This is a genomic window from Micromonospora sp. SL4-19 (assembly GCF_047921475.1).
GTDB lineage: Bacteria > Actinomycetota > Actinomycetes > Mycobacteriales > Micromonosporaceae > Micromonospora.
Genome location: NZ_JBLROB010000003.1, coordinates 331,472 through 380,135, shown reverse-complemented (window position 1 = coordinate 380,135; position 48,664 = coordinate 331,472). Strand labels below are relative to the sequence as shown.

Below are 48,664 nucleotides of genomic sequence, written 5' to 3'. Positions count from 1 at the left end.
ACTTCGTCACGTCGCGGGGGTGCCCCGCCGTGACGCCCGCCGCGCCGGTGTTGCTCAGCGGGAACGTGCACTGCGCGGTCCGTGACGGGGTGACGCCCTGCTTGACGGGCTGGCCGAGCGCCACACCGCGCGCGTTCGGCCCGGATCCGTCCAGCGACCGGACGGCGACCGTGTAGGACAGGATCCCGTCGGCGTCGCGGCGCAGGTCCAGCACGTAGACGTGCAGCCGGTTCGCCTCGTCCACGTACTCGTACTTGGAGCCGGAGTCGGTCCCGGCGTGGAAAAGGGCGTCGTTGAGCTGACGGTGGTCGGCGATGGTGGCCATCACCGGGGTGCCGTCGGGCGAGTAGTAGTCGATCATGTTGATGTCCTGCGGGTTGGCGTCGACCACCCAGTCGAAGCAGTTGTAACCGCAGGTGTTGCTCTCCCGGGTCTTGTTCTTCGCGATCAGGACGCCGTTGTCCGGGGTGAACGAGTCGAAGCCCATCCGGTCCACGACCTCGACGGTGTAGTCGTCCCAGCCGGTGTTGCCGTGGCAGAACGGATCCGTGTTGATGTTGCAGTCCGGGGTACGGTCGGCCCGGCCCGGACCGTCCAGGGCGATCCGGACACCGGAGACACCCTGCGGCCCCGGGTCAACCGCCCGGGCGGTCACGTTCGCGACGACGACGCCGGAGTCGGCCAGCGCCTGGCGGCTGATGCGGAGCACGTTCTGGTCCGGAACGATACCCATGTTGATCTTGTTGCGGAGCATCAGACCGGCCGGGCTCCACCCACCCTGGCTCGGCGGGACGACCCAGCGCTGGTGGTGGCCACCGGGACCGTTGAACGAACCCCGGTCCATCATGTCCCACGGTGCCGAGCCGACCCGGTGGAGCGGCTGTGGCGGGTTCTGCCGGTGGGAGAACGGGTTGTTGTTGTTGTCCCCGATCCGGAAGAAGAAATGGCCCATCTCGTGGGTGATCGTGCCGGAGCTCTCACCCTGGCGAATCGATGACAGGCCCCACTGCTGGGCGGCCGCCTTCCACGACGTCCACTCGACATAGCGGGTCGGCGCCCAGTTCGGCAGGGTGCCGTCCTTGTTGAACTCGGCCGGCGGGCCCCACTCGTCGGGGATGTCCTCCTTGTTCTGGAACATCATCTCGCCGAATTCCTGCCAGATGCTCGTCTCGTCATATCCGGCATAGACCCGGAGTATCACGTCGTAGCCGCAGTTGCCGGTGCACTTCTGATCGGTGCGCCAGGCGTTCGCCGCGTCGTTGTCGAGGTTGCCGTTACAGGTGAACCCCTTCGGGCAGGCGGACTGCTGGTTCCACTCGTTCAGGCCGTACTCGAAGAGGTTACGGGGCATCTTGTAGGGGCCGAAGGTGTCGAGGGTGTCGACCCCGAACTGACCACGGCTCTGCTCCATCCAGTACTCGTGGATGGTGCGCCCGTGGTTGAGCTCGTTCGGCTGCATGTAGTAGTCCCGGTAGAAATCCGGGACCTCAGCGCGACTGATCGGGTCGATCTGAGGGTTGCCGAACGCGTCGCTCTTCTTCGGCTGGGTGATCACGAACGGCTGGTCGGCGAAGTCGACCGCGACCAGGGCGATCTTCAGACCCCGCACCGACGGCTTGACGTTCGGGTCATTCCACTGCGTGTTCGGAATGTCCTTCCAGTCCTCCCACGTCATGTCGTACTGGTTTTTCCAGTTCTGCGGGTCGACAGGCTGGAGCTTGTCCGAGCCCGCGGTGGGCGCCGCGTACCCGGGCTGCACCGGGGTGGCAAGCAGGAGGACGACGGCACCCGCCGCGGCGACCAGGTGCCGCCACTTCCGCCGCCAGGGCGTTCGTCTTGGGATGAGCTGTTCTGTCACAACGTTCCCTTTCTGTGTGACGCTCGTGCGTGACATCCGGGAGAACTTCGGATCATTGCGCCGGAGATACCACCCGGTCGGGCACCCTCGAGCCGGGCCCGACGACCTGTGGACGGCATCGGGCCCGAGTGATCAAGGGGTGCTATTGCACTATCACACCGCAGCAGGGCGAGGTGGTCAAGAACTTAGCTTTGCCAACGTCCCCGCGGCGCTGTTCGACGTCCACAGTGGTCGAGGGGCAGCGCGCACGGACCCGGCCAGCAGCCGGGCCCACCTCGGCAACCTGACCGAGGTGGGCCCGGAGGGGAACTACTGGTGAACCGGCACCTCGGGGTTGTTGAAGGTCAACGTGTTAACCTTCTCGACGTTGCCCTTGTTGTCGGTCGCCCGGTACTCGATCGTGCGCTTGCCCGGTCCCTTCACCCGGAACGGCGCCTGGTACTGCGTCCACGGCCCGCCATCGAGGCGGTACTCGATGCGAGCGACACCGACGCCCCAGCCGTCGTCGGCGCTCAGGGTCACCAGCGGGTTGGCCACCCAGGGCACGTTGCTGTTGGCATGGTGGCTCAGGGCAATGGTCGAGACCGGCGCGTCGACCTCGATCATCTTGAGGGCGGCCTCCAGGTTGGGCAGCGGCCCGATCTGCTCACCCGCCGTGTTCCCGCCCTGCGGCGTGCCGGTGGCCCGCAGCACCTCGACGATCTTCTGGGCGGTCCAGGGCTCCTGCCCGGTGGCCTTGAGATACGACTGGATGGCCACCACGGCGTTCGTCACGACCGGCCCGGCGCCCGACGTGCCACCGAACGACTGCGTGTAGCGGACGTTGAGGTTGGCGGGGTTCGTGCCACCCTGCAGATTTCCGTTACTCCCCGTGGTGGTGATGTTCTGCCCCCAGCCCTGCAGGTCGAACCGGGTGCCGTAGTTGGAGAAGCTGAGCCGCGAGTGGTCGGTGCTGCTACCGGCTCCGACCATGATCGAGCCGGAGTGCTGCACGGCCGGGTCGAACCAGCGGATGCCGTTGCGGACGTACATCGGGTCGTCGGAGTTGGTGTTGCCGTTACCGCCGGTCGAGACCACGGTGACGCCCAGCCCGGTCAGCAGCTTGATCGCGTCGAACACCGCCGGGATCCACTCCAGCGGGGCATATCGGGTGCCGCCGAGCGGGCTGGAGGTCTGCTGCTCCAGCAGCACGACATCCCCGGGCCGCAGACCGCCGTTGGCGGCCAGGTAGACCAGCGCCGGCCCCGGGTTCCACGACGTGCGACCGTTGGCCAGCCGCTGGTTCGGCGAGATGCCGTAGAACTGCGCGTCGGGCACGCCGCCGGTGACCCCGTACTCGTTGTCACGGCCGGCCATGATGCCGAACACCGCGGTGCCGTGCTCGTCGGCGAAGCCCGTGTAGCGCGGGAAGTCGTCGCCGCCCAGGTCGCTCGACCAGTCCAGTTGCAGATCCTCGTGGAACGGGTTCCAGTCGTACTCGAGGTCTGCCACCTTGATTCCGGCACCGCGCAGCCGCGGGTCGCGGCGGCTGAAGTCGGCGTCGATCCCGGTCGGCGCCGGGCGGAGGTAGCCCTGCCGACCGGTGAAGTCCGGCGTGGTCGACGGCGGCGGAACCGGCTCCGGCACCGGATAGACGTGCGCGACCTCGGGCAGCGCCGCGAGCTCGGCCAGAACGGCCTCGGCGTCCACCCCGGAGGGCATGGTGAGGCGGTACCAGGAGGACATGTCGGGCACGGCCTCGCCGGTGCGCTCTTCCGCCTCGTCGGCGAGCTCGGTCAGCTCGGCGGAGGAAACCGTCTGCACCATCGGTTCGAGGTCTCGGACCCGGCCGTGCCGGTCGAGGACACTCTCGACCCGCGACAGGCTCTGGCCCTGCTCGCTGCGTAGGGCGGAGTTCGCACCACGAATCTTGAGCGACTCGGCGAACTTGATCTCGAATGCGACCTCCGTGTCGACGTGGTCGGTACCCGTGATCTCGTGACCGTCGGACAGCCGACCGGACAACGTCAATTCGGCACTGTCCGGGCCCAGTCCGCCGTCGCTCGTGAGATCCGCCTTGTCGAAGTGCAGCACGAGGTCATCACGGCCATCGCCGTCGATATCCCTTTTCGTCGCGACCACCGCGCCGTCTGCCGATTTCGCGGGCGAGGCACCCCCGGCCTCGGGCGTACCGAGCAGGACACTTCCGGGCTCCACGGCGGTGGCGTCGAATGCCGCGGTGCTCCGCAGGACTGCCGGCACCAACCCGGTGCCGGCCAAATTGATGTGGTCGGACAGCCCGACCGACAGGTCGACCTGCCTCTCCACCGACTCGTTCGCGTACGCGGATGACTCGACGACCATGACGCTGGGCACGACGAGTGCACCAAGCGCGATGGCGGTCGACAAACGCCTGGCCATAGCGGCTTCCTCCGTTTCTGGACACAGCAGATCCGCGGCAGGGGCCGCCGTCCGGCGGACACCGCCGCGAAAGGGATCTTGTCCAGAATCCTATTCTTTCATTCACCAGGCTAACTATCTACAATCGTCGCGGTTTCTCGCCGACGTATCGAACCACTGTCGTATCGACAGGTGCTCCATTCCTCGGCAAGCGATGCACCTCATCGCCGACAATGGAAAAGTGGTGGGCCGGCGATTGCCGGCCCACCACGTGTTCCTATTGTTGCGACGATGCGCTACAGAGCCGCGCAGTCACCGCCCTTGGTACCGTTCACGATGTTCGGTGCGCCGAAGTCCTTGACCGCCGCGCTGTTGCCGGCGCAGCTGAGCGAACCGTTGACCCGGCTACCGACCAGGATCGGCCCGTAGGCGCCGGCAAGCCGGCTGAACCGCTCGTTGGCGGTCACCTGGGCGTTGTCCGACAGCGTGAAATCGCCGTTGAAGGTGCTGCCGGCGATCGTCACGTCCCGCGTGGTTCCGGTGATCCGGGAGCTGCCGTTCACCGTGCTGCCGAACAGCTGCACCGCCTGAGCGCCGGCCGCCTTCAGCCCGCCGTTGATCGAGCTGTCGCTGACCACCAGCGAGGCGCCCGGACGCACCGACACCCCGCCGCTCACCTGGGCGCCCTTGAGGCAGGTCACGCCCTCGCTGACCACGACCCGCGGCTGCTGGCCGGTCAGCGTCCGAGTGCAGTCGGGCGACGAGCCCGGCAGCACCGTGGCCTTGTAGGCGCTCGGCTCACCGATGTTGCCGGCCGCGTCGATGGCTCGGTGCTCGACCAGGTGCGTGCCGAAGCCCGGCACGAACCCGCCGCTCGGGTGGTTGTCCGGCAGGGTCTGCTCGAACGCCGCCTTCGACAGGCCGCCGGTGCCGAGGTTGCCGTACGTCAGGGCCTTGATGTTCGTGCCCGAGTGACGGAACTGGAACGGAGTTTCGGGCATCGGCTGCTCCGGGAACCCGAAGTAGTTGAACCACCCGTCCTTGTCCAGCCGGAGCTGGCCGACGACGTAGCGGTCCTCGTCGTAGCCGGTGTGGTCGTCCTGCGGGTCCAGCCACATGTCCCAGCCATCGAAGTACACCGGGTGCTCCAGGTTGCCCGCGAGCCGGGTCAGCGGCGCCGACAGGGTGCGCGGCGCGGTCGGCCGGGCGTTGTCGACGGTCCACTCGATCCGGTCGGAGACCCCGCCCGCATCGGCCGGGTCGGTCACCACCGCGGCCAGCTTGTGGGCGCCCGACGCCAGCTTCAGCGCGCCGAGGTCGAGGTTACGGCTGTTGTGCGGGTTCGGCAGCGCCTTGCCGTCGAGCGACCAGGCCACATCGAGGATCCGGTCGTTCGGGTGGTTGGTCCGCACGTAGACCACCTCGTCGCCGGCGACCGGCTGGGTGTTCGGCGTGGAGCCGGTGATGGTCGCGGCCGGCGACGACGCCGTCGCCCTGGTGTCACCCACCGTCCACTGCCGGGTCTGCACGAACCGCGACCCGTTGTAGCCCGAGTTGGTGGCCGTGTTGTTGGTCGACGGGTTGCGGACCCAGTCGATGCCGTCCGGCCCCACCGGGTCCCGCACCTCGACGTGCACCACGGTCCCGGCGGGCAGGTCCAGCTCGCCGAGGTCGAGGTTGCTGCTGTTGTGCGTGTCGAGCACGGTGCCGTTCGGGCCACCGACTCGCCAGGTGACCTGGAGCTCGTGGTAACGCGGCTGCCCGGGCTCGACCCACAGCACGCTGTCGGACGCCACGGTGCCGAGCGGGGTGTTCCGGACGTTCATCTGCCCGGAGTTACGCATACCGGTCACCCGGGCGACCATGTGCTCGAGGCCGATCTGGTCGAAGTCGAACCCGATCCAGCGCATCATCGAGTGCTCGCTCGGCCGGCGCTGGCCGCACGGGTACATGCCGCCGCCCTCGTGCGCCCCGATCGTGCCGCCCGACAGGCTCTCCTCGCCGACCCACCGCCACCACTTCTGCTGGTCCTCGACCATCTTCTGCGGGTCGGTGTAGGTGGTGTGGTGGAAGCTGCTGGGCTCGCCGCCGGTGTAGCAGGGCCGCACCACGTCGCGGGAGGAGTACGGGTACTCGTCAACCAGCGTGCCGAGCGAGTGGCCGATCTCGTGCAGCGAGATCAGCGGGCCCTGCGGCGAGCCGCCGGAGGTCGTCGCCTGGGTGCCGCCGATCCCGCCATAGGTGAACGTGTTGAAAATCGCAAGGGTCTGCAGGTTCTGCGCCGTGCGCGGGATACCCAGGACCGGCGCGACGTAGTTGTCGAGGATCCGGTTGTGCGCCTGGTTCCCGGTCTCGCACGGGTTCACACCCGGCGGGTAGTAGGCGGCGTAGTTCTGACAGTTGACCGGGGCGCCACCGTAGACGGTGCCGCGCGACAGCGGGTCGCTGCAGCCGGCCTGGTAGATCATGCGCAGGGCGGTGTTCTTGGCGTCGATCGGACCCTCACGCTGACCGGTGTCCCGGATCGTGCCGTCCGGGTTGCGGACCCGGCCGTCCGGGTCGCACCGGACGCCGTAGTCGATCGAGGCGATCTCCACCGCGTACACGTTGATGTAGTCGCGATAAGTCCGGAACGGTTCCGTGGCCCACATGACGGCCAGGTTGCGGTCCACGTCCTGGAGGAAGAGCTTCTGCTGGTCCCACTGGTAGCCGTCACCCATGATGATCAGATTCAGCCGCTCGGTCGCCGGGCCGGTGACCTGAATCGGATGGACCTTCGGGCTGGGCAATGGCATCGGCGGGCCGTCCGCCGGAGCGCCGCTCGCCGGGCCGGTGCCGGTCAGCAGGCCGGCCACCAGGGCGAGCGCCGCGAAGATCGCGACCTTGAATCTCACTGGCTGTCCACCTCACTCTCATCCGTCGGCAGTTCCCGCCGGCCATGTGCCGCACCGGTCGGGAATCACCAGCTACCTGATGCGGACTTCCGTGGGCGCCGCCTGTCCAACGTCACGACGGGCGGCGCCCACGGAAGCTTCCGTGCTATTTCGTCACTTGCCGACGCGCGACCTGGCGGCCGCCGACACGATGGACCCGCGCTTGTCGGACGGGACCGCTCCAGCCGCGACGAGCTGGTCCACGACCTCGTTGACATGCGTCACGAACTCGCCGTGGTTCGACCACCGCTCCCCATCGAGGATGTGGTCGTTGATCGTGCAGTTGCCGGCCAGCGGCTTGTTGGGCACACCGCTGTCGACGCCGCCGATCACCACGGTCGCCCGGGTGTCGGTGGTCGCACAGGTCGACATCGCCAGCGGCCCGCCGACCACGGGCAGCCGCAGGGACGTCGCGGCCAGGTCGACGTTGAGCACCGTGCCCGGGGCGGGCTGCAGGGTGAACTCGCGGTCGGTGGAGAAGACCATCAGGCCGATCCGGTAGCCCGCCGGGATGACCTGGTCGTCCGGCTGCAGCGGCACGGTCACGTCGACGAACTCACCGGGCACCAGCGGCTCGCTCACCCTCAGCGAGTGGCGGTTCTGCGGGTCGGCCCAGCCACGGGTGATGATGCTCGTCGTGCTGCTCTGGGTGCTCGACGTGCAGCCCGATGCGCTGGTCCACGGCAGCCGCGCCAGGGCCACCGACAGGTTCGCCGCCGGCTTGCTCGCGCTCATCCGCAGCGTCACCGACGCCGTGCCGGAGATGTGCACCGGCGCGGTGAGTTCCGGCGTCACGTAGAGCAGCCGCTGGTCGGACACCGTGGTGGCCAGCGTGCCGGCGTTGCAGGCGGTGTTGCCCGCGTCGACCAGCGACTCGACGCCCTTGCCGGGCCGCGCCAACGAGGTCAGTTCGCCGGTGGTGTTACCGCCGGGCTTCAGGACCATGGTGACCGGCGCCGCGGCCGGGTTGGGGTAGTCCGCGTACGGGGTGAGCACGCTGGCCCCGGTCTCGTTGCGCACCACCCAGGCCCGCGCGTCGTTCTCGACACCGTTCTGGACGCCGTACAGGTAGCGGGTGAACCACCGGTTGCGCATGTCCATCGGCGGGGCGCCTCCGTGCCCACCCTGGTGGTAGTACGCCTGCACCGGCGTGCCCTGCGCCTTCAGCGCCTCGAGGATCCGCACGCTGTGCTCAGGCACCACGTTCCAGTCGTTGAACGCGTGCGCCATCAGGGTGGCGGCCTTCACGCCGCCGACGGCGTGGATGTAGTCCCGACCGGCCCAGAAGTCGTTGTAGTCGCCGTTCGCCCGGTCCTGGAACCGGTTCATCTCGCCGACCCGGACCTTCTCGATGCAGTACGCCCGGCGGTCGGGGTAGCCGCTGCTGATGTAGTCGAAGAGGTAGTCGATGTCCTCGCCGAGCCAACCGCCAGGATTCCGGACCAGGCCGTTGGAGCGGTAGTAGTGGTAGTAGGAGGTGTTCGGCGCGATCGGGATGATCGCCTCAAGACCGTCGACACCGGTGGTCGCGGCCGCGAGCGGCAGGGTGCCGTTGTACGACGTACCGGTCATGCCGACCTTGCCGGTCGCCCAACTGGTCGCCGAGACCTCCTGGTCCCCACTGACGCTGGTGTAGCCCTTGGCTCGACCGTTCAGCCAGTCGATCACCGCCTTCGGCGCCAGCGACTCGTTCACGTCCCCGACCGTCGGGCAGCCCTGCGACAGCCCGGTGCCCGGGGAGTCGGAGTGGACCACGGCGAACCCGCGCGGCACCCAGGTGCTGACTTCGCTCGTGGACACCTGGGTCCGGTTCGGCTGGTGGGTGATCGGCGGCGGCGAGGTGCGGGCCGGCGGCTGCTCGCCGAGCTCCTGCCGCACGTTCCAGAAGTACTGCGACTGGGTCGACGCCGTACCGGCGTAATAGGGGCTCGACTCGTAGACGACCGGCACCTTCAACCCCTGTGCGGTCTGCCCCGGCCTGGTGACGTCGACGTGCATGCGGTCGAGCTTGCCGTCGCCGTCGGAGTCGAACTCGGTCTCCACCCACAGCTGCTGCCGGATCCAGCCGCTGGAGCTCGCGAACTCGGGGACGATCTGCGCCTGCCCGTCCACGAAGACCGGCCCGACCTCGTCCGGGCTGGCAACAGCCGGCCCCGCGATCCCCAGCGAAAGCGCCAACGCCATCACGCCCGACGCGGCCGTCAGGCCGCTCGCCCGCGGGCGCACCCTTCGTCGCACCATTCTGAGTCCCTTCCTATCGTCAGCTGGCGATCCCGAACGGCGGACCGCCCGCCACAGTTGTCAATGCGACCCGGCTCCGGTCCGACGTGAGCGGTGAGGCTCGCTCAGTCGGAGCCGGTTCGTGCCATGGCTGAGGTGACCAGCCACCCGACCGAACGCCGTCCCTTACGGGGCCGGCCGCTCCCCCGATATCGACTGAACCCCGTGCGGCCGTCTGCCTGCGGAAAGCCACCTCCGCAGCCTTCATTCACCGACCTCTCTGCCGGCCACCCGACCGTAGCGGCCGGCCCCGGGCGGAGCACCCGACAGCTGACGAAACTTCGGTGGGATTCCAGCCATCCAACGTCGCAACGGTCCGGGTCCTGCCAGGCCGAACGCCGCGCGTCACACCTGCAGCGGCAGTCCGTCCTGGTGCAGCCGGAAGCCGTCGAGGTCAGCGGGATCGACCGCGAGCCGCAGGCCGGGAAGCTGTTGCGCGATCCGTTCGAACATGATGCGGCTCTCCAGCCGGGCCAGGTGAGCGCCGAGGCAGAAGTGGATCCCGTGCCCGAAGGCGATGTGTTTGCGAACGTCGGTGCGGTGGATGTCGAACACGTGCGGCCGGTCGAACACCGAAGGGTCACGGTTGGCTCCCCACAACGACAGCCCCACCCGATCGAACGCGGGGATCCGGCCGCCGGCGATCTCGATGTCCCGGAAGGCGAATCGCGGTGGCACGATCTCGACCGGCCCCCGGTATCTGAGCGTCTCCTCGACCACCGCCGCCGCCAGCGACGGGTCCTTCCGCAGGTCCTGCCATTGTTCGGGGTGGGTGAGCAGCAGGCGAATGCCATTGACGATCAGGTCGACGGTTGTCTCCTGACCGGCGACGAGCAGCAGCTGCACCAACGCCACCAACTCGTCGCGATCGAGCCGGTCACCCCCCTCCTCCAGGGCCACCAGCTGCGAAATCAGGTCGTCGGTCGGTGCCGCCCGGCGCTGGGCCGCCAGGTCGTCGAGGTACGCCCCGAACTCGGCGGTGGCCGCTGGGCCGTCGATGCTGGCCGACACGATCGCGGCCGACCACGCCCGGAACCGCCCCCGGTCCGGCTCCGGGACGCCCACCAGCTCCGCGATGACGTTGACCGGCACCGGGTCGGCGAGATCGCGCACCCCGTCGATGCGCCCGCGCTCGCGGGCCTGTGCGACCAGCCGATCGGCGAGGTCGGTGATCCAGGGCTCCAACCGGGCCACCGCCCGCGCCGTGAAACCGCCGCTGACCAGCCCCCGCAGGCGGGTGTGGTCGGGCGGATCGAGGCTGATGAGCTGGCGAGCCTCGATCCTTGCCGCTTCCGACCGGTGCTCCGGGGCTGGTTGCTCCATGTGGGGGCAGTGCCGGTGCACCTCGTGTCCGATCGCCGGGTGGCGCAGGCCCGCCAGCACGTCGGCATAGCCTGCGATCACCCAGAACCGGTTGCCTGCGGGATCGACCTGGAGTACCGGCTGGCCGCTGTCTCGTACCCGGTCGTAGAACCTGTGCGGGTCACGGCGGACTGCCGGATCCCACAGCTCGGAGATGCCGATATCGGCGGCCACGCTGCCTCCTCGAACCGAAAGTCCACCGTGTACTGCGGTCGCCTTGGGCACGTCCGCCGGCGCCCGCCTGGTCGCCTCGTCGCGGGTCCGCCTGCAGTTCGGACAGCTCGACGTCAGGCCGAGCCAGGAGGTTGAGCGCTAACATAGATATGTTTCCAGGATGTGTCAATGGCCCAAGTTTACTGCCACGTAGGGATTGACGACTCGCGGAGTTAGCGCTCACACTGCCTGTCATCAGGGGCTCCGTTGCGCAAGGACCCAGTCCCTCTCGTGGCCGCTATGGACACCGACTTCTGTGGACCAGCATGACGGGTTTGATGGAGGAGGTTCGATGCAGTAGCTCCGACCCACCGACGACCTCGCCCGGCTTGCCGGGCGGGAACGCGCAGGGCGACCCGACGGCCGAACTGGTGCAACGCCAACGAGCGACAACCCCCCGCACGGCTGCCCCGAACTGGCCCGGCGGCATCCGCCCGCTGCCGGCCGGCCGCTGGTCATCACCGTGTACCGAGGGGAGCTGGCGCCCGACCGCTCTTGGGCGTGCCGGGCCTGGATGAGGGCTGCCCACCTGGGCCGGAGCCGATCCGTTCAGCGGATCTCGAGCTAGATACAGCGAGCAGGAGCCTGGCCGAGTGGCCAGCGCACACCCATGTGGAAGGACGACCCAAGTGACTCAAACCGAACCGCGTTCCGTCAATCGGCGTCAGATTCTTCAGGCGTCAGCCATCGGTGTGGCCGCGGTGGCCGGCGCCAGCGTGCTCCCGGCGGCCGCTGCCCAGGCAGCGACAACCACCGAGCCGGCCGCCGGCCCGGCCGAGCTCGGCTCGGCCGCGCTCAGCTCGGCCCCGGCCGATCCCGGCCCCGGCGGTACCGCACCGGTCCGGCCCTTCCAGCTGCGGGAGGTGAAGCTGGGCAACGGTCTCCTGCAGGAGAAGCGCGACCGGACGAAGAACTACATCCGGCAGTTCGACGAGCGGCGCTTCCTCGTCCTGTTCAACAACCAGGCCGGTCGGCCGAACCCGGCCGGCGTCTCCGTCCCCGGGGGCTGGGAGGACGGCGGCCTGCTCAGCGGCCACTGGGCCGGGCACTTCATGACGGCCCTCGCGCAGGGCTACGCCGACCAGGGCGAGCCGATCTTCAAGAGCAAGCTCGACTGGATGGTCAACGAGCTCGCGGCGTGCCAGACCGCGATCACCGCCCGAATGGGTAACGGCGGCCCCGGCGGCGAGGATCCGCAGCAGCCGCAGATCGGCCGGGTTGCGGGTCGCTTCGGGAACGGGCTGCGCCTGAACGGACCGAGCAAGGCGCAGCACGTGACGCTTCCTCAGGAGGCGATCAGCCAGATCACCAACTTCACCATCGCCACCTGGGTGAATCTCGCGTCCACCCAGACCTGGAGCCGGCTGTTCGACTTCGGGCAGAACACCACGGTCAACATGTTCCTTACCCCGCGCGCCGGCGTCACCGGCAACGCGCCGAGGTTCGCCATCACGGTCGGCGGTTCCGGTGCGGAACAGCAGATCAACGGTAACGCCGCGCTGCCGACGAACCAGTGGGTGCACCTGGCCGTCACGCTGTCGCAGAACACCGGAACGCTGTACGTGAACGGCCAGCAGGCCGGCCAGAACACGAACATGACCCTCAACCCGTCCAACCTGGGGAACCCCGGTAACCGGTGGATCGGTCGATCGCAGTACGGCGACCCGTTCCTGGACGCGACCATCGACGAGTTCCACGTCTTCGACCGCGCCCTGAGCCAGGCGGAGGTGCAGTCGCTGCTGGACTCGCCGGCCGGGACCACCGGCGGCGGGACCATCGCCTGGTACCGGTTCGACGAGGACGGCGGCACCACCCTCAAGGACTCCTCGCCCAACGGCCGCGACGCCGGCATCGTGGCGGCGCAGGACACCGGGACCACGCTGTGGATCCCGACCCACCCCGGCTACCTCGGGGCGATCCCGGAGGACGCGGTGCTCCGGCTCGGGCCGCCGCGCTGGGCCGTCTACGGCGGCAACGCCACCACCAACACCTGGGCTCCCTGGTACACCCAGCACAAGATCATGCGCGGCCTGCTCGACGCCTACTACCACACGGACAACCAGACGGCGCTCGACGTCGTCGTCAAGATGGCGAACTGGGCCCACCTCGCATTGACCATCGGGGACAAGAACCACCCCGCCTACAAGGGCCCCATCACCCGGGACAACCTGAACTACATGTGGGACCTCTACATCGCCGGCGAGTCCGGTGGGGCCGGCGAGGTGTTCCCCGAAATCTACGCGCTGACCGGCGACGCGAAGCACCTGGAGACGGCAAAGGCCTTCGACAACCGCGAGTCGCTGTTCGGCGCCTGCGTCGAGAACCGGGACATCCTCGTGACGACGCCGCAGACCCGGCCCGGTCGTCGCCGCCCGGACCGCCTGCACGCCAACTCGCACGTACCGCAGTTCGTCGGGTACCTGCGCGTCTACGAGCACAGCGGCGACCAGGAGTACTTCCAGGCCGCGAAGAACTTCTTCGGCATGGTCGTCCCGCACCGCATGTTCGCCCACGGCGGGACCGGCGGCAACTACCCCGGTTCCAACAACAACATCGAGATGTTCCAGAACCGGGACAACATCGCGAACGCGATCGCCCAGGGCGGTGCGGAGACCTGCACCACGTACAACATGATCAAGCTGGCCCGTAACCTGTTCTTCCACGAGCACGACCCGGCCTACATGGACTACTACGAGCGCGGCCTGCTCAACATGATCCTCGGCTCGCGTTCCGACAGCACGAGCGTCAGCAACCCGCAGGTCACCTACTTCCAGCCGTTGACCCCGGGCACCGCTCGCAGCTACGGCAACACCGGCACCTGCTGCGGCGGAACTGGCGTCGAGAACCACACCAAGTACCAGGAGACCATCTACTTCAAGTCGGCCGACGGCAGCACGCTGTGGGTCAACCTGTTCGCACCGTCCACCCTGACCTGGGCCGAGAAGGGCTTCACCATCACCCAGGAGACGAGCTACCCCCGCGACGACCGGACGAAGCTGGTCGTCAACGGCAGCGGCAAGCTCGACCTCAAGCTGCGGGTGCCGGGCTGGGCCCAGCGGGGCTACTTCGTCACGGTCAACGGGGTCGACGCCAACGTCGACGCCAAGCCGGGAAGCTACGTCACGCTGAGCCGCACCTGGGCGCCCGGCGACACCGTCGAGATCCGGATGCCGTTCAGCATCCGGATCGAGCGGGCGCTGGACCGCCCCGACACCCAGGCGATCTTCTGGGGCCCCGTCCTCCTGCAGCTCCTCGGCAACCCGGGCGGCGGCAACTACCGCGAGCTGTCCCTCTACCGTCACCTGAAGCGGGACGGGGACTACGCCCGCTCGGCCATCACCCACTCGAGTACCACCGCGGCGGGTGACCCCCTCTTCACCGTGGACGGCCTCACCCTGCGGCCGTACTACATCAGCGACTCGCAGGCTGCCTCGTCGTACTTCCGCCGGGTCGAGCCGACGATCGTGTTCGGGTCCGTCGACACCGGCGTGCCCAACTACAAGCGCAACGATGGCCTGCCGAACTACGACGTACCCGTGACGGGCATCTCCTCGCCCGGCACCGACGGCCCGACCTTCCTCGACCTGGTGTGGGACCAGGCGCCGTTCAGCAACCATGGCGGCTTCCAGTCGGCGGTCGCGCGTACTGCGGACGCGTTCGTCCAGGCCGGCATGTTCACCGCGGCGGAGAAGGACCGCGTCGTCTCGAGCGCTGCCAAGGCCAAGAATGAGCTCGCCCCGTAGGTGATGCCGGCAGTTATTCGGCGCACCGAGTGAAAGGCCGCGGCCCGGCCGATGTGGAATCGACCGGGCCGCGGCCCTCGTATGTGAGCGTGCACAGGGGCGCGGCCCCAATCCGGGCTGACAGGCATGTCAATGGGCTGATCAGCGGGCAACCGAACCCTTGTCCACCGTAACATCCGGCACCATCTATGGCGCACAGCCGCCAGCTTCCCGCTGGTGGCACCCCTGTTCGGATCGCCACGGTTGCCGTGATCGCTGCTGCAGTGAACGTACACATGCCGCGTGGCATACCGTGGTGCGTGCTCCACGAGGGACCGGGGAGCCGCCGTCTCCTGAGTAGTCGCTGGATTTCGACCGGCAGGAGCGGCGTTACGAGGACGTTTCCAAACAGCCCTTGACGGATCCTATGTGAGCGCTAACACTGTAGCGAGTAGCTGAGCGGAGGATGTCATGACTGCTTCGGCGGGTACCGACGATCAGGTCGTCGTCGGCGTCGACTACGGCACGTTGTCCGGGCGGGCACTGGTCGTCCGGGTTCGCGACGGCGTCGAACTCGGTACGGCGGTCCACCCCTACCGGCACGGTGTCATGGACTCCGAACTGGCCGCCGACGGGCAGCCGCTGCCGGCCGACTGGGCCCTGCAGGACCCCGACGACTACCGGGACGTGCTGCGACACGCGGTGCCCGCGGCGCTCGCCGCGAGCGGCGTCACCCCGCAGCAGGTCATCGGGATCGGGATCGACTTCACGGCCTGCACGGTGCTGCCCACCCTGGCCGACGGCACCCCGTTGTGCGAGCTGCCCGACCTGCGCACCCGCCCGCACGCCTACGTCAAGCTGTGGAAGCACCACGCCGCCCAGCCCCAGGCCGACCGCATCAACGCCCTGGCCCACCAGCGTGGGGAGCCCTGGATCGGGCGCTACGGCGGCAAGATCTCCGCCGAATGGCAGTACGCCAAGGCACTGCAGCTGCTGGAGGAAGACCCCGAGATCTATGCCCGGGCCGAGCGGTGGATCGAAGCCGCCGACTGGATCGTCTGGCAGCTGTGCGGCGCCGAGACCCGAAATGTGTGCACCGCCGGATACAAGGGCATCCACCAGGACGGCCGCTACCCGTCCCGGGACTACCTCGCCGCGCTGAACCCGGGCTTCGCCGGCTTCGTCCAGAAGATCGACGGTCCGCTGGCCGCCCTGGGTGCCCGCGCCGGCGCGCTGACCGGTCAGGCGGCGGCGTGGACCGGGCTGCCCGAGGGCATCGCCGTGGCGGTCGGCAATGTGGACGCCCACGTCACCGCCGCCGCCGCACAGGCCATCGAACCCGGCCGCCTGGTCGCGATCATGGGCACCTCCACCTGCCACGTCGTCAACGGCACGGAGCTGGCCGAGGTGGCTGGCATGTGCGGCGTGGTCGACGGCGGCATCAGCGCCGGCCTCTGGGGATACGAGGCAGGACAGAGCGGGGTCGGCGACATCTTCGGCTGGTACGTCGAACACGCCGCGCCTGACGGCTTCGCCTCCCACGAGCTGCTGACCGAACAGGCCGCTGCCCAGCCCGTGGGCGCGCACGGGCTGGTGGCCCTGGACTGGTGGAACGGCAACCGATCGCTGCTGGTCAACCATGACCTGAGCGGGGTGATCGTCGGGCTGACCCTGGCCACCCGGCCGGCCGACATCTACCGCGCACTGCTGGAGTCCACCGCGTACGGGACCCGCATGATCATCGAAGCGTTCGCCGACGCGCGGGTGCCGGTGAAGGAGCTGATCGTCGCGGGTGGACTGACCGGCAACCCGCTGCTGATGCAGATCTACGCCGACGTCACCAACCGGCCGCTGGGCATCATCGGCTCGGCGCAGGGGCCGGCGCTGGGCTCGGCGATCCACGCGGCGGTCGCGGCCGGCGCCTACCCCGACGTGTCCGCGGCCTCCGCGGCGATGGGCCGGGTCGAACGCAACGCCTACCTGCCCGATCCCGGGCGGGCTCGTGCCTACGACGCGCTCTACGCCGAGTACCGGCGGCTGCACGACCACTTCGGCCGCGGTGCCGAGGACATGCTGCTGCGGCTACGCGCCATCCGTAACGCCGCACGGTCGGCGGCCAACCACGCGCGGGCCGACGAGGTCGCGCTCCCCCTGGAGGTGATGGCATGAGCCAGCAGTTCGGCATCAGCGCCGAGGTGGCGCGGCTGCGCGAGACGGTGGCCACCCTGCACAACGAACTCGTCCGGTACGGTCTGGTGGCCTGGACGGCCGGCAACGTCTCGGCAAGGGTGCCTGGCCGGAACCTGATGGTGATCAAACCGAGCGGGGTTTCCTACGACGACCTGCGGCCCGACAACATGGTCGTCTGTGACCTCGACGGGGTCGTGGTGGAGGGTGACTTCTCGCCGTCGAGCGACACCGCCGCGCACGCCTACGTCTACCGGTCGATGCCCGAGGTCGGTGGCGTCGTGCACACCCACAGCAGCTACGCGACCGCCTGGGCCGCGCGGGGCGAGGCCATCCCCTGCCACCTCACCGCCCAGGCCGACGAGTTCGGCGGCGAGATCCCGGTCGGCCCGTTCGCCCTCATCGGCGGTGACGACATCGGCAAAGGGATCGTGGCCACCCTCTCCGGGCACCGCTCGCCGGCGGTGTTGATGCGCAACCACGGCGTCTTCACCATCGGCCCGAACGCCAGGTCAGCGGTCAAGGCCGCGGTGATGTGCGAGGACGTGGCCCGCACCGCACACCTGGCCAGGATGCTCGGCCAGCCGGCGCCCATCGCCGCCGCGGATGTCGACGCGCTCTACGCGCGCTACCAGAACGTATACGGCCAGGCTCCGGCCCCGTCCACCAACCGGTAACGCGGGCCGGCGCCAGCCGGCGCCCACGGCTCCGGCTGGCACGCCACACCTGAACAGAGCACCGTCCACGGCCTGGCTCTCCGGCACGCCGGGCACGGCCAGGCACAGCTAGATACCCCACCTCACCCTCGTAAGGAGTCACATGATGAACACCGGCAATGCGATCAGCCGACGCGGGTTCGGCGCCATTCTGGCGGCCGGGCTGCTCGCCACCGGGCTGACCGCGTGCTCGAACAGCGACACCGGCGGCGACGGCGGCAAGAGCGGCGACGGCAAGATCGTGCTCGGGTTCTCGCAGGTCGGTGCCGAGAGCGGCTGGCGTACCGCGAACACCAACTCCATCAAGGAGGCCGCCGGCGAGGCTGGCATCGAGCTGAAGTTCGACGACGCCCAGCAGAAGCAGGAAAACCAGATCAAGGCGATCCGCAACTACATCCAGCAGAAGGTCGACGTCATCGCCTTCTCGCCCGTGGTGGAGTCGGGCTGGGACACCGTGCTCAAGGAGGCCAAGGACGCCAAGATCCCGGTGATCCTGACCGACCGGGCCGTCGACTCCGCCGACAAGTCGCTCTACAAGACCTTCATCGGTTCCGACTTCGTGAAGGAGGGCCGGCTCGCCGGCGAGTGGCTGGTCGAGCAGAACAAGTCCGCGACCGGCCCGGTGAACATCGTGGAGCTGCAGGGCACCACCGGATCGGCGCCCGCCAACGACCGCAAGAAGGGCTTCGGGGAGGCGATCGCCACCAACCCCAACCTGAAGATCATCGCCTCCCAGAGCGGTGACTTCACCCGTGCCGGCGGCAAGCAGGTCATGGAGCAGTTCCTCAAGGCCAACCCGAAGATCGACGTGCTGTTCGCGCACAACGACGACATGGGCCTGGGCGCGCTGGAAGCGATCACGGCGGCCGGCAAGGTGCCGGGCAAGGACATCACCATCATCACCGTCGACGCGGTCAAGGACGGCATGCAGGCCCTGGCCGACGGCAAGTTCAACTTCATCGCCGAGTGCAGCCCGCTGCTCGGGCCCCAGCTGATGGACCTGGTCAAGAAGGTGAAGGCCGGCGAGGAGGTGGCCCCGCGCATCGAGACCGAGGAGACCACCTTCACGCAGGAGCAGGCCAAGGAGGCCCTGCCGAACCGCAAGTACTGACGAGCCGGAGCACCGGCACTCGCAGCGCGCCGACGCCGCGAGTGCCGGCCGGCACAGCGAACGGGCCGGCGGTGTCGACCACACCGCCGGCCCGGACCACTCTCCCGCACCGTGAGCCGACGGGCCGGGACCCGCCGTAACGGTCGCGGCGGCCGCGCACCTGACGCCAATCACGAAAGGCCTGGTGGGATGTCGGATAGGCATCCGGTCCTGACGATGACCGCGATCAGCAAGTTCTTCCCCGGGGTTCGGGCCCTCGAGGGTGTCGACTTCCGGTTGTTCCCCGGTGAGGTGCACGCCCTGATGGGCGAGAACGGCGCCGGCAAGTCCACCTTGATCAAGGTGTTGACCGGGGTGTACAGCAGCGACGCCGGCAGCATCACGCTCGACGGCACCTCGGTCTCGTTCGCCGGTCCCATGCAGGCCACCGCGGCGGGAGTGAGCACCGTCTACCAGGAGGTGAACCTCTGCCCGAACCTGTCCGTGGCAGAGAACATCTTCATCGGACGTCAGCCGGAGCGGTTCGGGGCGGTGCAGTGGCGCGAGATGCGCCGCCGTGCGACGGCCCTGCTGGCCCGCCTCGACCTGGACATCGACGTCAGCGAGCTGCTGGGCAGCTACTCCCTGGCCGTACAGCAGATGGTGGCGATCGCCCGCGCCGTCGACGTACGCGCCCGGGTGCTGATCCTCGACGAGCCCACGTCCAGCCTGGACGCCGACGAGGTGGCGCAACTGATGCGCATCATGCGTCAGCTACGCGACGAGGGCATCGCGATCCTCTTCGTCACGCACTTCCTCGACCAGGTGTATGGGATCGCCGACCGCATCACCGTACTGCGAAACGGCCGCCTCGTCGGCGAATACCCGACCGCGGAGCTACCGCAGTTCGCCCTGGTGGAAAAGATGATCGGCAAGGAGCTCGACACCCTGGAGCGACTCGACGAACAGGCCGGGCGGGACCTGGCGGCCGTCGAGACGGGCGTCCCGGTCGTCGAGGCGACCGGACTGGCCCGAACCGGCTCCGTGGCGCCGTTCAGCCTCACCATCCATCAGGGTGAGGTGGTCGGCATGGCCGGGCTGCTGGGATCGGGACGCACCGAGGTCGCCCGATTGTTCTTCGGCGCCGACCGCGCCGACCGGGGTCGGCTCGCCGTGGACGGCCGGCCCGTCACCATCCGGGGGCCGGTCGCCGCCATCGACCGGAGCATCGCGTTCTGCTCCGAGAACCGGCGCACCGAGGGCCTGGTGGGTGACCTGTCGGTGCGGGAGAACATCATCCTGGCGATGCAGGCGGCCCGCGGCTGGCTGCGGCCGGTGCCCCGACGGCGCCAGGACGAGCTGGTCAGGCGCTACATCGAGGCGTTGAGCATCCGCCCGGCCGACCCGGACATGCCGGTGCGCAACCTCTCCGGGGGCAACCAGCAGAAGGTCCTGCTCGCCCGGTGGTTGATCACCGAGCCGCGGCTGCTGATCCTCGACGAGCCGACCCGCGGAATCGACATCGGCGCGAAGGCCGAGATCCAGCGCCTGGTGGTGCAGCTCTCCGACGGCGGGATGGCGGTGCTGTTCATCTCCGCCGAACTGGAGGAGGTGCTACGGCTCAGCCACAAGGTCGCCGTGATGCGCGACCGGCAGCTGGTCACCCAACTGGCCAACGACGACAGCCTCGACGCCGAACGCGTCATGCGCGTCATCGCCAGCGGAGCGGAGCAGAAAGGGCAGGACCAGGCATGACCACCTGGAAGACACGCCTGTCGGGCGTCACCGGTCACCGGCTGTTCTGGCCGGTCGTGGTGCTCGTGGTGTTGCTCGCAGCGAACACGGCCTACCGGCCGAGCTTCCTGGCCATCGAGGTCAAGGACGGGCACCTGTACGGCAGCCTGATCGACATCGTCCGGCTCAGCGCCCCGCTGATCCTGGTCGCCCTCGGCATGACCCTCGTGATCGCCACCGGCGGGATCGACCTGTCCGTCGGGTCCGTGGTCGCCGTCAGCGGCGCGGTGGCCTGCCTCTACATCAGTCGTCAGCCGGACCAGAGCAACGTCGGCGCCGTACTGACCGCCCTGGCCATCGCCTGCGGGGTCGCGCTGCTCCTCGGCACCTGGAACGGGGTGCTGGTCTCCGTGATCGGCATCCAGCCGATCATCGCCACCCTGATCCTGATGGTCGCCGGACGCGGCCTGGCCCAGTTGATCACCTCTGGGCAGATCATCACCATCAACAGCGGTCCCTATCGGATGATCGGGGTCGGACACCTGCTGACCCTGCCGTTCGCGATCATCATCGCCCTAGCGGTGACGCTGCTCGTGGCGGTGCTCACCCGCCGCACCGCCCTCGGGATGATCATCGAGGCGGTCGGCGGCAACGCCGAGGCCAGCCGGCTGGCCGGCATCCGCGCACGGCGCATCAAGCTCCTCGTGTACGTCGTGAGCGCCGCCTGCGCCGCGGTGGCCGGGTTCATGATGACCGCGAACGTGTCCAGCGCCGACGGTAACTCGGCCGGGCTGTGGGTCGAACTCGACGCGATCCTTGCCGTGGTCATCGGCGGCACGTCGCTGGCCGGCGGTCGTTTCTACCTCAGCGGCACCGTCGTCGGCGCGCTGATCATCCAGACCCTGACCACCTCCGTGTACGCGATGAACATCGACCCGCAGACCTCCCTGCTGTTCAAGGCGATGGTGGTGATCGCGGTCTGCCTCATCCAGGCGCCGGCATTCCGCGCCAGGTTCCGGCGCCGGCCAGTCCCCGGGGCGCCCCCGTCGGCCCCGGTCGACCAGAAGAAGGAGCAGGTGGCAGCCTGATGAGCACGACGGAACTCACCGCGCGACTGGGCCGCCCGACCTGGTTGCGGCTGCCGCGGCGGCAGGTCCCGGTGCTGGTCAGCCTCGCTCTGCTGCTGGTCATGTACGGCATCGGCGTCTCGCAGTACCGTGCCTTCTCCAACGTCCAGGTCATCTTCAACGTCTTCATCGACAACGGGTTCCTGCTCGTCGTCGCGGTCGGCATGACCTTCGTGATCCTGACCGGCGGCATCGACCTGTCGGTCGGCTCGGTGGTGGCGATGACCGCGATGGTGTCGGCCGCACTGCTGCGCGAAGGCCTGCCGCCCGCGCTGGTGCTGCTGATCGCGTTGCTGATCGGCCCGACGCTCGGGTTCGTGATGGGCTGCGTCATCCATTTCTTCGACATCCAGCCCTTCATCGTCACCCTGGCCGGCATGTTCTTCGCCCGCGGCCTGTGCACCTGGATCAGTTCGGTCTCGGTGCCCATCTCCGACGGCTTCTGGACCAGCGCCGCGCAGGAACGGATCAGGATCGGCGAGAACTTCGTGACCGTCAGCGTCCTCATCACGGTCGCGGTGGTCGCCGTGGCCGCGTACACGCTGGCGTACACCCGGCTGGGCCGCAACGTGTACGCGATCGGCGGCAACCCGCAGTCGGCACTGCTGATGGGCCTACCGGTCGGCCGCACCCGAATCGCCGTCTACACGATCAGTGGGCTCTGCTCGGCGATCGGGGGCATCCTGCTGTCCTTCTACACCCTGTCGGGGGCGCCGCTGATCGCCGTGGGCATGGAGCTGGACGCGATCGCCGCGGTGGTCATCGGCGGCACCCTGCTCACCGGCGGCGCCGGCTACGTGCTGGGCACCGTGCTGGGCGTGCTGGTGCTCGGCGTCATCCAGACACTGATCACCTTCGACGGCACCCTCAACTCCTGGTGGACCAAGATCGTGATCGGCGGCCTGCTGTTCGCGTTCATCCTGCTCCAGCGCCTCATCGCGATCCGCAAGAAGTAACCCACGAACCGTCCATCGGAAGGCAACCCCATGACTAGCCCATCGCCGGCCCCAGAGGTCTGGTTCCTCACCGGCAGCCAGGGCCTCTACGGTCCGGAGACCCTGCGTCAGGTGACCGATCAGTCCCAGCAGATCGCTGCGCGACTCGATGCCGATCCCGCCATCCCCGCCCGGGTGGTCTGGAAGCCGGTGCTCACCTCCAGCGCCGACATCCTGGCGGTCTGCCGCGACGCCGCAGTCCAGGGGGCCGTGGGCATCATCGCGTGGATGCACACCTTCTCGCCGGCGAAGATGTGGATTTCCGGTCTGGACGCGTTGCGCACCCCGCTGCTGCACCTGCACACGCAGGCGAACGTGGCGCTGCCGTGGTCCGAGATCGACATGGACTTCATGAATCTCAACCAGGCTGCCCACGGCGACCGCGAGTTCGGGTATGCGCAGACCCGCCTCGGCGTGGCCCGCAAGACGGTTGCCGGGCACGTCAGCAACCCGCAGGTCACCGCCCGCATCGCGGCCTGGACCCGAGCCGCGATCGGGTACGCGGAGATGCGCTCACTGCGACTGGCCCGCTTCGGCGACAACATGCGCGACGTGGCCGTGACCGAGGGCGACAAGGTCGAGGCGGAGCTGAGGTTCGGCGTATCCGTCAACACGTACGGGGTGAACGACCTGGTGCACGCCGTCGACGCCGTCCCGGACGGGCGGATCGACGAACTGGTCAAGGAGTACGACGACAGCTACCGGCTCGACCGGACGCTGCGCCCCGGCGGCGAGCGTCACGATTCCCTGCGCTACGCCGCGCGCATCGAGGCCGGGTTGCGGGACTTCCTCGAGGCCGGCGGATTCGGCGCCTTCACCACCAACTTCGAGGACCTCGGCGGCCTGCGGCAACTGCCCGGCATCGCCGTGCAGCGGCTGATGGCCGACGGCTACGGCTTCGGCGGGGAGGGCGACTGGAAGACCTCCGTGCTGGTGCGCACGCTCAAGGCCATGTCGATCGGCGCCAGCGGCGGCACGTCCTTCATGGAGGACTACACCTACGACCTCACCCCCGGTCAGGAAGTCGTCCTCGGCGCGCACATGCTGGAGGTCTGTCCCAGCATCGCCGCCGGGACGCCGACCGTGGAGATCCACCCGTTGAGCATCGGCGGGCGCGAGGACCCGGTGCGGCTGGTCTTCGACGCCCGGCCCGGCCCGGCGGTGGTCCTGGGACTGGCCGACCTCGGCGAGCGGTTCCGGCTGGTGGCCAACGAGATCGACGTCGTCGCCCCACCGCAGCCATTGCCCAAGCTGCCCGTCGCCCGGGCGGTGTGGCGGCCCCGCCCGAACCTCGCCGCTTCCGCGGAGGCGTGGCTCACCGCGGGCGCACCGCACCACACGGTCCTGTCGCAGGCCGTCGGGATCGAGGAACTGGACGACCTCGCCGAGATGACCCGTACCGAACTCGTCGTCATCGACGCGGACACCACCCCTCGGCGCCTCGCCCACGAGATCCGCTCGAATCAGGCCTACTTCCGACTGGCCAGAGGATTCTGATCCGGCACCACTATTGGTGGGAGTCGATTGGTTGTCGGTGCGCTCCTGCGCCGCGAACGCGCCGATGATCCCGCCCGCCGCCGAGAGCCGTACGGCCCCCCCGTCGCCATGGCCGGGGAGGGCCGTGCGGCTCTTCTTGCCGACGGCGGCGGGGCTACGATGACCCCCCGAAGGGGGAGGTGCCATGACTCAGCAGCAGGCCGCGCGTGCCGCAGTGATGAGCGATGTCGCACGGCTTGCCGGTGTCTCTCATCAAACCGTCTCCCGGGTGCTGAACAATCATCCGAGCGTCCGGCAGGAAACCCGGGAACGGGTGCTGCGGGCCGTGCATCAGCTCAACTACCGGCCCAACGCCATGGCGCGCGGGTTGGCCAGCCGGCGCTCCCGCGTCATCGGCGTGGTCAGCTTCGACACGATCCTCTACGGCCCGGCGGCCACCCTGCTCGGCATCGAGCGCGCGGCCCGCGCCGCGGGCTACGGCATCAGCATCGTCACCCTGGAGCGGCTCGACCGCGCCGGGGTGGCCTCCGCCATCGACTCGCTGACCGACCAGTCGGTGGCCGGGGTCGTGCTCATCGCCCCGATGGTCAGTGCGGCGGTGGCCGTACACGGCCTGCCCACCGGCGTACCCGCGGTGGTGGTCGAACCCGGCGGTGGCGGTGAGTTTCCCACTGCCTCGGTCGACCAGGTCGCCGGCGCCCGCCTCGCCGTCGAGCACCTCCTCGCGCTCGGACACGAGACCGTGTGGCACATCGCCGGGCCGCGCGACTGGCTGGAGGCCCGCGATCGCATCGACGGGTGGCGGCTTGCCCTGGAGGCGGCCGGCCGTCGCGTCCCGCCGGTCATCACCGGAGACTGGAGCCCCCGGGCGGGCTACGAGATCGGGCAGTCGCTCGTCGACCGCCCGGACATCACCGCGATCTTCTGCGCCAACGACCACCAGGCGCTCGGCCTGCTCCGCGCCCTCCATCAACGGGGCGTGCGGGTGCCGGACGACATCAGCGTGGTCGGGTTCGACGACATTCCCGAGGCCGCCTACTTCTCCCCGCCGCTGACCACCGTCCGCCAGGACTTCGACGAAGTCGGCCGCCGCTGCGTCGCCGCGCTGTTGGAGTCGCTGGCCGCCGACCCGTCCCTCGGGCGAGCGAACCCGCCCCCGGTGGAACCGACGCTCGTGGTCCGGGCCAGCAGCGGCAACAGGAAGTCCTGAGCAGAAGCCACCAACCGGCCCGGCGGAAACGCTCTTCCGCCGGGCCGTGGATCGGTTCAGCGCGGCTCGGTCGCGACCGACCTCAGCAGGTGGACCCGGTCACAGGGCCAGATCCTCGTTGGACTCTGCGGCAGCGACGAAGACGGCCTCCCGCTGCGCTTCGGTGTGCCGGCCTGCGGCGAGCCATTCGTCCAGGACCGCCTTCACGTGCTTGAGGAACTGTCCGTGGTTGCGGAATGGCGCCGCCGCCCAGACCCGGTCGAGGAAGGTCTCCCCGTTCTCGTCCCGGATGCCGTCGTTGGGCACGCCGGTGGTGGCCGGCCCGAAGACGACCTCCGGTTCGACCCGCTTCACATACGGGTGGTAGGCGTTGAACTGCCCGGGCACCGGGTCGGAGATGTAGTAGGGCGCCAGGGTGTATCCGTGCGTGGTGAAGTGCATCGGGACACCCGTCGGCTGGATGGCGCCGGCCAGGTCGCCGTCCAGTTTCAGATCCTTGAAGAAGGTGAACTCCCGGTAGCTGGGCGTGTCGTCCCGCACGACCATGAGGGTGGGACCGTAGAGAATGGACTGGATCGACTTGTTGTCGAGCGCCTTCTCCACTCGGAAGCTCAACGGCATCGAGATGTCGATCGTGTCCCCGCGGGACCACTTCCGGTCGAGGGTGACATAGCTTCCGGGCGTGGCCGTGAGCTGTTGGCGCTTGCCGTTGACCAGGACGGTGTAGCCCTTCACGGCCCACGACGGCACCCGGAGCTTCACTGTCAGCTGGCCGCTGCCCTCGTCGAACCGTAGGCTGCTGGCGCCTTCGGTCGGGTACTGCGTCTCCTGGGTGATGACGAACCCACGGCCGGGCCAGGTCAGCGTCGAGGCGATGAAGAGGTTGACGTAGAGCGTCGACTCGTCCGCCGACTGGAAGTAGATCGACTCCTGGTACTTGGTGTGGCTCTCCAGGCCGGTGCCGTTGCAGCAGCTGCCGTTTCCGCCGTACCGGCTGTATTCGATGGTGGTGCCGATCCTCCGCGATCGGCCGGGCCACATGTTCTGGTGGTAGGTCACCTCGGTGGCGGTCACGCTGTCGACATCGTGGCGCGAGCTGAGGATCTGGTTGTGCAGCGCCTTCTCGTAGAAGTCCATGTACGCCGCGTCCTGCTCGTGGAAGAACAGGTTCCGCGTCAGCCGGAGCATGTTGTAGGCGCAGCAGGTTTCGGCGTGCCGCGGGTCCGAGGACGAGGTGAAACCGGAGGTGATCACCCCTCGTACGCCGAAGTGCTCGCTGCGGCCGGCGCCGCCGTTGCTGAAGGTGCGGTGCGGGACGACCATCGCCCAGAAGTTCTTGGCAGCGGTGTGGTAGTCCTCGACGCCGGTCTGCTCGAAGAGCCGCAGGTAGCCGATGTTCGGCGCCATGTACTGGTTGGCGTGCCGCCCGTTCAACTCGTCGCGTTCCGCGAGCGAGGCAGTGAAGATCGTGGTGAAGGTGAACGCCTTGGCGGCCTGAAGGTACCGGGCCTGCGCTTCGGCATTCGGGGCGAGCGCGGAGAGTTCGGCCATGACCTCGTTCATCGAGCCCGCCTCGCCGGCGCTGTAGATGTTCCACATCCGGTCCAGCTCGCCCTGGTTGTACCGGCTGAGCCGCTGGTGGACCCAGTCGCCCATCCGGAAGACGATGTCCAGCGCCTCCTCGTTCCCGGTCAGGTGGTAGGCGTTGAGCAGACCCCTCATGATCTTGTGGCAGGTGTACCACGGTGCCCAGACCGCGTTGGCGCCGCTGTTCTCCTGGAGGGTCGGCGGCTCAAGCCGGCTGAACTGGCCCTCGGGGAAGGCGGCGAGGAAGCCGGGGTAGCTCGTCCCGATGATGGTGGCGTCGCGGTCGTTGCCCGAGTGGTCGACGGCGATCTCACCCTCCTCCTCGAAGCGGTACCAGGCCGTTAGGCCGGTCGGGTCCGGCGACTCCGCTGCCGGGTCCGCGGTGGCGAGTGCCTGCACCTCGGCCGCGGTCAGGGCCCGGGGATAGATCCGGAAGTCGTCCACCGTCGCGTTGAGGTAGGGGTCGTTGGTGCTCTGCGACCGCCCGATCCAGTTGTTGGTGGTCGAGCCCAGGTTGGCCGGGGTCAACCGGATCGTGCTCGCGCCGACCTGAGTCCCGTTGACGTAGAGCCGGCCCGTGCTGTCCGCGGTGGAGATCGTGACCGCCACGTGTGCCCACTGGCCGACCGGAACCGAGTTGCTCGTGCCGTCGATGCGCTGCTCGTTGTTGCTGCCGCTGGTGGTGATCGCGAACCGCGGTCCCATGCTGGCCGAGACCCATGGAGACAGCGACAGGTAGGCACTCGAGCCGGTGCTGAAGTTGAAGATCTTGGCGTTGGTCTGGCTGGTGCCGAGCTTGAGCCAGACCGCGATCGTCACGTCGGTGACGCCGGCGAGAAGCCCCGCGGGCAGCCGCACGTACTGGTTCGGGTGCGGGTCGCTGAGCCGTACGGCCTTTCCGGGCCGGCCGGTGACCCGGCCGACCTGCCGCGCGTCGAGCGCCCGCTGGCACTTGCCCAACTCCTCGACCAGGTAGTCGAGCTTGTCGAGGAAGATCTCCTCGCCGGTGGCGGCGTAGCACTGGGACAGGAGCGTCATGTAGTGCCCGGTGAAGTGCCCGCGCAGCAGGTGGTTCGGGGTGTCCCAGCCGCCCGGCCAGGTGCCGGGGGCAGGCAGGCCGGCGTTGGCCCGGAACAGATTCAGCATCCGGTCCGGTCCGTCGAGGACCTTGCCGGTGCCCGGGTAGTTCCGGGCGTAGTTGAGCATCCGGTCACGCTTCTGCTGGAAGATTCCCTCGTGCAGGGTCACCCGGTCGAGGTCGAACGGCTTGACCGGGGCACCGGGCTGCGTCGGACTCGTCCCGGCTCCGGCCCCGCCGTCGTCGGCGATGGCCGCCGAGGCACCCACGGCCGACGCGATGGTCATCGCGGCAGGGGCGGTGGACGCCAACACGCCCATTCGGAGCAGATTCCGGCGGGTGAACTCCTTGCCCACTTCTCACTCTCCTTGATCTGGCCCGTGGCCGGGCCGGCTGACGAGGGATCACCGGGGACCGCCAGCACCGGCCGGACGTCCGGCACGTGGTCTTCCACTGCACCGGGCCGCCCGGCCATGTGAGCGCGCTCAAGGATGCAGCCTGAGTGCGCCAACAGATGAAACAGGCAGGCCAGGCGCCCAAGTGTTACCGCTCACATCAGCAGTGTCAATACATGGAGGACAGTCGCTCCCGGGCGCAGCCGACAGCGTCTGTCGATCCCCGACCGCCAACCGGCCTGTGTGGTTCATGCGGCGCACACTGCCGGCGTCGGTTCAGGCGACCTGGCCGTGGACGTTCTGCCAGCCAGGAATTCCTGGGGCAGGTCGCACCAGGCCGTCAGCCGTGCGGTCGGTCGACTCGGCACGGGCTCCGGGTCAGGTGGTCGCCCCGTCGTGCCGGGCAGACACCCGAGCGGCTCCCTGGGCCAGCAGCCATGGCAGGTAGCCGGCGCGTACGCCGTCGGTGATCGTCACTGCCACCGTGCTGTCGCCGACCCGCATCACGGCCCGCCCGCCGGACGCGGAGACGAATGCACCGCCGCCGATGCCGGGCAGCTCCTGCCCTCGGGCGTTGAGCCGCCAGATCCACCGTCCCGGCGCCCCACTCACCGCCTGGACCATCAGGACGGGGCGGCCGTCGGCGGCCGAACGGAACTGGGCACCGGCCAGCGGGCTCGGCAGCTCAAGCCCTTCAGCGGCCTGGACCGGCAGGCCCAGCGCCTGCCCGACCTCCTCCGGTGTGAACAGGTCCGTCGGCCGCGGCATCGGCTCAGCCGGCCCGGACTCTCCGCCGCGTCCCTTCGTCAGCGGCAGGTCATCGGTGTCGTCGGCCACCGCCGGCTCCATCAACCGTCGCGAGTGGCCCTGGCCCACCACCGACAACTCGACCACCCGCCGGGTCCAGGGCCGCACCCTGATCGTCACGGTGTCGCCGTCGTGGCAACCGGCCGCCCACTGGCTGGGCAACGCCCAGGCGGTGGTGCGGTCGCCGACGCCGTCGTCCACCGCCAGGTAGTGCAGCCAGGGCCGAGCCGGCCGATTGTCGCTCTGGGCGGTCGAACGCCACACCTCCAGCCAGAGCACTTCGCCGGTGATGGTGCGTTCGGTGGCGAGGTCGGCGAGGCCACGCACCAGCGTGTAGCCACCGGATGCCACCAGCAGCAGCGCCAGGGCGACGATGCCGTCGGCCGCGAGGGCCAGGATCCGCTCCGCCCGGTCGGTCGTGGACGGTGCGAGGTCGACGGAGCCGCCGAGCACCTTCAGCAGGAAGGCGCCGATCGCGATGCCGATCACCGCGCGGAAAAGCATTCTCGGTAGCGTCTGGCCGTAGCGCGGGAAGAAGCGCGGGTACCGTACCCGCACCCGGTGCCACGTGCCGCCGAACGACGACCAGACCAGCGTCCGTTCGCCCAGACCGAGGTCGAGCACGGCGCTGGTCAGTCGGGTGGCACCGACGGCGGCACCATAGCCCAGGTACCGGTCCCAGATCGTCACCGAGGCCGGCGGCAGCTCGTGGAACTGCTCGTGCCCGCGCAGCCAGTCGCGGACGCCGAGCCACCGCGCCGCCACCTGACGACCGAGGGCCGTGTCGCGCTCGCCGGGCGACGCCCCGGCGATGGCGCTGAGCACGGCGAACGTGACGATACCGGCGGCGAAACCGACGTTGTCGTCCTCCTGGTGCCAGATGCCGTAGTGCAGGACGGCGAGGCCGACACCCACCCCGGCGACCAACGCGGCGCTGACCAGGAGGGTGGTCACCGCCGGCCCGAAGCGCCGGCGGGACAGCCCGGCCGCCCGGGCATCGGCGACGACCTCCGCGCGCAGCCGCTTGTTCCACGCCTTGGCCTGCGCCTGCTCGCGGAAGGTCAGCGCGGTCAGCGGGACCACTCCGTTCACCGCGAGCCCGCGTATCCGGTCGAGCACCCGGCGCTCGTACGGCCGCAGCCCGCCGTCGTCCGGCGGCACCGACGGCAGGTGCAGGGTGGTCTGCATCGGGTCGTTGCCTGGCTGGCGCAGCTCGATGAAGCCACGGGCGGCGAGGTCGAGCAGCGTCGACTCGGCCGCGTCCTCGGTAAGCGACCAGCGGTTGACCAGCAGGCTCACCACGGCCGGCGGTTCGGCCCCGAGTTCCGGGGTGGCCGGCGCGGGCGCCGGACTGGCCGGTCGGGTGACCAGCCGCACGATGCCGTAGACAAGGAACCAGCCGGTGAGCGCGGCCGCGCTCACCGCCAGGTCGAGGAGCAGGCGCCGGTCCATCGCCACCCTCGCGCCGTCAGAAGCGCACCTGGACAGGGGCGCGTTCGCCGTCCGGGGCCTCGAAGAAGTCCATCGCCCGGAACCCGCCGATGCCCGCGATGATGTTGGTGGGGACGGACTGCACGGTGGTGTTGAACGTCTGGACGGCGCTGTTGTAGAACTGCCGGGCGTAGGCGACCTTGTCCTCGGTGTTCGCCAGCTCGCCCTGCAACGCCGCGAAGTTCTGGTTGGCCTTCAGGTCCGGGTACGCCTCCGCCAGCGCGAAGAGCCGGCCGAGCGCCTGGGTGAGGACGTTCTCGGCGGCCGCGCGGTCGGCCACACCGGGCCCCCCGGCCGCCGCGATCGCACCGGTGCGGGCGGCGACCACGGACTCCAGCGTGCCGCGCTCGTGCGCCGCGTAGCCCTTGACCGTCTCCACCAGGTTGGGGATCAGGTCGTGCCGACGCTTGAGCTGGACGTCGATCTGCGCCCAGGACGCCTGCACCTGATTGCGCTGGCGAACCAGGCGGTTGTAGGCGGCCAGCACCCAGCCGATCACGACCACCACGAGCAGGCAGAACAGCCCGCCGGCGATGCTCAGAATGACGCCCGTGCCCATCTGTGACTCCCGCATCCGGTCTTCGTGTCCGCATCATGATGCGCGGGCAGGGCCAGCGGCGTATCCGACTATCGGCCGGACTCTCGCTCCCGCGAGGCCGCCGGACCTGTCCCGGAAGTCACCCCGCCGGCCGCGATGGGTCGCCACCGCCGGCCTCCCCGCTGTGATGAGCATGAGGACGCGGGCCACCACGTGCAATCAGGCGAACAGGTGGCATGGTGGCGACTGTCCGTTTCGGGTCAGTGGTCCGGCGGGAGGCGATAGACCGACACGTGGGAACGCGACTCGGCGGTGAACTCCGCTCCGGCCCAGTCCGCGTGCCTGGACTCCAGCTCGAACCCGGCCAGCTGCGCCATGAGGTCGAGCTCGGCGGGCCAGATGTAGCGGTGCGGGCTGCGGAACAGCCGCGCCTGCGTACCGTCGTCGAATCTGAAGTGGTGTGACACGACGTGCTGGCGTAGCACGTCGTAGGTGTCCAGGCCGATGTAGCCGGACTCGGAGTGCCACACCGTGGCCTGCTGGCCGGGTGGCAGCTTACGCAGCTCGGGCACCCAGAGCTCGATCACGAACCGGCCACCGGGGGTGAGGTGGCGCGCCGCGTTGCGGAAGCACGCGACCTGTTCCGCCTGGGTGAGCAGATTGGAGATCGTGTTGTAGACGAGGTAGACGAGCGGGTATCTGCCCGGGGCGACGGCGGTCGCCATGTCGCCGACGATCACGGGGACCGTCGCCTCGTCCGCCTTCGTACGTAGTTGGTCGATCATCGGCTGGGACAGCTCGATGCCGGTGACGGGCACCCCTCGCTCGGTGAGCGGGACGGCCACCCGGCCGGTGCCGACGGCGAACTCGAGCGCCGGTCCACCGGCCGCCAGTTCGGTGAGGCGGTCGACGGCCGGCACCAGGACCTCGGGCGCGAACATGCCGCTACCCGGCGTGTCGTAGCGCTGAGCGGCTTCGACGTTCCAGATGTCCTCCTGCTGCACAGCGCCACGATCGCCGCGCGACGTCCACATTGTCCAACGATTTTCCGGCGCCGGGGCCGCACGCCCGTAAGGCCCGATGCGCGCGCGGCAGCGCCTCGGGCCTGGGCCCGGGTGCGGTGCCGCGAACCTTGACGCCATCGGGATCACCCCACCAGAGGTCGGTCCGCGCGCCCGCAACATCGACCCCGACACCGCCGAACGGCGCCACTCATGACAGGTGCACCTAGTGAGCGGGTGCCGCCGGCCCGGAGTCGGCCACCCAGTCCGGGTGGGCCGCGACGAACGCGTCGACGGTGTCGTCCCGGACCGCGTGCAGCAACTGCACGCTGGTCGGGCTGAGGACCTCGGCGCTGCCGACACCCGGGACCGTACGGCTGTTGAACGTGCCGTTGTTGGTCTTGATCGTGGTGATCGAGTCGGGGCGGATCCCCCGCATGGCGAAGGCCCAGTCCTCCAGCGAGATGCCGCCGTCGTCGACGGTCATGGCCTTACCGACCGCCGACAGCAGCCCGGGCAGCTTGGTCGGCGAGTTCAGGCCGTCGGTCACCACCTGGTGCAGCACCGCCTTTATGAACTGCTGCTGGTGGCGCTGCCGGCCGTAGTCGAAGTCGTGGTTCGCCAGCAGGTCCCGCTGCCGGACGAAGTCCAGCGCCTGCGTCGGGTCCAGGCACTGGTTGCCCTTTTCGTAGATGTTCGGGGTGACCCCGGGGATGCGGTGGTTCACCGTGCCGTCGGGATTGATCTTGTACGGCGCCGCCGGCTTTCCGGTCTTGTCGTCATGCCCCACGTGGATCGAGGTGGTGGTCTCGTCGACGTACATGCAGACCTGGCCGAGGACCTGGACGATCTTCTTGAAGCCCTGGAAGTCGATGATCGCGCCGGCGTCCGGGGTGATCCCGGTGAGGTCGCGCACGGTCAGAGCCAGCAGCTCGAAACCGTGCGACGTCGCCGATGCGCCGGTGAGTCCCCGGCCGCCGAACGCGAAGGCGGCGTTGATCTTGTTCTGCCCGCCGTGGTACGGCGTCGCGCCGTTGTCGTAGGCGGGGATGGTGACCAGCGTGTCCCGCGGCAGCGACACCAGGTACGCCTGGCTGTGGTCCGCCGGGATGTGCAGCAGGATGATCGAGTCGGACCGGACGAGCTGGCCGGAGTCCTGGTTGGGGCGGCTGTCCACCCCGACGAGCAGGATGTTCTTCGCCCCCGTGATCGTCTGGTGCTGACGCGGGGCCGCCGCGGCGCCGAGCAGGTTCTGCCGGGTGACCTTGCTGGTCGCGCTGTGCAGCAGGAACGCGCTGCCACCCAGCGCCACGCCGCTGAGCGTCATCAGCGTGGTGCCGACGGCCACGCACCACCGGGCCCAGCGGGGCCACGGCCGACGGGCGCGCCGCTTTCGCGGCTCGGAGCGCGTAGTGGTGGCGTACGACACGTGACTCCTCAGAGTGACCGGGTGGATGCAAGCCGCTCCAGGCTATGCCGGCGGCGATCCGGCGCCCAGTCACCGCGCTGTGAACTGCCTGGGAGGGCGGCCGGGCGGGCTCCGCATCCGACCACACGCGGGACGGCCCGGCAGGTAACTCCGCCACCACCGCGGAGCGGAGGTATGACACGGAGAGTTACCGACGGGTCCGGCGGGACGGATGTCCCGCCCGGATGGCGAGGGCGGACACGTCGGCCCGGCGCGCGTACCGGATGATCAGCCGGACCGGCGGCGGGTGACCGCCACAGCGGCGCCCGCCGCGACCAGCATGACGGCCGCGACGGCGAGGCCGGCGAGGCCGGCTTTGGTGATCGGCGGCCCGCCGCCGTGGCCGGCCGGACCGCCGCCGGCGGTGTCGCCGCCCTGGTCGGCGTGGCTGCTGAAGACGGTGGCGAGGCTGGCGACCGCGGCGTCCCGGGTCGCCAACGGCGCGAGGTGGAACCGCTGCTCGATGGTGGCGAGCACCGAGGTGGTGTCGTACGCGGTGTGGTCCACGCGGAACGGCGCGGCCAGCCGCGGCGAGATCACCAACGCCGGGATCCGGGTGCCGGGGCCCCAGACGTCGCCCTTCGGCGGGGGGACGTGGTCCCACTGCCCGCCGAACTCGTCGTAGGTGACGATGACCAGGGTGTCCCGGGCCTGCGGGCCGCTCTCGACGGCCTTGAGCAACTCGACCAGGTGGTCGCTGCCGGTGGCCTCCGAGGCGTAGCCGGGATGCTCGGTCTCCTCGCCGACCGGCTTGACGAAGCTGACCGGCTTGAGCCGGCCCGCCCTGGCCGCCGCGATGAACTCCACCTCGTCGCGCAGATGCTGCCGTCGGGCCTGGCTGCCGGGGGCGTACTTCGCGAAGTAGGTGAACGGCTGGTGGTGGAACTGGAAGGTGGCGTCCGGGCAGTTCGGGTGGACCGCGCCGGGCATGGCGCGTGGGTCGGCGCAGGTCCGGCCGTCGGTGCCGTTGGTCCAGCCGGCGCCGCCGGTGTTGCCGGCGGCGTTGTCCCAGCCGCCCGCGTACCAGGCCCAGTCGATGTTGCCGGCCGACAGCCGGTCGCCGATGGTGTCGTGGTGCAGTGCCGGCATCCGCATCGCGTCCACCGTGCCCGGGCGGTACGGCTGGTACCAGGGCTGCACGGTGTTGACCGCGTAGTCGCCGCAGACCGCCGCCGTGCAGGAGCCGTCCGCCGCCGGGGCCTGGGTGAGCGGGCCGTCCCGCACGGGAGCCGGGTGCGCCGGGTCGGCCGGCCGGTACAGCGGGTAGTACGTCGGGATCCCGTTGGCGTCGACCACGGAGTTCTTGCCCGCCGCGGTGGCCTTGTCGGTCCACTCCGGGGTACGGGCGGCGACCAGCCACTGGTGGTTGAGGAACGAGCCGCCGAACGCGGCCTGGAAGAAGTTGTCCGCGATCGTGTAGCGCGGTGCGCCGCGGCTGTGCAGGTACCGGTAGATCGGCAGCGACCTCGTGTCGTAGTGGCCCATGGTCAGGCCGAGGGCGTCGCTGCCGGTGACGTACCGGTTCTGCCGGCCGCCGTTGATCTGGTACTGCTCCTGGTAGAAGCGGTGCACGAGGTCCTCCGTACAGCCACCCGGGACACCGCTGCCGTTGCGCCAGCCGTTCGGCCGGTTCGGCCCGTTCGGCGCCGGGCAGGTCGTGTCCCCGGGCCGGATGTGGTCCTCGATGCGGAACGGCCGGTTCGGAAAGGTGCCGCCGGTGCAGTTGACGGTGACCGGCGGCAGGTTCACGTCGTTCTGTGGCAGGCAGCCCAGCGGCGTTCCGTTCGCGCCGACCTGGGTGGTGTGGGCAGCGTCGGCCTCGCCCAGGCCGTTGACGCCCTCCCAGCCGCCGAACAGGTTGTCGAAGCTGTGGTTCTCCTCGTAGATGACGACGATGTTCGTGATGCCGGCCAGCGCGGAGGCATCGCCCGCCAGCGACGGGGCCGGTGCGGCGACAGCCACGACGACGGCCAGCGCGGCGCAGCCGCTGAACACCCGGCGCGCGTGGGAACGGACGGACACGAGGCCTCCGACGGGCGGGAGATGACGGTCGGTCAACCGGCCAGCCAGGCTCGGATCTCGTCGCCGTGCTCGTCCAGGCCCGGGGGCGGCAGGTCGTAGCGGGGCGGGGTGGCGGACAAGTCGATCGGGTTGCGGACGCCGGGCACGCCGTCCACGGTGACCACCGGTTCGAGCCCCAGCTCGCGGGCCAGGGTGACGCCGCCGTCGACCGTGTTGATCGGGGTGCACGGCACACCCGCCGCGCGCAGGTCGCGGAACCACTCGTCGCTGGTCCGCCCGCGCAGCCGCGCGACCAGGAGCGGGCGGAGCAGCTCGCGGTTGGCGGTGCGGTCCTGGTTGCGCCGGAAGCGCGGATCGTCGGCCAACTCCGGCGCGCCGAGCACCTGACACAGGGTCCGGAACTGGCCGTCGTTGCCGGCGATGACGACGAGGTCACCGTCGGCGGTGGGCAGCGGCTCGTACGGGAAGATGCTCGGGTGGGCGTTGCCCATCCGGAACGGCACGGTGCCGGCGGCGACGTGTGCGCTGCTGTGGTTGACCAGGCCGGACAGCGCCGAGGAGAGCAGGTTCACCTCGACGTGCTGGCCGACACCGCACCGCTGGCGGTCGTGCAGGGCGGCGAGGACGCCGACGGCCGCGTGCAGCCCGGCCATCACGTCGAACACGGCGACCCCGGCCTTGTACGGCGGGCCGCCCGGCTCGCCGGTGAGGCTCATCAGCCCCGACGCGGCCTGGATCATCAGGTCGTACCCCGGCAGGCCGGCGCCGGCCGCCGCACCGAAGCCGCTGATCGAGGCGTAGACGATCCGGGTGTTGGCGGCGGCGACGGTGTCGTAGTCGAGGCCGAAGCGGCGCAGCGCGCCGGGCCGGAAGTTCTGCACCATGACGTCGGCGCGCTCGGCGAGCCGGCGGGCCAGTGCGAGGTCGCCGGCATCGGTGAGGTCGAGGGCGACCGAGCGCTTGTTGCGGTTGACACCGAGGTAGTAGGTGGAGGTCCCCTCGCGGACCGGGGGCATCCAGGTGCGGGTGTCGTCGCCGCCGGGTCCCTCCACCTTGATGACGTCGGCCCCCAGATCGGCGAGGAGCATCGTCGCGTACGGGCCGGCGAGGATCCGGGAGAAGTCGGCGACGAGGACCCCGTGCAGCGGCCCGGACCGGTGCTCACCCGTACCCGGCTCCTGATCCCGGCGATGCTGGCGTCCGGCGGGGACCGACGGACGTCGTCCCGTCATGACCGCGGGGTGAGCAGGTAGTCGTCGGCGTCGGGGCTCCAGCGCAGATCCACCACACCGTTGGTGGCGGCCGCCTTGCAGAACTGCAGAAAGCTGCGGTAGCCCAGCTTCTTCTCGCTGAAGTCGGACCGCGCCCGGCGGAGCTGGTCCTTCAGTCCGGAGAGCGCGACCGCGCCTGCGCCACCGGCCAGGTCCAGGACCACGGAGCGCAGCAGCGCGAAGGCGGCCTCCCGGTCGCCGCGTTCGGGCAGCGACACCTCGGGGTCACCCTTGGCGGGTCCCTCGGCCAGCTCGACCACGTTGTGTTCGGCGAGGTACCGGAGGAGCTCGCCGAAGGTACGGAAGCCGTAGTCGGACTCGCTGAACGTCGGATCCTTCCGCAGCAGGGTCCGCTTCAGGCCGGAGGCGGTCACCTCACCGCTGGAGCTGCCCTGGAGGCCGGCCACGGTCTGCGCCACCAGGACGGCGAGCGTGTCGACGTCCCGGGCAGATTCCTCCGCCGTCGGCTGGGGCTCGGGCTCCGGCTGCTGCGGCACCTCGGGGGCGGGAGCTCGGCCGGGACGCCCACGCCGACCGGCGGTGACCGGGATCTCGACCCCCTCGAGGCGGTCGTAGTAGAGGAACTCGTCGCAGGCGGGTGGGAGCAGGGCCGAGGTGGATTTCTCCACGCCGACCCCAATGACCCGCTTGTTGAGTTCGCGGAGCTTGTGGACCAGCGGAGTGAAGTCGCTGTCCCCGGTGCAGATCACGAACGTGGACAGGTAGTCCCGTTCGAAGGCCAACTCCACGGCGTCGACGGCCATCTTGATGTCGGCGGCGTTCTTCCGCGAGGCGCCCATCCGCTGGGGAATCTCGATGAGTTCGACGTGGGACCGGGTGAGCATCCGCCGGTCCTCGTCGAAGTACGACCAGTCGGCGTACGCCCTGCGCACCACCACCCGGCCACGCTCGGCGAGGGCGTCGGCGATCGGCCGGAAGTCGAAGGCCCGCCCGCCGTGATGGTCGCGTACGCCGAGCGCCAGGTTCTCGTAGTCGAGGAACAGCGCGATCCGGTCTTCCTGATCCACGCGGGTCAGCCTACGCCCGCCCGGGTGGCCCGGCGATGTGGCGCGGGGCGGTCAGCGGCGTTGCCACGCCAGCACGCCGGCCGCCGCCGCGCCGGTGAGGCCGGCGGCGGTGACCAGGCGGTGCCTGGACAGCCAGGCCTGCGCGCTGTGGCCGTGCGCCCGGTTGGTGAACCCGCCGCGCGCGCCGTGGTCCCGGCCGTCCGGGCCGTCCGCCGGGTGCCACAGGTTGACCGGCTGGTCGGGGTCGGCCCGCTGGTCGGTCTGTTGCGAGTCGTAGCCGGCCCGGGCGAGGTACCGGTCGAGCAGGCCGGGCGCGATCCGGTTGCCGAGGATGGTCAGGGCGGTGGAGGCGCCCACCCAGTACTCCCGGCGGCCGGGCCGGTCGGCGGCGCCGACGATGGCCCGGGCGGCGACCACCGGCTCGTAGATCGGCGGCACCGGTTGGGCGTGCCGGGGCAGCCGGGACAGCAGCCAGTCGAACTGCGGGGTGTTGACCGCAGGCAGGTGCACCATGGTCACCCTCACGTTGCTCCGGTCGTGCATCAGCTCGCAGCGCAGCGCCTCGGTGAACCCGACGATCGCGTGCTTGGCACCGCAGTACGCGGCCTGCAACGGAATGCCCCGGTATGCCAAGGCCGACCCGACCTGGACGACGGTCCCCCGGTCCCGGGGCACCATGTGGTGCAGGGCCACCCGGGTGCCGTGCACGTAGCCGAGGTAGGTGACCTCCGTGGCCCGGCGGAACTCCTCGGGCCGGGTCTGCAGGAACGGGGCGAAGACGGAGCTGAACGCGTCATTGATCCACAGGTCGATCGGCCCGAGTTCGGCCTCGATCCGCTGCCCGGCGGCGACCACCTGGTCGTACTCCGCCATGTCCACCTCGATGGGCAGGGCACGGCTGCCGGCCGCCCGTACCTCGTCTGCGGCGGCGTCGAGGCCGGTGCGCCCCCTGGCCAGCAGCGCGATGGCGATGCCTCGTCGGGCGAGCAGCTGCGCGGTGGCCCGCCCGACCCCGGCGCTGGCGCCCGTGATCACCGCTACCTGTGCTCTCTGTCGGTTCCGGCTCATCTCACTCCCCACGCGTCGTCCGTCCTGTCCAGGGCTGTACCCCGACACCGGCGGGGTAGTCGAGCCGGAGCGACCGAGTTCGAGGCGGGTGTGGGCCGGCCGGCGACGGGTAGGCGCGGCGGGAGGTGGTGCCGGTGGGACGGGACGAGCGGCCGCCCGGGCCGGCGGGCCTGGACGCCCACGAGCCGAGCGTGCTGCGCGAGTACGCCCTGCTCGCCGACGGCTACCGCGGCGCCCTCGTCGGGCCGGACGGGAACGTGAGCTGGCTCTGCGCTCCCGGATGGGCGGATCCGCCCGTGTTCAGCCGCCTGATCGGCGGCCAGGGCGAATACCTCGTGACGCCGGCGAACCGGCGGTTCGTCTGGGGCGGACACTACGAGCCGGGATCGCTGGTGTGGGTGAGCCGATGGGTGACCACGGACGGGATCATCGAGTGCCGCGAAGCCCTGCTGTTCCCCGGCGAGGAGCGACAGATGGTGCTGCTGCGGCAGATCCATGCCGTGGACGGGGACGCGGTCGTTCACGTCCGGCTCGATCCCCGCGCCGATTTCGGTCGCGAGCCGGTGCGCGAGGTGCGCCGCGAGGGGTCGCGGTGGCTGGCCCGTACGGGCGGCCTGTACCTGCGGCACAGCGGCGGGGAACGGCTGCGGCCCACCGCCGACGGCCCGCTCTGCGGAGAGCTGGCGATCCCGGCCGGCGGGCGGCACGATCTGGTGCTCGAGATCGCGACGCATCCGCTCGACGCCGGGCCACCCCGGCCTGACGAGTTGTGGCGGACCACCGAGCAGGCCTGGCGGAGCTCGCTGCCGCCGCTCGCCGGCGGGCCCGCGCAGCGGGAAGCCATCTTCGCGTACGCCGTGCTGCGGGGCCTGACCCGGCCCGGTGGCGGCACGGTGGCGGCGGCGACCACGTCGCTGCCCGAGCGGGCGCTCGCCGGCCACAACTACGACTATCGCTACGCCTGGGTGCGGGACCAGTCCTTCGCAGGCCAGGCCGCCGCCCTGGTCGACAGGTACGAGCTCCTGGACGACGCGGTCGCCTTCCTCACCCAACGGGTGCTCGCCGACGGTGACCGGCTCGCCCCCGCCTACACCGTCGACGGCAACCCGGTGCCGCCGCAGCACGGGCTGGAGTTCCTGCCGGGCTATCCGGGCGCGTCGCCCCGAGTCGGGAACTGGGTGCGTGAACAGTTCCAGCTCGACGCCTTCGGCGAGACCCTGCTGCTGCTCGCCGCCGCCGGGCGGCACGACCGGTTGGACGACGCCTCCTGGCGGGCGTTGGAGCTGGCCGCGCGGACCATCGAGGAACGCTGGCGCCAGCCCGACTCGGGCATCTGGGAGCTGCCGGCCCGCCAGTGGACGCATTCGAAGCTGATCTGCGTGGCCGGGCTGCGGGCGGTCGCCCGGATCGCACCGCCCGGATCGGCGGGACGATGGGAGTCGCTCGCGGACACGATCCTCGCCGACGCGGCGGCACACGGCCTGCACCCGTCGGGGCGCTGGCAGCGGGCGTACGACGACGAGCGCATCGACGGGGCACTGCTGTTCCCCGGCATCCGGGGAGCGCTGCCGGCGGGGGATCCGCGTACCGAGGCGACCCGCCGGGCGGTCCTCGCCGAGCTGGGGTGCGAGGGCTACCTCTATCGGTTCCGCCCGGACAGCCGTCCGCTCGGCGACGCGGAGGGCGCCTTCCTGCTCTGCGGGTTCGCCGCGGCGCTCGCCACCTGGCAGGCCGGCGATGTGGTGGAGGCCATCCGGTGGTTCGAGCGCAACCGGGCCGCGTGCGGATCGCCGGGGCTCTTCACCGAGGAGTACGACGTGCAACAGCGGCAGTTGCGCGGCAACTTTCCGCAGGCCTTCGTGCACGCGCTGATGCTGGAGACCGCGTTGACCCTCGGCCAGGCCGACGCCTGCCCGGTCCCCCACTGACGAGAGCGGGCCGGTCGAACGCGGCGGCGCCCAGCCGCCCGAGGATCCGCCGACCTCGGTCAGGCGGGCGCGGGCGCATCCGCTACCGGCGCCGGGGTCGACGGGCCGCGCACAGGTCCAGCACGGCCCAGCCGCCGGCGATCGCGGCGTCGCGCAGGGCGATCCGACGCTGCCGGCGGTCGACGGCGGCGAGCGCCAGCGCGGTCGACGCGTGCAGCAGGTCCGCCGCGGCACCGGCGACGAGCACCACCGGCACCGGCCGGCGCAGGGTCACCGCCGCCTGGGCCAGGTGCCGCACGCCGAGCACGCGCAGCGTGCCCACCGCGAGCCCGCTCGCGCGTCCCCACCGCCGCAGCACCCGGCGCGGCGCCAGGATCAGGGTCGTGCCCCAGGCCAGCCGCGCGAAGGCGCTGGTGCGCCATGCCGGTGCCGGGCTCGTCGGGTCCATCGCGCCGCTCCTTCTCCCTCGGCTCAGGCCACCCGGTAGTTCTCCGCCGCGTCGGCCCGCAGTTCGAGGCCGTTGCCGGGGCGGTCCAGCGGCACCGCGGCGGCGCCTCCGGTGGCCGGCACCGCACCGTCGAAAAGCATCGACTCGATCCGGACGTGATCGTGGAACCACTCGAGGTGGCGCAGGTTCGGCACGGCGGCGGCGACCGGCAGGTGCTGGTGCGGCACGCAGTGCGCCGACACCTCCAGGCCGGCCGCGGCGGCCACCGCGGCGGCCCGCAGAAACTCGGTGATGCCGCCGCACCGGCTGACGTCGATCTGGAGGCAGTCGACGTACGGGGCCATCCGGTGGAAGTAGACGAGGTCGAAGCCGTACTCGCCGGCCGCCACGTCGGGCAGCACCTGGTCGCGGACCAGTCCGAGGCCGGCCAGATCGTCGGAGCTGACCGGCTCCTCGTACCACCGGACGTCCAGGTCGGCGGCGGCCCGCATCATTCGGACCGCCTGCTTGCGCTGATACCCACCGTTCGCGTCGACGTACAGCTCGGCGTCGTCACCGATGGTGTGCCGGGCCGCTGCCATCCGGGCCAGATCGCGCGGCACGTCGGTGCCCCAGGACTCCCCTATCTTGATCTTCACGCGGGGAATCCCCTCGTCGTGGACCCAGCCGGCCAGCTGGCGGTGCTGGCGGTCGGCGTCGTACGTGGTGAACCCGCCGCTGCCGTACACCGGCACCTGATGGCGGGCGGTGCCGAGCAGCCGGGCCAGCGGCAGGCCGTGCCGGCGGGCCTTGAGGTCCCAGACCGCGCAGTCGGCGGCCGACAGCGCCAGCCCGGCCACCCCGGGCCGCCCGGCGTTGCGCAGGCGGCGCTGCATCGCCGTCCAGACGGCCGGCACGTCGTCCGGATCCAGGTCGGTCACCACCGGGGCGAGCAGCTCGGTCACCACCCCCGCCGCGGCGGCCGGGCCGTACGTCCAGCCGAAGCCGGTGTGCCCGTCGGCCTGGGCGTGGACCAGCACCATCGTGGTGCTGTCCCAGGCGAGGGTGCCGTCCCCCTCGGGGGCGTCGGTGGGCGGCCGATACGCCGCCGCGGTCAGCCGCACCCCGTCACCGCCACCGTCGGCCGGCCCAGGCGGCGAGCGCGGCCACCGGTGCCAGCGCGGCCAGGCCGACCAGCCCGGCGGCGGCCCACCGGACGGCCCGCGGCGGCGGCACGGGCCGGTGGGCCCAGCTGTGCTCGGGCCGCGGCGGCACCGACCCGCCGTGGAGGCCGGCGCGGAGCAGCTCGGCCAGGTGGATCGCCTTTCGACCGCGCGCCGCGCTCTGCTCGACCTGGGTACGGCAGCTGAAGCCGTCGGCGAGGATGACGTCGGTGTCGGCGGCGTCGCGTACGGCCGGCAGCAGGACCCGTTCGGCGCACGCCTCGGACACCTCGTAGTGCCCCTGCTCGAACCCGAAGTTGCCGGCCAGGCCGCAGCAGCCGGAGTCGAGGAAGTCGGCGCGGACTCCGGCCTCGGACAGCACCGCCTGGTCGGCGGTGGTGCCCACGATCGCGTGCTGGTGGCAGTGGGTCTGAATCAGCGCGTGCGCCGGCAGCCGGGGCGGTCGCCAGCCCGGGGTGTGGTCGTGCAGCAGCTCGGCCAGGGTCACGGTCTGCTTGCGGAGCTTGGTGACGTCCTGGTCGGTGGGGAACAGTTCGTGGGCGTCGCTGCGGAACACGGCGGTGCAGCTCGGCTCCAGCCCGACCACCCGGGTCCCGGCCCGCAGGTGCGGGCGCAGCACGTCCACGGTCCGCTGGAGCACCCGCTTGGCGATGCCGAGCTGGCCGGTGGAGATCCAGGTCAGGCCGCAGCAGACCGGCTGGTCCGGGACCCGTACCCGCCATCCGGCGGACTCCAGCACTTCGACCGCGGCCTGCGCGATGCCGGGGTGGAAGTGGTTGGTGAAGGTGTCCGGCCACAGCAGCACCTCGCCGCGGGCGCCGTCCCCGCCGGGGGTTCGGCGGGCGAACCAGCGCTGGAAGGACTCCGGGGCGAACAGCGGGATGTCCCGGCGCTGGTCGATGCCGCCGACCGCCTTGGCGAGCCGGTTCAGCCCGGGGGCCTGTGCCAGCGCGTTGGCCGCCGGGGGCGCGGTCCCGGCCAGCGCGGCCGCCACCGGCAGCCAGCCCATCGAGTAGTGCGATCGGGGGCGCAGCCGGCCCGCGTAGTGGTGCGACAGGAACTCCGCCTTGTAGGTGGCCATGTCCACGTTGACCGGGCAGTCCGCCCTGCAGCCCTTGCAGGCCAGGCAGAGGTCCAGGGCGTCCCGGACGGCGTCGGAGCGCCAGCCGTCGCCGATGACCCCACCCCGGGCCGTGCCGTCGAGCATCTCGAACAGCAGGCGGGAGCGGCCCCGCGTCGAGTGCTCCTCCTCCCGGGTGACCATGTACGACGGGCACATCACCCCGCCGTGCTGCCGCCGGCACTCGCCGACGCCGACGCAGCGCAGCACGGCCCTGTCGAATCCTCCGTCGTCGGGGTAGCGGAAGTGGGTCTCCCACCAGCCCTGGTTGTAGTCGACGCCGAGGCGCAGGTGGCTGTCCAGCGGGTAGGGTGCGACGACCTTGCCCGGGTTCATCCGGTCGTCGGGGTCGAAGATGGCCTTGAACTGCCCGAACGCCCGGATCAGCCGGTCGCCGAACATCTTCGGCAGCAGTTCGCCCCGGGACTGCCCGTCGCCGTGCTCGCCCGAGAAGGAGCCCCCGTAGGACACGACCAGGTCCGCGGCCCGCTCGATGAACGAGCGGAACTGCCGTACGCCGTCGGCGGTGGTCAGCTTGAACGGGATCCGGGTGTGGACGCACCCCTGCCCGAAGTGTCCGTACAGCGACGCCTGCTCGTAGCCGTACTCCCGGTACAGCGCGTCGAGGTCGCGCAGGTAGTCGCCCAGCCGGTCCGGCGGGACGGACGAATCCTCCCAGCCCTCCCAGGTGTCCGCCTCGCCGGGCACCCGGGCGGTCGCGCCGAGGCCGGACTCCCGGACCTGCCACATCTGTTCCTCGTGGGCCTCGTCGTCGAAGCGGTGCACGGTCGGCCCGTCCTCGCGCTGCAACGCGTGCAGCATTTGGGCGAGGGCGGCCTCCGCCTGCTCCAGCGTGTGGCCGCCCATCTGGACCATCAGCCAGCCGCCACCCTGCGGCAGCAGGTGCACGGCGGCGGCATGCAGATGCTTGCGCTTCTCAAAGTTGATCAGCTTGTCGTCGAGGCCCTCCAGCGCGATCGGATTGTGCGGCAGGATGTGTTTCACGTCGTCGGCCGCGGCGGCGATGTCCGGGTAGCCGAGGAAGACCATCACCTTTACCGGGACCACCGGGACCAGCTTCAGCCGGGCCCGCAGCACGGTGACCAGGGTGCTCTCGGAGCCGACCAGCGCCTGCGCCACGTGGAAGTTCTTCTCGGGCAGCAGGCTGTCCAGGTTGTAGCCGGAGACCCGACGCGGGATGTCCGGGTAGCGGGCGCGGATGTCGTTCAGGTACTCGTCCCGCAGCGCCCGCAACTGGCGGTAGATCTCGGCCTGGCGGCCGCCCCGGCGCTGGATCTCGGCGTACTCCTCGTCGCTGGTCTCGCCGACCCACATCCGGGTGCCGTCGTAGAGCAGCACCTCCATCTCGATGAGGTTGTCGACGGTCTTGCCGGTGCGCTGCGCGGTCGATCCGCAGGAGTTGTTGCCGATCATCCCGCCGATGGCGCAGTGGGTGTGGGTCGACGGCTTCGGGCCGAACTCGAGCCGGTACGGGGCCAGTAACTCGTTGAGCGTGTCCAGCACGATGCCCGGCTCCACCAGGCAGGTCTTCGCCTCGGCGTCCACCTCGATCAACCGGTTGCAGTACTTCGACCAGTCGATCACGACGGCGGTGTTGGTGCACTCGCCGGCCAGGCTCGTGCCGCCACCTCGGGAGAGCACGGGAACGCCCATCCGGCGACACACCGCGATCGCGGCGACGGCGGCCTCGACGGTACGCGGCACGACCACGCCGAGCGGCACCTGCCGATAGTTGGAGCCGTCCGTCGAGTACGCGGCGCGCGAGCCGTCGTCGAACCGGACCTCGCCGTCGACCGCCGGGCGCAGCTGTGCGGCCAGGGCGTCGAGGTCCACGTCGGTGGCGGGGGCGGGCGCCCGGGTCACCGGGTCGGGCAGTGCGACCGGGGGCGCCTTGACCCGGGTCACGACCGCAGCTCGTTGATCTTGTCGCGGGCGACCGTCGCCACGGTGGCCACCCTGTGCGGCTGGCCGCGCAGGAACGCCTCGGTGAAGTGCTTCGCCTGGTCGTACTGGACCTTCCCGGGCATCGGCGGCTCGTTCGGGTTGACGTCGCAGTCGACCAGCGCCGGACCGGGGTGGGCGAGGGCCTCCCGGATCGCCCCGGGCAAATCCTTCGAATCGGTGATCTTCGCGCCGTAACCGCCGCAGGCCCGGGCCCAGGCGGCGTAGTCCGCCTCCGGCTGCCGGTGCCGCACCTCGTACTCGGGGTAGCCGAGGATGATCTGCTCCCACAGAATCTGGCCGTACGCGTTGTTGTTGTTGACGATCACCTTGATGGGCAGTTCGTGCCGTGCCGCGGTGAGGAACTCGGCCATCAGCATGGCGAACCCACCGTCACCCACGAAGGCGATCACCTGCCGGCCCGGGAACGCGTGCTGCATGCCGATCGCGTACGGCAGGCCGGGCGCCATGGTGGCGAGGTTTCCGGAGAGATAGAACTCGCGCCCGTCACGGATGGTCCAGTGCCGGGCGGACCAGGTGGCGATGGTGCCGGAGTCGCAGGTCAGGATCGCGTCGGAGCTGGCCGCCTCATCGACGCAGCTGATCAGGTACTGCGGGGCGATCGGGTCACGGGACGGGTCCTGCAGGGCGATCATCTCCGAGCGCCACGCGTCCCGGGCCCGCTGGTACTTGGTCAGGAAGGAGCGGTCGGTGCGGGTCTGCAGCATCGGCAGCAGTTGCTGCAACGCCAGCCGGGCGTCGGCGGTGACCGGCGCTTCCACCGGCAGCCGCAGGCCGACCAGGCTGGCGTCAATGTCGATCTGCACCACCCGGACCTGCCCGGGCGACGGCAGGTACTTCGCGTACGGGAAGGAGGTGCCGACCATCAGCAGGGTGTCGCACTCCTCCATCAGCTCCTCGCTCGGCTTGGTGCCGAGCAGGCCGAGGCCGCCGGTGGTGAGCGGGTGGTCGTCCGGCACCACCATCTTGCCCGACAGCGTCTTGACGATCGGGCTGGCCAGCGCCTCCGCCACCGCGATGATCTCGTCGCGGGCGTGCCGGGCGCCCACGCCGACCAGCATGGCCACCTTCTTGCCGGCGTTGAGCACCTCCGCCGCCCGGGCCAGGTCGGCCTGCGCCGCCGGCACCGCCGGCTGCGACGCCACAGGACTGCTCTTCGGTGGCTTACCCGGGCTGACGTGCCGGTACGGATCCTCGCCGGCTGCGGCAACCTGAACGTCGTTGGGGAAGCTCAGGTGGGCGACGCTCCGCCGGGACAGCGCGTGCCGGATGGCGATGTCGACCACGCCCGGCACCTGCTGCGGGTTGGTGACCATCAGGTTGTAGGCGTCCGCCACATCCTGGTAGAGCAGCTCGGTGTGCACCTCCTGCTGGTAGTGCGTACCCAGGACCGACGTCTCCTGCATACCCGTGATGGCCAGCACCGGCACGTGGTCGAGCTTCGCGTCGTACAGCCCGTTGAGCAGGTGGATGGCCCCCGGGCCGGAGGTGGCGCAGCAGACCCCGAGACGGCCGGTGGCCTTGGCGTAGCCGGTGGCCATGAAGGCCGCCGCCTCCTCGTGGTGCACCAGGACGAAGTTCAGCCTCTCCCGCTGCCGGCGGAAGCCCTCCATCAGGCCGTTGATGCCGTCCCCGGGCAGGCCGAAGACGGTGTCGACGCCCCACTCCACCAGTCGCCGGGCCAGGCTCTCGCCTACGATCTCCTGCACCTCACGCCTCCTGATCTCGGCTGTCGCGCAGCCCACCGGAGGCGGGCAGCCGGCAGAGCCGGGCGTCGGGCGTCCCGGCCGGTCACCGGCTCGTCCCGATGTCCCGGCTGCTACCCGCGCCGTTTGCCGACAAACCTCCGGTCGGGTGGGACGGCCGGCAGCCTGCGTGCCCGACCACCGCCCTCAGGTCCGTCCGCCCGGTCTGGCCGGCTCGTCCGTCGGCGACGACCCGGATTCGGCCGGGTCCGGCGGCGGCGGCCCGCGGTCGTCGCCGCGCCGCCCGCGCCGCCGGCGGTCGACGAGGAGGCCGACCAGCAGCGATCCGGCGGCGGCGGCGCGGCCCCAGCGACGCAGGACGGTGCGCACCCGGCCCGGCGGCGGGGGCGGCGGCGGGCCGGGCACCACCACCCGGTCGACCCCGGGGTACGCGAGCCGGGACGCCTCCACCGCCTCCTCCTCGGAACGCAGGGCCCGGTTGCCGGTGAGGACGACCTGTGCGGAGTCGTCGCGATAGCGCCACCGCCACAGCTCGCCCTCCGGCCACAGCTCGATCCGCTCTCCCGGCCGGTCCCGGGCGGGTGTCTCGAGTCCGCCCTCGTCCGCGGGCCGGGCCGGGGCGGGTCCGGCGGCCCGCCGCAGGTCCGCCCGGGTGAGTTCGCCGACGCTGCCGGCGTCGCCGCGGCGCAGCGCCCGCGCGATCAGGTAGGCGGCCAGCCCGGTCAGGACGGGCAGCACGAGGGCCAGCACCCGGAAGAACCCGAGCAGGTCGTAGACGGGCACCCGCAGCAGTCGGGCGAGGATGTCGTCGCTGCCGGCGACCACGAGCACCAGAAAGAACGTCAACGCGCAGACGCCCACGCCCATCCGAACCGGGTGGTCACGGGGCCGGTCGAGCAGTTGGTGCGCCCGGCGGTCCCGGGTGCGCCGGCGTTCGACGAACGGCCAGGCGTAGAGGGCGAGGAAGGTGAACGCACCGAGCACCACGCCCGGGAAGAACGGCGCCGGCACGAGGTACCCGGCGATGCGGAACTCCCACGGAGGGAAGAGGCGCAGCGCGCCCTCACCCCAGGCGATGTACCAGTCCGGCTGGGCCGGCGAGCTGGACTGGGCCGGCTCGAACGGGCCGTAGAGCCAGACCGGGTTGATCTGCACCAGCCCGCCGAGGGCGAACAGCACCGCCAGCACCCAGGCGAACAGGGCGAGCGTGCGCAGTGTGTAGCTCGGCCACAACCGGGACCCGACCACGTTGTGCTCGG

The 48,664-nt window shown here is 70.4% G+C and carries 29 protein-coding genes (1 of these 29 only partly in view); 10 read left to right on the top strand and 19 right to left on the bottom strand.

Annotation, left to right across the window (positions count from 1 at the left end; all coding sequences use genetic code 11):
* The 5 genes from ACNAVT_RS07760 to ACNAVT_RS07740 form a co-directional block, all read right to left on the bottom strand.
* On the bottom strand, positions 1–1,858 hold a 1,858-nt coding region (locus ACNAVT_RS07760; RefSeq protein WP_416294175.1), incomplete at its 3' end, for a peptidase M6.
* Between the two features lie 309 nt (positions 1,859–2,167).
* A complete protein-coding gene (locus tag ACNAVT_RS07755; protein ID WP_416294173.1) occupies positions 2,168–4,258 on the bottom strand; it encodes an OmpL47-type beta-barrel domain-containing protein in 2,091 nt (696 codons plus the stop codon).
* Between the two features lie 275 nt (positions 4,259–4,533).
* Positions 4,534–7,131, bottom strand: a complete 2,598-nt coding sequence (locus ACNAVT_RS07750; RefSeq protein ID WP_416294172.1) for a M64 family metallopeptidase — start codon at positions 7,129–7,131, stop codon at positions 4,534–4,536.
* Positions 7,132–7,284: 153 nt separating this feature from the next.
* The gene (locus ACNAVT_RS07745; protein ID WP_416294171.1) at positions 7,285–9,411 is read right to left on the bottom strand and encodes a Xaa-Pro dipeptidyl-peptidase; all 2,127 of its coding nucleotides are present in this window, start codon (positions 9,409–9,411) and stop codon (positions 7,285–7,287) included.
* Between the two features lie 384 nt (positions 9,412–9,795).
* Complete coding sequence (locus tag ACNAVT_RS07740) at positions 9,796–10,986, bottom strand: cytochrome P450 (RefSeq protein ID WP_416294169.1); 1,191 nt, start codon at positions 10,984–10,986, stop codon at positions 9,796–9,798.
* A gap of 740 nt (positions 10,987–11,726) precedes the next feature.
* Between ACNAVT_RS07740 and ACNAVT_RS07735 the strand changes: the two genes are divergently transcribed.
* The 9 genes from ACNAVT_RS07735 (at position 11,727) to ACNAVT_RS07695 (ending at position 25,303) form a co-directional block, all read left to right on the top strand.
* Entirely contained in the window at positions 11,727–14,768 is a 3,042-nt protein-coding gene (locus tag ACNAVT_RS07735; RefSeq protein WP_416294167.1) for a beta-L-arabinofuranosidase domain-containing protein, read from the top strand.
* A 450-nt stretch (positions 14,769–15,218) separates the two neighbouring features.
* On the top strand, positions 15,219–16,916 hold the full coding sequence (gene araB / locus ACNAVT_RS07730) for a ribulokinase (RefSeq protein WP_416294165.1): 1,698 nt from the start codon (positions 15,219–15,221) through the stop codon (positions 16,914–16,916).
* Positions 16,913–17,611 carry an L-ribulose-5-phosphate 4-epimerase gene (locus ACNAVT_RS07725; protein ID WP_416294164.1) on the top strand — a complete coding sequence of 233 codons (699 nt, stop codon included), beginning with the start codon at positions 16,913–16,915 and terminating at the stop codon, positions 17,609–17,611. The genes araB and ACNAVT_RS07725 overlap by 4 nt, the downstream gene beginning before the upstream one ends.
* Positions 17,612–17,756: 145 nt before the next feature.
* Entirely contained in the window at positions 17,757–18,761 is a 1,005-nt protein-coding gene (locus ACNAVT_RS07720) for an ABC transporter substrate-binding protein (protein WP_416294162.1), read from the top strand.
* A 189-nt stretch (positions 18,762–18,950) separates the two neighbouring features.
* A complete protein-coding gene (locus ACNAVT_RS07715; RefSeq protein ID WP_416294160.1) occupies positions 18,951–20,495 on the top strand; it encodes a sugar ABC transporter ATP-binding protein in 1,545 nt (514 codons plus the stop codon).
* Positions 20,492–21,562, top strand: a complete 1,071-nt coding sequence (locus ACNAVT_RS07710) for an ABC transporter permease (protein ID WP_416294158.1) — start codon at positions 20,492–20,494, stop codon at positions 21,560–21,562. The genes ACNAVT_RS07715 and ACNAVT_RS07710 overlap by 4 nt, the downstream gene beginning before the upstream one ends.
* Complete coding sequence (gene yjfF / locus ACNAVT_RS07705) at positions 21,562–22,557, top strand: galactofuranose ABC transporter, permease protein YjfF (protein ID WP_416294156.1); 996 nt, start codon at positions 21,562–21,564, stop codon at positions 22,555–22,557. Before ACNAVT_RS07710 ends, yjfF begins: the two co-directional genes overlap by 1 nt.
* Before the next feature lie 30 nt (positions 22,558–22,587).
* Positions 22,588–24,093 carry an L-arabinose isomerase gene (gene araA, locus ACNAVT_RS07700; RefSeq protein ID WP_416294155.1) on the top strand — a complete coding sequence of 502 codons (1,506 nt, stop codon included), beginning with the start codon at positions 22,588–22,590 and terminating at the stop codon, positions 24,091–24,093.
* A 184-nt stretch (positions 24,094–24,277) separates the two neighbouring features.
* Positions 24,278–25,303: a LacI family DNA-binding transcriptional regulator gene (locus ACNAVT_RS07695; RefSeq protein WP_416294153.1), complete on the top strand. Its 1,026-nt coding sequence runs from the start codon at positions 24,278–24,280 to the stop codon at positions 25,301–25,303.
* 99 nt (positions 25,304–25,402) lie between these two features.
* Here ACNAVT_RS07695 and ACNAVT_RS07690 read toward each other — a convergent pair whose 3' ends face one another.
* The 9 genes from ACNAVT_RS07690 to ACNAVT_RS07650 all read right to left on the bottom strand — a co-directional run bounded on the left by ACNAVT_RS07690 (position 25,403) and on the right by ACNAVT_RS07650 (position 39,057).
* A complete protein-coding gene (locus ACNAVT_RS07690) occupies positions 25,403–28,324 on the bottom strand; it encodes a beta-L-arabinofuranosidase domain-containing protein (protein WP_416294151.1) in 2,922 nt (973 codons plus the stop codon).
* Positions 28,325–28,741: 417 nt separating this feature from the next.
* Complete coding sequence (locus tag ACNAVT_RS07685) at positions 28,742–30,622, bottom strand: DUF2207 family protein (RefSeq protein WP_416294149.1); 1,881 nt, start codon at positions 30,620–30,622, stop codon at positions 28,742–28,744.
* 16 nt (positions 30,623–30,638) lie between these two features.
* Positions 30,639–31,235, bottom strand: a complete 597-nt coding sequence (locus tag ACNAVT_RS07680) for a LemA family protein (RefSeq protein WP_416294147.1) — start codon at positions 31,233–31,235, stop codon at positions 30,639–30,641.
* 224 nt (positions 31,236–31,459) lie between these two features.
* On the bottom strand, positions 31,460–32,203 hold the full coding sequence (locus ACNAVT_RS07675) for a class I SAM-dependent methyltransferase (protein ID WP_416294145.1): 744 nt from the start codon (positions 32,201–32,203) through the stop codon (positions 31,460–31,462).
* Between the two features lie 223 nt (positions 32,204–32,426).
* Positions 32,427–33,548: an LCP family protein gene (locus tag ACNAVT_RS07670; protein WP_416294143.1), complete on the bottom strand. Its 1,122-nt coding sequence runs from the start codon at positions 33,546–33,548 to the stop codon at positions 32,427–32,429.
* Between the two features lie 348 nt (positions 33,549–33,896).
* Complete coding sequence (gene acpA, locus ACNAVT_RS07665) at positions 33,897–35,690, bottom strand: acid phosphatase (RefSeq protein ID WP_416294142.1); 1,794 nt, start codon at positions 35,688–35,690, stop codon at positions 33,897–33,899.
* Between the two features lie 32 nt (positions 35,691–35,722).
* A complete protein-coding gene (locus ACNAVT_RS07660; RefSeq protein WP_416294141.1) occupies positions 35,723–36,922 on the bottom strand; it encodes a CaiB/BaiF CoA transferase family protein in 1,200 nt (399 codons plus the stop codon).
* On the bottom strand, positions 36,919–37,989 hold the full coding sequence (locus tag ACNAVT_RS07655) for an NYN domain-containing protein (RefSeq protein WP_416294139.1): 1,071 nt from the start codon (positions 37,987–37,989) through the stop codon (positions 36,919–36,921). Before ACNAVT_RS07655 ends, ACNAVT_RS07660 begins: the two co-directional genes overlap by 4 nt.
* 51 nt (positions 37,990–38,040) lie before the next feature.
* Positions 38,041–39,057, bottom strand: a complete 1,017-nt coding sequence (locus tag ACNAVT_RS07650; RefSeq protein ID WP_416294137.1) for an SDR family oxidoreductase — start codon at positions 39,055–39,057, stop codon at positions 38,041–38,043.
* 134 nt (positions 39,058–39,191) lie between these two features.
* On the opposite strand from ACNAVT_RS07650, the gene ACNAVT_RS07645 reads away from it, so the two are divergent.
* Positions 39,192–40,985 carry a glycoside hydrolase family 15 protein gene (locus tag ACNAVT_RS07645; protein ID WP_416294136.1) on the top strand — a complete coding sequence of 598 codons (1,794 nt, stop codon included), beginning with the start codon at positions 39,192–39,194 and terminating at the stop codon, positions 40,983–40,985.
* 82 nt (positions 40,986–41,067) lie between these two features.
* Here the strand turns inward: ACNAVT_RS07645 and ACNAVT_RS07640 are convergent, their stop codons facing one another.
* From ACNAVT_RS07640 to ACNAVT_RS07620, 5 genes are all read right to left on the bottom strand, one after another.
* Complete coding sequence (locus ACNAVT_RS07640) at positions 41,068–41,433, bottom strand: hypothetical protein (RefSeq protein ID WP_416294134.1); 366 nt, start codon at positions 41,431–41,433, stop codon at positions 41,068–41,070.
* Positions 41,434–41,456: 23 nt separating this feature from the next.
* Positions 41,457–42,536: an enolase C-terminal domain-like protein gene (locus ACNAVT_RS07635; RefSeq protein WP_416294132.1), complete on the bottom strand. Its 1,080-nt coding sequence runs from the start codon at positions 42,534–42,536 to the stop codon at positions 41,457–41,459.
* A 4-nt stretch (positions 42,537–42,540) separates the two neighbouring features.
* Positions 42,541–45,642 carry an FAD-binding and (Fe-S)-binding domain-containing protein gene (locus ACNAVT_RS07630; RefSeq protein ID WP_416294130.1) on the bottom strand — a complete coding sequence of 1,034 codons (3,102 nt, stop codon included), beginning with the start codon at positions 45,640–45,642 and terminating at the stop codon, positions 42,541–42,543.
* Entirely contained in the window at positions 45,639–47,408 is a 1,770-nt protein-coding gene (locus ACNAVT_RS07625; protein WP_416294128.1) for a thiamine pyrophosphate-dependent enzyme, read from the bottom strand. Before ACNAVT_RS07625 ends, ACNAVT_RS07630 begins: the two co-directional genes overlap by 4 nt.
* 183 nt (positions 47,409–47,591) lie before the next feature.
* On the bottom strand, positions 47,592–48,664 hold the 3' portion of the coding sequence (locus tag ACNAVT_RS07620; protein ID WP_416294126.1) for a cytochrome b. The gene runs 709 nt beyond the window's last position; 1,073 of the gene's 1,782 nt are visible here — the last part of the coding sequence; its start codon lies off the right edge, out of view; its stop codon occupies positions 47,592–47,594.

Excerpts from the sequence above, each read along its gene's own strand:
- ACNAVT_RS07680 (WP_416294147.1), bottom strand. The coding sequence starts at position 31,235 with ATGCGGGAGTCACAGATGGGCACGGGCGTCATTCTGAGCATCGCCGGC.
- ACNAVT_RS07745 (WP_416294171.1), bottom strand. The coding sequence starts at position 9,411 with ATGGTGCGACGAAGGGTGCGCCCGCGGGCGAGCGGCCTGACGGCCGCG.
- ACNAVT_RS07725 (WP_416294164.1), top strand. The coding sequence starts at position 16,913 with ATGAGCCAGCAGTTCGGCATCAGCGCCGAGGTGGCGCGGCTGCGCGAG.
- ACNAVT_RS07685 (WP_416294149.1), bottom strand. The coding sequence starts at position 30,622 with ATGGACCGGCGCCTGCTCCTCGACCTGGCGGTGAGCGCGGCCGCGCTC.
- ACNAVT_RS07660 (WP_416294141.1), bottom strand. The coding sequence starts at position 36,922 with ATGACGGGACGACGTCCGTCGGTCCCCGCCGGACGCCAGCATCGCCGG.
- araA (WP_416294155.1), top strand. The coding sequence starts at position 22,588 with ATGACTAGCCCATCGCCGGCCCCAGAGGTCTGGTTCCTCACCGGCAGC.
- ACNAVT_RS07715 (WP_416294160.1), top strand. The coding sequence starts at position 18,951 with ATGTCGGATAGGCATCCGGTCCTGACGATGACCGCGATCAGCAAGTTC.
- araB (WP_416294165.1), top strand. The coding sequence starts at position 15,219 with ATGACTGCTTCGGCGGGTACCGACGATCAGGTCGTCGTCGGCGTCGAC.
- ACNAVT_RS07710 (WP_416294158.1), top strand. The coding sequence starts at position 20,492 with ATGACCACCTGGAAGACACGCCTGTCGGGCGTCACCGGTCACCGGCTG.
- ACNAVT_RS07640 (WP_416294134.1), bottom strand. The coding sequence starts at position 41,433 with ATGGACCCGACGAGCCCGGCACCGGCATGGCGCACCAGCGCCTTCGCG.
- ACNAVT_RS07720 (WP_416294162.1), top strand. The coding sequence starts at position 17,757 with ATGAACACCGGCAATGCGATCAGCCGACGCGGGTTCGGCGCCATTCTG.
- ACNAVT_RS07650 (WP_416294137.1), bottom strand. The coding sequence starts at position 39,057 with ATGAGCCGGAACCGACAGAGAGCACAGGTAGCGGTGATCACGGGCGCC.
- ACNAVT_RS07755 (WP_416294173.1), bottom strand. The coding sequence starts at position 4,258 with ATGGCCAGGCGTTTGTCGACCGCCATCGCGCTTGGTGCACTCGTCGTG.
- yjfF (WP_416294156.1), top strand. The coding sequence starts at position 21,562 with ATGAGCACGACGGAACTCACCGCGCGACTGGGCCGCCCGACCTGGTTG.
- ACNAVT_RS07695 (WP_416294153.1), top strand. The coding sequence starts at position 24,278 with ATGACTCAGCAGCAGGCCGCGCGTGCCGCAGTGATGAGCGATGTCGCA.